The sequence below is a fragment of the Pseudoalteromonas sp. NSLLW24 genome (assembly GCF_015864725.1).
GTDB lineage: Bacteria > Pseudomonadota > Gammaproteobacteria > Enterobacterales > Alteromonadaceae > Pseudoalteromonas > Pseudoalteromonas arctica.
Genome location: NZ_JADYWQ010000014.1, coordinates 57,672 through 115,342 on the forward strand (window position 1 = coordinate 57,672; position 57,671 = coordinate 115,342).

A 57,671-nucleotide genomic window follows, 5' to 3' on the forward strand; every position below is an offset into this window, starting at 1 on the left:
TATGAAGTTTATTAAGAGCTACTTGCTCTGCTGTTTGGCTAGTAACCGATTGGCTAAATAAATCGCGTAGTATATTACCCTGCTCTTTTTGAGCATAAATAATAGTAGCCGAATCGCTCGCCCAGTAAGCACCCTCTGGCTGATTCCCCATCCAATCAGGATCAGCCATTGCTTGTTCTAGCGTTATTTTTTGTGAGCCGATATCTGCTGGCGTGTTTACAACCGCAGCAATTTTAGTTGCTGGTAATGCACTTTGCTGTGTTGAAGAGGTGTTAGCGGTAGCGCTACAACCTGCAAGCATGACACTTGAGGCAACAGCTAAGGCCACTAACGTTTTAGATGAAGAAAGATTAAAAATCATAGTGCTTCTATACGGTTATTATAATTAAGCCGTATTTAAGCAGAAGCACTCAAGTTATTGCAATTTTTTAAGATAAATAGCCATTAAACAGGGTAAAGCTCAGTTTACTAACGCCCCCTTTATTAGTGGACGTTATTCAACGATTAAATCAAGCCACACCAGTCGATGATCGCTCGATGCGTTTCTGTCTTTAATTAAACGATATTCACTACTAGTTTTAGTAGGCCAAAATACACCACCGTCTTTAATTTTTAAGCCATAGTTTGACGGTAGTACGTAATCAACACGCGCTTGCCAATTAGCACTGTAATTTTGTGCATAAGGCACGTCATACTGCTCTTTAGCGCCTTCACTTTTTGGAACAAATTGAGCGTTAATAAGTGGATTTTTAAGTAGTTGATCTGTGGTATTTGTACGGGCTTTATCCCCCTCTGGGGCGGCATTTAAATCCCCTAAAATAACAAAACGAGAATAAGTTTTTAAACCGCCTTTTTCGCCTTTATCATCGTAAATATACTTAGCGTTTGAAACGTAATCGGCAATTAGCCTTACTTCATCATGGTTACGCTTACCGTTTCTATCCTCTTTACCGTCAAATACAGGCGGTGTTGGGTGAGATGCAATAACATGAATGGTTTTATCGTTTACGTTAATAGGTAAATCCCAAAACGATTTAGAGCTGAGTCTAAGCGCTTCCCATTCTTGAGCGTTATACCAGTTTTCACCTGTTTTAGGCATCATTGGCATTAGTGCATTTGGCATGTCTTTATATTTAAAGGTTTGAAGGGTTCTAACTTTATCAAAATCGATTGGGTATTTTGACAAAATAGCCATACCGTAATGCCCTTCAAAAAAGCCAAAGCCTTGTGCATCACCCATAACACCATTTTTTTTGCCATCGTTATCTAAATCAAACTCGGTGGCAAGCCCAGTATTTACCGGGGCAATGTATGAGTAAGGGTAGTTAATAGCATCTTGTTTTTGCTGACCTACATTTAAATAATGTTGATTAAAGTATTCAATGCCCTGCTCTTTTGGGATGTAATCAAATTCGTTAAGTAAAATAATATCAGGGCGAACTCGTTGAATAATTTCCGCTATGTTCTTAATTTGCTGGTGGTTTGCTTTAAGTGCATTAACTAAAGCATCACTTTTAACTTGCTCGCCTTTAGGCGTGTGATTTGTCGCATCCATACTTACATTAAAAGTAGCAACACGAAGAGAGTCTGATGCAAATGCATTTAAGCTAAATAATGTAGCAATGGCTAGCGCGCCATATATTGTTTTTAGTTTCATTGTTTTACTTCACAAATTTAAAATTAGACTTTAACAGTATTACATATTCAAAAGCTTTTTTTATGACAAAAAAATACCGGCTCAAGCCGGTATTAACAAATTAATTCTATAATTAGAAATTATTGGCTTAGTATTAAATTTGCTGCCGCTTTTAAAATACCTGGGTAGTCTTGCTCAGGTAAATATTCAGTAAGCTCACCTAATTTATCTGCTAGGTCATTCATGCTGCTGGCCGATACGTTTATATGGCCCATTTTACGACCTGGTTTTGCAGTTTTACCGTACCAGTGGCTAGTTACATCTGCGTATTTTAGTACGTCAGCTGGAATACTAGGTTGCCCTAGTACGTTTATCATCGCGGTAATGTGTTTAAGTTCTGTATTACCAAGCGGTAAACCTGCAACAGCACGCATGTGGTTTTCAAACTGTGAGCAATGGCAGCCTTGTTGCGTCCAGTGGCCTGAGTTATGTACGCGCGGCGCAATTTCGTTAACAAGTAACGTACCTTGTACATCAAAAAACTCAATAGCTAATACGCCAACGTAGTTAAGCTCGTTTGCTATTTTTGTAAAGGCATCGTTTGCTTGAGTTTCAACACTTTGATTATTTTTACCGACAATAGAAAGCGTTAACACACCATTAGTGTGCTCGTTTTCTGTTAGCGGATAAATAGCAACGTTACCGTGTTTATCGCGCGCACCAATAATAGATACTTCACGATCAAACGGGATCATTTTCTCAGCAATAATTGTATGTGGCGCAAGCTCTGTGCCCGATGCAATAAAATCAGCCATTTGTGACCAAATTTCGTCTATTTGACTATCCGACTTTAAACGCCATTGGCCTTTTCCATCGTAACCCGCTTGGCATGTTTTAATAACAAGTGGCTTGCCTAGGGTTTTAACTGCGTGTTCTAGATGCGCTTTTTCAGTAATTAATTGATACGGCGCACAAGTTACGTTTGTTTTATCAAGCAATGCTTTTTCAAGCGAGCGATCGCCACCGGTTTTAATAGCGGCTTTCCCTGGGTAGAACTTATTGCTGTTACAGCAAAGTGTTAGTACGTCATCAGGAATGTGCTCAAACTCTGCAGTAATTGCATCAGCGTTTAATATTGCTTGCTCAAGTGACGTGCTATAAACCTCACCAGTTAGCGGATGCTTAATTTGCTTGCTGCCTACATCGTATGCAACCACATTTAAATTAAGCGGCGCGCCTGCAAGACTCATCATACGTGCAAGTTGCCCTGCACCTAATATTAAAATATTCATTATTACTCTGCAGGGTTTGGATTAGCTAATATAGTGTCGGTTTGAGCTTTACGAAACGCTTCAATTTTTGCAAAAATTTCTGGATTTTGACACCCTAAAATTTGTGCGGCTAGTAAACCTGCGTTTGCTGCGCCCGGCTCACCAATTGCAAGTGTGCCCACTGCAACGCCTTTAGGCATTTGGCAAATAGATAAAAGTGAATCAACACCATTTAATGCTTTTGATTTTACAGGTACGCCAAGTACAGGTAGTGACGTAAAAGCAGCTGCCATGCCAGGTAAATGCGCAGCGCCGCCAGCGCCAGCAATAATAACTTTAATACCACGTTCTGCGGCTGAACTTGCGTAATCAGCAAGTAATTGAGGAGTGCGGTGTGCAGACACGACTTTAGTTTCGTACTTAATGCCAAAATGCTCTAGCATAAGTGCTGCATGTTCCATGGTTGGCCAATCTGATTTAGAACCCATAATAATGCCAACAGTCATAAATACTCCTCAGTAATATATTTTTAAAATAGCGGACTTATGTCCTGTTTAAGCCGGGTATTATACCCAAAGCCATATTAATTGCGACTAATACAAAGCTACAAAAACAAAAAAGCCATGTTTAAACATGGCTTTTTAGGGTTAACGGGTAAATAGCTAATTAAGCTTCTTTACTCGCTAGGTATTCTGCGTAGTTGCCTCTAAAGTCAATGATTTTACCATCTTTAACTTCCCAAATACGGGTAGCTACCGATGATACAAATTGACGATCGTGCGATACAAACATTAATGTACCTTCGTAGGCTTCAAGTGCTAAGTTAAGCGCTTCAATAGATTCCATATCCATGTGGTTGGTTGGCTCATCCATTAGCAATATGTTTGGTTTATGCATCATAATTTTACCAAACAGCATGCGGCCTTGCTCACCACCTGAAATTACTTTAACTGACTTCTTAATATCGTTTTGAGAGAACAGCATACGACCTAAGAAGCTGCGAACCACTTGCTCGTCGTCGCCTTCTTGTTGCCATTGCTCCATCCACTGAAACAAGTTCATGTCGGTTGCAAACTCATCTGCGTGATCTTGCGCGTAGTAACCAATATTTGCATTTTCTGAGAACTTAAACTCACCGGCTTTAGGAGCTAAGCGCCCTGCTAATGTATTAAGTAATGTTGTTTTACCAACACCATTTTCACCAATAATAGCAATACGTTCGCCAACTTCTACTAAACCTTCAAGCCCAGAAAACAATGTGTTGTCGTCAAAGCCTTGCGTTAAGTTATTCATTTCAAGCGCGTTTCTGAATAATTGCTTTTCTTGGTCGAAACGAATAAACGGCGTTTGACGTGAAGACGCTTTAACTTCGTCTAACTGAATTTTGTCGATACGTTTAGCGCGCGATGTTGCTTGCTTAGCTTTAGATGCGTTAGCAGAGAAGCGAGATACAAACTGTTGAAGTTCAGCAATTTGGTTTTTCTTTTTCGCGTTTTCGCTAAGTAGTTGCTCACGTGCTTGCGTTGCTGCAAACATATATTCGTCGTAGTTACCTGAGTAAATACGTAGCTCACCGTAGTCAATATCGGCCATGTGAGTACACACAGAGTTTAAAAAGTGACGGTCATGCGAGATGATTATCATGGTACAGTCGCGTTGGTTTAACACGTCTTCTAACCACTTGATGGTGTAAATATCCAAGTTATTGGTAGGCTCATCAAGTAGCATTATATCTGGGTCTGAAAACAACACCTGTGCAAGTAGCACGCGTAGTTTAAAACCTGGTGCAATTTCTGACATTGGGCCAAAGTGTTGGTCTGTACCAATACCTACGCCTAATAGAAGCTCGCCTGCTTTAGATTCAGCAGAGTAACCATCCATTTCAGCAAACTCAGTTTCAAGATCGGCTACTTTCATACCGTCGTCTTCACTCATTTCTGGTAAAGAGTAAATACGGTCGCGTTCTTGTTTTATTTTCCACAGCTCTTTGTGACCCATGATCACAGTATCAATTACTGAGTATTCTTCGTAGGCAAACTGGTCTTGGTTTAGTTTAGCAACACGTTCATTTGGATCAGTACTTACATTACCTGAAGACGCTTCGAGCTCACCACTTAGAATCTTCATAAATGTTGATTTACCACAACCATTTGCACCGATTAAACCGTAACGGTTTCCGTCGCCAAATTTTGCTGAGATATTTTCAAATAATGGTTTAGCACCAAATTGCATGGTGACATTAGCTGTACTAATAATAGCGCTACCCTCCAAAGGAGTAATGATGTATTTAAATTGCGCGCAGTTTAAACCAAAATGGCCTGTTTTTCTATGAAAGTTTAAAGGCAAACCTCGTCGTTTAAGGCAATTATTATCACTGAGCTACTCGTAATTAAAATAACCAATTAGATTTAGTGTTTTTGCAAATTGTTATTCAACTTAGATAAATTAAAATTCATAAATACATTCATAATAAACCGATATGAGCGTTTAGAATTTGGTATATATATTAGGGTCTGTTGATCTTTTAAGGTTAAATTTTCAGCAGTCTGTTTGGTATTAAGGCAAGGCAGAGTCTATGTAGTGTGGTTATTCCCCATAAATGGGCGATAACGTAGCATTAATGCCAAACAGGCGCTGCCCAAAGGGGTCTTCCTAGGGGCTATTTACTCTTTGTTGCTCGGTTTTTACTTAGCCCACTAGGTTACAAACCTCGCGCCGCGATTAAATAGCCCCTAGTTTGAACAAATTTTAATCCGCAAAGATCAACAGACCCTAGAGTAAAAACACTTTTAACGTGTTTGTGCGTTTACTTAACTCATTTTTGTACAACCTATAACAATAAAAAGTTATATTTATGAAAATAAAGCACTTTTAGAGCTTTTGCACTAGTCGCTATTTTTTAATCAAGATGAAATTAATTCAAATTAGAATTTTAACACACCACTTATTGCCAATCCTTTTTACCTATAAAACAACTAAAAAAACAAACTTCAGCAACACCTGAAAAACAAAATTAACCTCGAGTGAATGTCAATTAAGTTTGCCGTCCAATTTTGTTGATTTTTTTTCACTTTTGAGCCGTTTATTGCTTTGTTAATCTTCGAACCTGAATTTTTACCTACGTAAAAACACTGAAATTTACACAGGGCAACACACAAGATGAGCAAAAAATTAGCGACACTGATTAGCGCAAGTATTGTATTAGCACCCGCTGTTTCGGCGGTAGAGTTATACAAAGATGATAAAAACACTCTAAAAGTAGGTGGATATCTTGATGTGCGTGTAATTAACACACAAAACGAAACCGAAGTTGTTAACGGTACTTCGCGCATTAACTTTGGCTTTACCCGAAAGCTCAAGAAAGACTGGACTGCCCTTGCACTAGTAGAATGGGGTGTAAACCCTGTTGGCAGCAGCGATATAATTTATAACAATCGTTTTGAATCAATTCAGGACGAGTTTTTGTATAACCGTTTAGGTTACGCAGGCCTTTCACACGAAAAGTATGGTCAACTTACCATTGGTAAACAATGGGGTGCATGGTACGACGTAGTTTATGGCACAAATAATAGCTTTGTATGGGATGGTAATGCAGCTGGCGTTTACACCTATAACAAAGACGATGGTGCTGTAAATGGCACTGGCCGTGGTGATAAGTTAGTGCAGTACCGCAATAGCTATAACGATTTTAGTTTTGCAGTACAAGCGCAGCTTAAAAACAGCGAATTTTATACCTGTGACGTAAGCGATATTTCAGAAGAAGAATGCGAAACGCTATGGAACTCTGGGGATAGTGCAGCCCAAGAAGTTGAATTTAACTACACATTTGGTGCGTCTGTAACTTATACCCCAACTGACATGCTAACACTTACAGCGGGCATTAACCGTGGCGAGTTTGATTTAACGTTTGGCGATGGTTCTACTCGCAATGTTGAAGATTTAATTTACGGTGCAGGCATTATGTGGGGCAATATTGATAAGCCCGGCCTTTACGTTGCTGCCAACATAAATAAAAACAAAAACCACGACACCGATAATATTGGTCGCTTAATTGATGACGCAATAGGTGTAGAAACATTTGCATCTTACCGCTTTGATAACGATTTTCGCCCTTTTATTGCCTACAACGTGTTTGATGCCGGTGATGACTACGTAATTCAGCCAAACTTTAACGCCGATCCAGACGATGTATTTAAGCGTCAGTTTGCTGTTATTGGCCTTCACTACTTAATTGACGAAGACACTATTGCCTACGTAGAAGCGCGTAAAGACTTTAGCGACTTTGAAAGTGATAACGACGATCAACAAGCACAAATGGAGCAGTCGGAAGATGACGGTATAGCATTTGGTTTTAGATATAAGTTCTAAATATAAGCTCTAAATATAAGTTAAAAAACGACTACAACTTCCCTAAGCACAACCCTTTTAGCCCTTTTAACTTTTTTAACTGGGCTTTTTTTATTCCGCCATACTTTTTTCAATACTCAATTTTGCATTTAAGGCTATTTCAACAAATGCATTAACAGCCGCATTGGTATCTGCTTTTTTAATTTGTAATAGCACCGGGATTTGCGTGAGTACGTCGCTCAGTTTTATAAAATGGCACCCTTCACTATATAATTTACGTACGCAATAAGGCGCAATTGACACACCAAGGCCAGCAGCCACTTCAGTAACTAATGTTTGCATATGCCTAGGTTGGCTAATAATGTTCGGTGAAAAATGAGCTTGCTTGCATTGCAAAATGGTTTCATCAAAAAGACCAAGTGCTTCCTCTCTATTAAAAATAATAAATGGCTCATTTTTTAGTTTAGCTAAATCAATATTTTTATAATTTGCCAGCGCATGGTTTTGATTAACGATGGCCACCAATGAATCTACATAAATAGTATGACTTACAAATTCATCATTAATTGAATCAGGTAAAGGCCGTGAAAAACCCACATCAATTAAATCGTTTTTAAACGCATGTATCTGCTCAGTTGCAGTCATTTCAAACAATGTAACGTGCACGCTTGGGTATTGCTGTTTATATTCTCGAACCAGTGCTGCCATAAAGGTTAAACATGCCGAGCTTAAGTGCGCAATATTAAGTGTACCTACCTGCCCGTTGTGGGCACGTTTAACCTGAGTTTTAGCTTTCTCAGCTAGAGCCAAAATAGCGCGTGCATCTTTTAATAGCTGCTCACCCGCTTGAGTTATTGCAACATCGCGTGAATTTCTTATAAACAACACAACACCAAGCTCGCTTTCGAGCTGTGCGATATGCCTACTTATTGCAGGTTGCACGGTATGTAGCTCTTTGGCCGCTTCTGAAAAACTCTGATGCTTAGCCACGCTGACAAAACTTTTTAATGTTTTAATATCCATTACGCACCTTAAATACATTATTTGTATAGATTCTATAAAATAATATCATTTTTGTTATGGGTAAAGAACTCATACCATAGCGGCATGAGTTAACAGCACTAGACAGCTATGACCAAACCTGAACAAAATCAGTCATTAAGTCGATTTATTTTATTACTAATGACCACTGCAATTGCCGCAACAGCAGCAAACTTGTACTACAACCAGCCTATTTTACCGCTTATAGCTAACGAATTTAATTTAACTGATTCGCAACTAGGGAGTATTCCCGCGCTTACACAAATTGGTTACGCGTTTGCGTTATTATTTATTTCTCCTTTGGGTGACTCGATTGCTCGCAGGCGTTTAATTACTATTTTGTCGTGCTTATTAGTAGTGGCTTGTAGTGCAGCAATGCTTGCACCTAACTTACCTTTATTACTTATATCGGTATTTTTAATTGGTGTAAGCGCCAATATAACCCAGCAATTAATACCCTTTGCAGCATCGCTTGTATCAAGCGAGCAAAAAGGTGCCACGTTAGGCACATTAATGATGGGCTTAACCATCGGTATTTTACTTTCAAGAACGTTAAGTGGGTTTGTAGGTGAGCAATTTGGTTGGCGAAGTGTATTTTTAATGTCGGCAGTACTCGCAGCATTACTTGGTATATTACTGCGCGTGTTTTTACCTGGCAATAAGCCACACACTAATTTGCGTTACTGGCCTCTCATTAAAAGTACGTTGGCGTTGTTTATTAAACATAAATCACTGCAGCATTTTACACTTTCGGGCGCATTTTGGTTTGCATCATTTAATGTGCTTTGGGCAACACTTGCAATTTATGTAAGTAACGAGCCATTTAACTACAACGCTCAACAAGCCGGTTTATTTGGTGTAATAGCATTGGCTGGCGTAATTGGCGCTAAGTCGTCGGGTAAATGGGTCAGCAAACTCGGATCTAAAGCTCTAATTATGATTTCACTTACGCTTGCGACAATCGGCTTTGCTATTACAGGTTTGTTTAATGGCAGTTTAGCGTCGTTAGTTATTGGCATTATTCTAATCGACTTCGCCATATTTAGTGCACAAGTGGCTAACCAAGTGCGTGTTTTTAGTATTGACCCCACTGCGCAAAGTCGCATAAATGGAATTTACATGCTGGGCTATTACATTGGAGGCGCTGTTGGCTCAATGGTTGGTGTTAAAGCATTTGCACTTTATCAATGGCCTGGCGTTGTTGCTGTAAGCATTATATTTATTTTGCTAAGTGGCATTTTTAATTCATTTGCTAAAAAGTAATCGCTTAAAACTTAAGGAGTAAAAATGGGTACGTTAAAAACAGCGGGTAGCTTTACATTACTGTGTATCGCCAGCTTAACTATTATGGTGGGAACCCTACTTGCGCCAGGTTTAGTAAGTATTTCACAAGGATTAGGTATAACCGATAACACCGTACTTTTAATTACGTTGCCATCGTTAGGCGCTGTGGTTTTTGCGCCGCTAGCAGGAAAATTAATAGATAAATACGGAGCTTATAAACTTTTAGTAATTGGGTTATTTTTATATGGGGTTGCAGGTGCCAGCGCTTACTTTTTAAAAGGCCCAACGCTTGTATTTGCTAATCGATTTTTACTCGGCGGTATAACTGCTGTGGTAATGGCAAGTTGTACGGTTTTAATTTCTGCGTGGTACACAGGCGATGCACGCCTTGGCATGATTGCAAAACAAGGCATGGCGATAGAGTTAGGCGGTGTTATATTTTTATTTTTAGGCGGATTATTAGCGTCGCAATTTTGGGCACTGCCATTTTCACTTTATTTAATAGCGTGGGTATTTTTGGCTATGCTTTTATTATTTGTGCCAAGTAAAAACTCACTGGCTAGTAATAGCGATGAAGTGTCAGAACATCTACACCACAAAGCTAACAATGGCCTCTCGTTAAAAAGCGTTTATGTAATTTCAACACTCGCGATGACCATATTTTTTACGTCTACTGTTTTACTGCCCATTACAATGAACGAGGAAAATTTTAACGAATCACAAATAGGCCAACTACTCGCATTTATATCTTTAGTGGCTGTAGTTACCGCAGGTTTTATGCCTAAAATAACAAAGAAGCTTGGTGAGCCCAAGGTTTTGGCATTTGCCTTTTTAGCGTTTAGTTTATCGTATATTTGTTTTACACAAGTAAGCACCCTACTTTTAATTTTAGGCGCAATATTAATAGGTATAGGATTTGGTTTTAGTATCCCGCTTTTAAACCATATGACGGTAGAGCTTAGCGATGTGAAAGTACGCGGCCGTAATTTATCGTACTTTACGATGGCTGTATTTTCGGGTCAGTTTTTTACCTCATTTATGCAGTACATACCTGGTGGTGAAAAAAACGTATTTATAATTTGTAGCGTTTCAGCATTTATAATTGCACTGGTATTGTTTTTTAAACCGACCAAAACAAAGTAGTCGTAATTTACAAAAGAGCATTTTTATAAATGCTCTTTTTACCTAAACCTCCCGCTTTATTATTTGCACTACCTTACTGATTACTTTTTACTAATTTAACTCTATTGCTAGGTTTAGCATTATAATAACATTTAGTATGATGTGTTCTTTTACTGTAAAGCCACCAGCTAATTTATATTAACTGCATTAAGAGTGTAAAAAGATGGTGAAATTATATTGAAATTGCAAAGTACTTACACTGCTTATTGCTGTTCACAAAGGCGTAAGGATGATCAAAAGCAGTAACAAATAGATGTGTTTATGCTCATAGGTACGTACTGCATTCTAACTCAATAGGTACGCACTGTATATAAACACAGTGCTCGTGTTTCCTGTGCAAATATAAATTAAACCAACTTCCCTTTGTAAGTCGTTAATAATATTAAACTAAGTAAAGTGCTATAAAGCTGATTGAGCATTCTAAATACACAAAATAGCGTTAACTGTATATGCATACAGTTAACGCTTAAACCTATCTAACCTACTTTTTAATAAACTCACTATAACCAGCTAATGCCTTTGATACACTAAGTGGTGGATTATCTGAATGCTCAGCACCTTCGTTTATAGCGCTTTGCCACGCAAGGTTATTATTAGGGTTTACTTTTAAAGCAGACTCTAAATTATTAAACGCTTTTAACATTAACGGATGCTCTGCTCCACCCACCGAAAGATATAAATAAGTAGGCGCCTTAACTTTGTTAGCTTGAGTAGTTAAAAACGCTTCTACATTATTAACCACTGTCATGTCGTCATACCAAGCCGCTGGGCTAAATGCAAAGTAGCCATTAAACAGTTCAGGCCTTGTATGCAGTGTATAAAGTACAAAGCTGCCACCGGCCGAAAAACCACTTAATACACGGTTATTACTAAGCTTATATTTTGCCGATAAATACGGGAATAACTCAGTTTCAATAAACGCTAAAAACTTGTCGGCTTCACCATTAGGCTCTATAAGTGTTTCGCCCTCTGGGCGCGCTTGTGTATTTACATCTTGGCGAGCATAAGGAGGCACTAAATCGCGATTACGTGTATCTGTAAAAAACAAATTAGGAATAGACACCAATATAGCCTTATCCCCTTTTTCGCTCTTAGCTTGTTTTGTAAGTGCTTTGTCCCATGTATCTAAATTAAAGTTACCATCGGTTTTAATAATTAACGGATACGCCTTTTTAGGATTGTAATTAGCGGGTAATCTTATAAACACTTTGCGCGACTCATTAAGCACGCTTGAGTTAATTGTTACGTCTGTATAGGCCGATACATAATGGTTGTAATAACGTATGGCTAAAATACCTATAGCAAAAATGACTACGGCTAAACTTAAATTAATAAAATAGTGTTTTGTTATTTTTATTGCCATGCGGCATTCCTTTAAATGTTTAGGAGTTATTTAATCGAGCTTAACCCATTGTTTTATTTCAAGCGCGGTCATAATAAGCTCAACCGAAAACGCGGCTAAAATCATCCCCATCACACGCGTTAAAATAGACGCGCCGCCAGTACCAATAAGCTTAATTATTTTACCCGAAAGCAGCAACAGTATTAAAGTAATACCCAACACACCAATTGTAACAAGCGCTGTGCCTATCTGAGTAGTAATTGGGTGTATGTGGTTGTCGGTAAGTAGTATCACCGCCAAAATAGCGCCAGGGGTTGCAGTTGCTGGTATAGCTAGCGGAAACACCGCAATATCGTGATCGGGGTCTTGTTTAGCTTTGTTAGAATCGTTTCCAAATATCATTTGCAGGCCAAACAAAAACAATATAATTCCGCCCCCTAACTGAAACGACACCAACCTAATTCCCATCGCATTAAGTATTAGCTGCCCTATTAAAATAGAACCCAATAGTACGCAACCAGCGTAAAGCACCGTTTTAAAGGCTGTTTTACGACGTTGTTGATCTGTTAAATGAGAAGTAAGCGCAGCAAACAGCGCCATAGTGCCTATTGGGTCAATGGTTGCCCAAATAACAAGCGCATCTTGAGAGAGTTTTTCTAGCATATAAAATCCTTGTTAAGCGTAAATATTTAATAAAACACGGGTAACAAATTCATTTGCTTACACTTAACTATAATAGAAAGCCGTTATTTTTTGTATTTTATTTACACTCGCAAAGATTTAAAGATTTGTCGTTTTACGTTAAAGCGATTTATGCCAAATAGAATTTTCTCTTAAACTAAAGCCTAACTTCATAAGTAAATTATGAGAGCGTGCATTGTGTGCACTCACCTCAGCCGATAAATGTTTAAGCGGAATATGCTCAAGTAACTCTTTAGTGAAACCAGTGACTACTTCAAACATTACACCTTTATCCCAAAAGTCGGGGTGCAGCTCAAATCCTATAAATGCATTACTTTTACAGTGCGTTAAATTATAAAGCCCACAAGTACCCATTAACTTTCCAGATGTATTATGTTCAATTGCAACTCTAATCACTTCGCCTTCGTAATAGGCGCTAATATCATCTTGTATTAATTGTTTAATTTGTGTTTTGCTAAGGGGTGTATCGTAGTCGTTAAATTCGGACACGTGCGGATGGTTTAAAATATTAAATAAACACGCAGCGTGTTTGTGGGTAATTAAACGCAGCGTAACGCGTTCAAGCTTTGTGGTATTAAACATTTTATTTAAGTGGTTAGTTAAATTAGCTCTTTATGGGCAAGCATTATTAACTTACCATACCCCATTAACAAGCATTATCTTTAAAGCAAAAAGAGTAGATAACGTAATGAGTGACGATTTTAAAGTAATACAACCCACTACCACAGTATATTGCCCAAAGCGCGGCGAAGGCTGGACCTTAACAGGCATTACTAATATTAACGAGTTTACCTCAGTAATGTTTGACGGCACACGCTATACACTTCCAGCACGTGAAATAGTAGAAGAACTTCTCCCTAACCAACTAGCGCGAGAACAAAATAGCTAACCAAACACATACGCATTAAAAAGGCTGCAAAATTGCAGCCTCATATCTAATTAACTAGTTAAAACGCTTCGTCTTCGCTATAAACATTAACGTTTAACTCGTCTTCATCTTCAAATACTACAAACGAAATAGGCTTACAGCATACTTGGCAGTCTTCTATGTATTGCTCATCAATATCTGCTGCATCAAGTAATACTTCTATACTTTCGCCGCAATAAGGGCAGCTTATTGATTTTTCAGTTAACTGGTTCATTTATCACCTGCTAATTTATATCTCGAATGTTGTCACTTTAATGAACAAGCCAGCATAATTCAACACCCCATTAAATAACACTTATATGGCTAAACTAATTAAACCATGCTGCTCACTTATAAAGTGATCTAACGACAAGCCCTATCACTATAAAACTTATTTTACACCATAGATAAGTGTTAGCCTGATAATACAATGCCTCTACAATGAAATAGTATTAGCACTTAGCGGGTCTAACTTTACAAGCATTTATAAACTCACTCCACAGGTGGATAATTTTATGAAAAAATCACTCGCACTCGCATTAACATCTGCCGCAATATTGTTTAGCACATTTACTCATGCAGCTAAAACCGAAAAAGCCGTTTTAGCTGGAGGTTGCTTTTGGTGTATGGAAAGCGACTTTGAAAAACTAGAAGGCGTAACCGATGTAATATCGGGCTTTACTGGCGGTAAACTTAAAAATCCAACGTACAATGGTAATCATAAAGGCCATTACGAGGCCGTAGAAATTACTTACGACCCAGCCATAGTAAGCTACAAAGGTATACTTGACCATTACTGGGTTAATATTGATCCTTTTGATGCCAGAGGCCAATTTTGCGATAAAGGCCCTAGTTACTTAAGTGCTATATTTGTTGAAAACGACGAACAACGTAAATTAGCTGAAAAAACAAAAGCAGCAGTAGTTGCCGAGTTCCCTAATCAAACTGTGGTTACACCAATACTAAACGCAAGTACCTTTTACCCTATTAAAGGAAAAGAAAGCTTTCATCAAGATTATTACAAAAACAACCCAATCCGTTACAACACCTATCGCTGGCGTTGTGGTCGAGATAGCCGCCTAGAAGATATTTGGGGCGACAGAGCAACTCATTAATTACGTCTAATTAGGTATTTCACTGTAAAAGATTAAAAAGCCGCTTAAATTAGTCGCTTTTTAATCTTATTAGTTATTTCGAGATTCTTTAATAAATCGATATCTAAATTCAGATAAGTAACCAACAATGCTAACAAGCAAAGCAGAATTAAAATCACCATTCACAAGCTGTGTCTAAACACTTCCCTCTCCATTAAAGCTAATGTAAATAACCATAATAAAAGCAAGAAACGTTGAAACTTTATACATCCAAGAATATTCACCAAAAAATTTCTGTGTCACACTTTTTTCTTTTAATTTATCTTCCACAATTAATCTCCATTTTATATGGCTATTAAATCCTAGCTATAACATTGGCAAAACAAGGAATTTATAATAAGGGTTTACTTGTCCACCGTCTATTTCATAAAGCCTTTGTTATTAAGTTAAGTGTTACTTATTGATGCAAAACAGCGCTAGACAGACCCTAAAAACCTAACGATGTATGACCAATGTAAAAAGGCTGCTTAAATAAAGCAGCCTTTTCATTTGTATCATTTTAATGTGTACGTTTAAAACTTAAAAGTCGCACTTAACCTTACGCTTCGCGGTGTCCCCGGTTGAACCCACGCATCAGCAAATGAGTTAGTGTAATAGGTTTCATCAAACAGATTGTCTACCTCTGCTCGTAAACCAAATGCTTTAGTTACGTCAACATCAACAAATGTACGCGCTGTTGTATAACTTGGCAGCTCAAAATCGGTACCAAAAAAGCCGTTTCGTGAGCCTACATAAACCAAGCCTCCACCAAATTTAACGGCTTTACCATATAACTCAGACGATTTAACTAGTTGTAAACTAAATTGATGCTCAGGAATATTTAATAAAGAGCTTCCCGCTTCTACTGTATAGCCAAAGTTCGCATCAAAAAATGAGTTTTCAATGGTTGCATCAACATACGCATACGATAACCATAGGCTTACATCATCAGTAAGATCACCGTTTATATCAATTTCTATGCCTTTGCTTTGTGCTTCGCCAATTGCAGCAAAAGTAAATGCAGTCGGATCGTCAACTACCAGCATATTGTCTTGCTCTACTTTAAATACAGCAACGGTGCCAAACAGAGCGCCATCGTTTAAAGTAAATTTAACGCCTACCTCTGAAGACGTTGATTGATTTGGCTCAAAACCATCGCCATTTGTATCAGTGCCTGATAAAGGCCTAAAGTTTTCCCCATAAGCGGCATAAACAGATACAAACTCACTCGCCTCATACACAACACCAAACTGCGGGCTAACACGCGATTCGTTTTGCTTTGATTGAGTATTAGCTAAACGGTTATTAAGTGTTTGTTCGTAGTCATCAAAACGTGCACCAATACGTATATCAAGCTTATCGGTGAGGCTTATTTGGTCTTGTATAAATATACCTAACGACTCTTGCACTTCTAACTTATCGGTATTGGCCGTTGGCGTAGGTAACTCATACGCACCATACACAGGGTTAAATACATTAATAAACTGTTCGCCACGCACGCGAAGAACAAATTGATCATTTTCGAATTTATCAGAATCCACACCAATTATTAAGCGGTGCTCTAACCCAGCAACCTCTAAATTACCGGTTACTTCAGCTCTAAACACCTGATATTTAGCATCGTAATCACGATAACGCCTAAAACGATTTACTTCGCCATCAACAACTCCTGCAAAACCGGTTTCGGTAGCAAACCCTTCAAGCGACGTATCACGGTAATTAGCGCCTAATAACACGCTCCAGTTATCATTAAAGTCATGAACAAACTCTAATTGATGGCCAAGTACATCTGCCTCTATTGGGCCATCACCTGGTTCTCCTAAAAAGCGACTTTCTGGTATTAAACCAAGTTCACCGTCAATAGCTAATACACCTCTATCAAAAGGGACTTCTTGGTCGCTGTATTCAAGCTCATATATTAGTTGGCTATTATCATTAATATTCCACGTTATTGATGGGCTAAAGCCTTGTTTAGTTGTTTCTATCGTATCGCGAAAGCTTTTTGCGTCTTCATAAAAACCAACCAGTCTAATTGCTACGTCGTCGCTAAGGGGCGTGGTGTAATCTACATCAGCGCGGTAGGTGTCAAAGCTGCCTACGCTTAGCTTTAGCTCGCCGCTTGTATCAAACGTTGGGCGCTTAGTAACGAGATTTACTGTACCGCCAGGTTCACCACGGCCAAATAAAGCAGCACGTGGACCTTTTAACACCTCAACCGATTCAATACCCGACAAATCACGTGAGCCACCAAAGCCACGCCCAGCATTAAACCCATTGACAAGGTAATTGCTTGGCAAGTTTTCATCGCCTACAAAGCCACGTAGCGCAAAGCTATTCCAAAGCCCACCAAAGTTATTTTGACGCGCTACCGATGCCGATAAATCAAGCGCTTGATTTAAATTTATAGCACCTGCGTTTTCAAGCGCTTCTAAATCTATTTTCAGTTCTGATTGCGGTGTTTCTAACGCACTAAATTTACCTTGATACGCTTGACGCGAACCCATTACAGCCAATCTTTCAATAGGGCTATTATTAACGCTGTCATCCTTTGGGGTTTGCTCAACAGCCATAGCATGGCTGCTAAATAAACTGACTAAGCATGCGCTTAAATAGGTGAGCTTTAGCCCTTTATTATTGGTATTCATTATAAACCTTGTTAATTAGTTAACTGATAAATTTTCTTTTAGCTTAACGCCTGTAACGTCAGGCTCATCCATTTCATTAAGCATTGTTTTTTTAAAGCTAGGCATATTCTTAAGCGCCGCTTTTGGTGGGTTGCCCTTTATAAACAGCCAAGGGTAGTAAAACTCCCTTAAACTTTTATGAAATCCTCGCATACGGTATTCGTATCTAAATGCAGCTAAAGCATCAGTGCTCGCCAGTCGTGTAAAACTGCGTTGTAACAGTAATGGCGGTGAAAACCACGATACAATTCCCGCTAATTGATACTTTGTATGCGCTGCATCACGATACGCATGTGAAAGTTCACCTGCTTTTTCGTCTCCAACTTGTTGAAATGCGTAATACCATTTCCACTCAAACTCGCTTTGCATATCAACATGATCTTTCCACTGTGGATTTGATGCTACAAAAGCATCCATTGTGGTTTTCTTTGGTAAATCCCATGCATCGTTAACGGCCTCTCTTTGAGTAAGCACAATGTCGCCGCCCTTTGGTGAGTGAACCGTTTTATTTATAACTAAATCGCCTAAAATAGGAATAATAAAGGCAACTAACACCCAAAAACCGATTAATGTTGAAGCAACACGCGGCGCACTGTTGGCATTTTTTCCCCACCACACACTAAGCAAAGTCCAAAACGCAATGTAAATTACACATATAAAAGTAACAAACCCCACATCAGCAAGGGCCGAATGACTAAGCAATGTACCTACATAAAATGGCAACATTAAGCACACTATTACCGCTATTAACCTTACAGCTATGCGTGCCCCCCATAATGCAAAGTACGACTTAGCCGTAGTCACTAATAAGTCATGCCTGCCGCTTGTTCGCTCATTAGCAAATAAATCATGAAATAGTAAAATAACTATTAGCGGTGCTAATGCACTAATTACAAATACAAAATCAATTTTACCTGCCTGCGCTAGCTCTGCGTTTTGTGAATCGCTCTCGTAAATTTGTCCCTCTAGGGCAAGTAAATTTAAGCGGTGTTTCCACGGATAAATATCACGCTCGCCTAAAGCAGCAAACGCTAAATTTGAAGGTGCTGAATACGTTAAATGAAAGCTGTAATAGGCAAGCGAACCAGCATCACTGTATTTATTTTGTACGTTAGCTAATTCAGTTAAATCAGCCGTTTTTAAACGCTCAATAGTATGTTGTTGCTGGCTTACTTCACTAAGGCCGCTGAAAACTGCAAACCCCGATATAGCAAATGTACATGCTAGTAATATCACTAAATATTTTTGGCGAAGTAAAAAACGCCATTCACGAATTAGCTGTGAAAATACATAACTCATAACAAACGCTTCCCTACAAATTTAATACCGCCTAACAGTACTGCAATCCAAAGAAATAACTGTAAAAATGCAGGGATACTTCGCTGCGCTCTCACTTGTGCGTTATCTACATTAAAAGTAAAGTTTTGCAGTACTTGCCAATTTTGTGCACTTACACGAGCTTGCTTAGTTGCTTCGGTACTGGCATTGCGGTTCATATCGTCTTGGTAGCTAAGCTTTTCTACATGAACTTTGTTAAGCCCTTGCACAAAGTCAAAACGCAACTGTTCGGTTTCACGCAAAAAGCGGTGATGAGTTTCAATACTCGTCCCTACTACAATCATCGATAACGACCGAATAGCCACCATAGGTGAAACCCAGCCAAAATAACGAGATACCTTCGTTTGTTTAAGCTCAGCTTGCATACGTTGCTGGGCAAATTTGTTTAGTACGTTAGTCAATTTTGCTTCAGATTCGCTGGCTACTAATCCTCTAAAATTAACGGGTAGCTCATCTATACTTTTAACGTTGTACTTTTTAAGAAGTGATTGTTTAAATTGCATAAAGGCAGGGTCGTTTGCGTTATGGCCGTCGCCTAATTTTCTAAGTTGTGCTTTTACAGCAAAGTCTGTTTCTATTTTACCGGCAGATGGCACAGCCGTTGAGGCACTGGTACTTGCTACGCGTGGCATAACAATACACAGTAAAATCCACACAAAGGCAAGTGCGGTAAAGCTGCCACTGTTTTTACTAAACACGCTCGATGCCAGTAAAATCAGTAATACCCACACAGTTAAATATAAAGCGTAGCCAACAACAAAACTTACAACTGCCAGTAAGCTTTCGCCCGCAGCAACCGTAAATAAAGCCGATACCGTAAGCGGAGTTAAAATTAAGCCCACAACAGAAAGTAGCGCCAATCCTTTACCTGCAATTAGCGTTACACCCGATGTACCTTGCGATAACAAATAAGAAAGCGTTTGCAATTCGCGCTCTCGGCTAATACCGCTGTAGCCAATTAATATTAATAATAAAGGTGCGAGTGTTTGCACAATAAATGCAGGCGTTAAACTGCCTAATTTAGTTAATGCAGTCCCTTGGCGACTATCTGCAAACATTGCGCTGTTTTGTCTGTGCCCTTCTAAAAATATAGAGTTGCCTGTGTAAGCGTCAATACCAGGGTCTAGCGTACTAAGTGGCGAAGGCGTTCTAAATGCATAATGCCCGTAATGCACCATTCTGTGTGGATGGCGGTCGGGTTGATCAACAAAGCTTTTATCGCTTGTTGTTTGTAACTCATGGCGAGTATGGCTTAGCTCCATCATGGTAATAGCCGTTACAATTACCGAAGCAAGCGTGAGCACCAAACCAATAGCAAGCACGGTCATTGCTAATTTTGAGCGAAGCCAATAACGCCACTCATCTTTGGCAACAATCACCACCTTTGAAAAGTTATTTATACTCATTAAGCACCTCTTTTAGCGTGATGCCCAAACGCTGCGTGTACTTGCTCGGTATCAATACGCCCACTTTGGGGCGCATCAAACTCTCCCACCAGCTCACCGTTTTTAAGTAAACCAATTCTATTAGCGACTTGGCAGGCACCGTATACATCGTGGGTAACCATTAAAATAGTCGCACCAGTTAATGCAAGCTCTCGTACAAGTTGATTAAATTCATCAATAGCAACAGGATCAAGACCAGAGGTTGGCTCATCAAGTAAAAAAATGGGTGCTTCACGAAGTATTGCAAGTGCAATTGCTGTTTTTTGCCTCATGCCTTTTGAATAAGTTTCCATGTGGCGATCCCACGCATCGTGTTGCAGTGCAACACGATTAAAAGCCGCGTTAATTTGTTCATCTGATTTTTTAATATCAGCAAGTGATAAAAAATATTCAACATTTTCGCGAGCTGTTAAATGCGGATATAACGTAGCCGACTCTGGCAAATACGCTGTTTTACCTCGCACAAAACCAAGCGCTTTACTCACCTCTTTACCCGCTACTTTTACAGAGCCTTCGGTTGGTTTATTAAACCCAAGTAACGTTTTTAACGTGGTTGATTTACCCGCACCATTACCACCAAGTAGCGCATAAACCTCACCTGCAGCCACTCTAAAGCTTAAGTTTTTTAAAATAGCGTTATTTTTAATACTAAAATTTAAAGAACTCACTTCAATCATCGCATCACTCAGGTCGGCGTCTGCATTGCTAAGTTGTTTATCAAAAGTTTTAGGGGCAATTGTTGGTGTTTTATTAATCGCGGTAGGTGTTGTCACACTCAAACTCTATTTAGGGGAATTAGATGGGTGTGAATGTTATACTATATCAAATACCAATTGCAACATTATAACATCCCAATGGTTAACAAATAAGATAATTATGGTTACTTAGTTAATAAATTATTACTTTAGGAGGTAAAAATTAAAGCAACTTTAATAACCCCTTTTATATGGAATTTAGGATGGTGTTATGTGTATTTATTTGCGATTTAACATAAATTACAAACCAAGTATAAAGAGTGTAATTTTTTTAGCTTTGCCATGCTAACGCCTTTGGTAAAATCTTATGTTGGGTAAGTTGGTAATTTTAAAAAATGTGCTATCTTTTTATTATCCATATCATAAAAATAAGCGCTAACATGTTGTTCCGAGGTACAATTGCCGTAGCCATATTGGTAATTTCTGCTGCTAATAAAAGCTATGCAAATGAAATAGACGTGCAATTTAGCGGTTTTGCATCCTTAACACTCAGTTACACTGACGATTCAGATATCGCCTTTGCATCTAATTATTTAAACGAAAACGATACAGGCTTTTCAGCAACACGTGATTCAATTTTAGGTGGGCAAGCTAATATCTCACTCTCAAAAAACTGGGACTCCGTGGTACAAGTCGTTTTACAAGATCATACCTTTAAAAGTCTTGATAATTTTTTAGAGCTCGCCTTTGTACGTTACCGCCCCTCGCGCCATTGGGCTATCCGTGCTGGCCGGCTAAATAGCGATCTTTACTTACTCTCTGAATATCCTTATGTAGGATACGCCTACTTATGGATACGCCCTCCTCACGAATACTACTCTTTTGCAAACATTGCAGGAAATTACGACGGCGTGGATATTGAATACAGTAAAGCCATTGATGAAGGGTTTTTACGCTTAAAGCTCGCTCATGGGAGCTCTACTGCAAAGCTGCAAGCATACAACAAAGACTTTTTTATAGATTTTGATAATTTAACAACCTTAAGTGCTACCTATTCACTGGATTCTTGGACAGTGCGATTTTCACTATCAAAGTCTGATTTTGGTGACTATAAGCTGGACTCACTAGATGAGTTTTTAGCTTTACTAGACGCTGTCCCACAAAGTATATGGCCACAAGCAGGCACTATATCTAACAAATTTAATACCAAAGGCCACAGTATAGAATATGCCGCGTTTGGACTTACCTACGACCATGATAATTGGCTTATTCAATCTGAAGTAGGTATTTCAGAATCCGATTGGATAATTGCCCCTTCAGTTTTCAGTACTTATATTAGCGCTGGGTATAGGGTAAACAATGCAATATTTTACACCAGCTTTTCAGCAGCAAGAAATCGTCATGATGTTATACAAGTAAACGCTCCTGTTTTTTCACCAGGCACACCCGAGCAAATTTCAGAACCAATACAACAGCTAGCACTTGCAACACAAGCTGCTATTAAGGTGCCTTATGTTCATCAGCATTCAATTAACATAGGTGTAAAATGGCAACTGTCGGAGCGCTTAGCGCTAAAAGCCCAACTAGACCGCTTTGATATAAAGCCCGTAGGCGCGGGGTTATGGAGCCTTAGTAATCCTACCGATGTAGACAAAGGCCACAAGGTACATATGCTAAGTTTGAACGCTAGTATGGTGTTTTAACAATGATGAGCTATCGTAACTCACTCCTTTATGTGTTGCTGCCGCTATGCCTGCTCCTTGTTAGTGTTAATGCAAAATCTACAGAATTTGTAGTAGTGGTAAATAAAAGCAATACAATTAACGCCTTGTCTAAGCGCGAAGTTATTGATATTTACATGGGCCGTTATTTAACGTTTCCTGATGGTGAAACCTCTAAGCCACTTGATTTACCGGCGCAATCAACATTAAAAAATGATTTTTACCTGCAACTGGTCAATAAAAATGAGCAAAAAATTAATGCTTATTGGGCAAGGTTATTATTTTCAGGGCGCGCAAAGCCCCCATCACCGTCAACATCCGTTGAAGACGCGTTAAACAAAATAGCGGCATCACAATTTGCAATTGGCTATATTCCTCAATCGCAGGTTACAGACGCAGTAAAAGTGGTATACACATTTGATAAAAATTAGCCAAGCACTCTACGTACGCGTTGCTCTATCAATCGCAATTGTCGCCATTGTAGTCACGTTAGTATCGTCAACACTTTCTTATTACTCGAGTCTTAAAGAAAAGAAAAACACCAATTACCTACTCGTGCAGCAGTTAGCACAAACAATGGGAAAAACAGCCGCCATAGCAGCCTACCTAAACGATCGTGAATTAAGCCAAGAAATTATTAATGGCTTGCTAAGTAACGACTTAGTGCAAGGTGCAAGCTTAGAAGGAGAAGTAAACCCAAAAGGAGAAATGGATTTATTTATTGCAAGTGGCTCTACTAACAAAAAAAATGAAGCTGTTTTAATTAAATTAATTCACCCCTTTATAGAAGGCTCCTTTATAGGTGTACTCGCCATATACCCCGACGATAAATTTATTGAACAGCAAGCACAGTCATCACTTATAAAAGAATTTCTTTTAATGCTTATTCAATCAATCGTCATCGCTTTTTTTGTGTCACTAGTAGTACGCAAATGGCTCACTCAGCCCATTCAAAACTTAACAGACAGCTTTGCGACAATTGATCCTACCAATCCCGAAACCATGACAATGCTAGAGTTTAAGCAAGGTAAGCGAGACGAAATAAGCAGGCTAACGCAAGGTATAAATGCCTTAATGCATGAGTTAAAGTTAACCATTAGTAATGAGCAATCCCTTCGTAAAAAAACTCAAGAACTAGAAGCTAAATTTAGACTTATTTTTGAACAAGCCAGCGCCGGTATTTGTTTATTAGATGACAAAAATATTATCACCACCTTTAATCCCGCGTTTAAACATTACTTTACCGTACCCGGCGAAGAAGAATTATCAACCTTGCACTTTCCTGCTCTATTAAATAACGTTGATGAATTACAAAACCTGCTTGCAGATATACGTTGTGATAAAAACCCACCACAAGCAACCTTAGATATAGAGTGCAAAGTGGGCCATAAAACCATTTGGTTGCACTGCTTATTTGTTAGATTAACAGAGCAACGTGAAACAAAGCGAAGCGTTCAACAAGAACACTTAGTTGAAGTAATTTTACATGATGTAACTGAGCGCGCCGAACGCGAATTTCAAACCCGCTTTGAAGCCGATCACGACCCACTTACCGACCTACTTAATCGCCGAGCCGGTGAAAAACGCCTTAAAAAAGCGCTGCGCGAGTGCATTAAACACAATCAGCACCTAGTACTAATGATGATTGATTTAGATAAGTTTAAACCCATTAACGACACCTACGGCCACGAAGCCGGTGATAAAGTACTTATTGAAATAGCATACCGATTTAAAAAGCACTTTAACCAAGAAACCGACATATGCATCCGCCTAGGCGGTGACGAGTTTATAGTTGCAAGGCAGGTTAATACCTACAACAAAGCAGCCACGCGTGAGCAATCAATCGCTTTGCTAAATGAGCTACAACAAGACATTTATATTTCACAAAATAAAACATGCGCCGTGGGTGCAAGCATTGGTATTGCAGTAGGCCCTAATGATGGTGAAGAGCTACTCGAATTAATGATCAATGGTGACAAAATGCTCTACCACGTAAAAGAAACTGGCCGAGGGCAAATTGCATTTTATGACGAGTTTAAAAAGTAAGAGGGTTAATTGAGCACTTTAAACACAGTTAGCACCAAAAATAGCTGCCAAAGAGTGACTTATTAACCAGAGCCCAGGTTATTTACAGTTTAATCTTTAAAGAATATTGAACAATAAACTTTTCAATTGTTAGAATGCCCTACTTTTTCCCATCAAGAGATACAATGGCAAACTTCAATACTCATCTTAATACTGCCGTAATCATCACAGGCTTAGCCTCAGCCACCTTATTATCTGCAGGACATATTGAATTAAAGGGCGCACTCTGGTTATGGTTTTTAGGCTCAATCGGCGGCTTATTACCCGACATAGATTCAGATAACTCAACATCACTCGATACTATTTTTAACTTATTCGCACTCAGCGCTGTATTACTGGTACTGCATTACATAACCACCGAGCTCATTATTACAATTAGCTTTATTGAGTTAATTGTAGTGCCGTTATTGGTTTACGGATGTATGAAATATATTATTAGGCCAATTTTTGAATGGATCACAGTACATAGAGGCAGTTGCCACTCTTTACTATTTATAGTGTTATGCGCACTATTAACGACCCAAGTAGTATGGAAACTAAATGACCAATCAACCACACAAGCAGCCGTTTTCGCCTGGTTAACGTGCGGGTTTATTTTACTAGGCGGGTTAATTCATTTATTGCTGGATGAAATTTACAGTGTAGATTTAAGCAATGTCACCATTAAACGCTCTTTCGGCACAGCTTTAAAAATAGCCGACTTCGATAATAAGCTAATTACGCTAGCATCAGTTATTGCCATTGCAGGTTTAATCTATGTTGCGCCCCCTACAAAGCAAACTATTACAGCGTTAAGTGACTGGTCTCATTTTACGTTTTTATCTTAACGCAGTAAGTATTAAGCCGTTTAACCACATACTCAAAATTAATACCCTTTTGATAATTAAGATAGTTAAACGTTGATTTACTGAGAGGGAATTAGTCGCTGCGCTTTTAGAGGGCATAAATGGCTTGAATCAAAACAGTTTTACAATTTAAGTTTTGAATAAAACCAAAGTTTGAGCCTATTTGTAATTAATTATTATTTTTATAGGTTTAACTGAAATAATTAACTCGCTTTACCTGTCTTATATCGGCAAGTAGGAACGCTAATTAGCTAAAAAGCTCCCTGTTTGACGTATTCAAACCTGTCGAATCTTTTTAAAGCATTAAATATAAAATTATAAGAGGTAAATAATGGAATTTACGAATAAACGCACCATGCTAATTACAGCATCTTTATTATTGGTATTGGCAATATCACAGGGTATTTATTCTGTCCTTTACAGTGCAGAAATTAGTTTTTCAAGGCAGGTGGCTTGGGGGCTAGAAGCACTGGTATTTACTTTACTTGTTGCCTTTGCAGGCACATCTATGGTGCAAGCAAAAAACGCTCAACTAGGCTGGTCGGCAATCGCGTTTAGCGCAGTACTTAACATAGTACAGGTGAGTATTGGCCTTACGTTGTTTTCTACATTTGGAAAAGTTGCGGGCACAGTAGAAGGCGCACAACCTTTAATTGGTGGCGTGGTTTCTTTGTCATTCATGATTTACTACGCAGCTAAATTATTATTGGGATTAGCAGCACTTGTTTTTGGCCTGTCTTTTATCGCTAAAGGCGGCAAAGCAATTGGCGGACTTACAGCCCTAGCAGGCGGAGTTGCAATGTTAGCCAATGGTATTTTAATAACCTTTGGCCGTGATGGATTTCTTCCATCAGCTGTTGCTGGCGCTTCGGGTATGATTGCAACGTTACTTTTAGCGATATGCTTAATAAGCCTTTACCGTAAAGCAGACTAAGGCCAAATACCTTACAAGTAATGTGCTTATTTAAATAAGTTATAAACATCGGCGTGTATTAGAGATCTAATTCGCCGATGTTTTACGTTTAAAGTGACGCCCACTTTCAACTTAAAACGTTCGACTATCGCATCCCAAGTTAATGCCCTCTTCATAATCTAAAGGCTAATTCACAAAGAGGATATGAGGCGCTGCGCTTTTAGAGGCTATAAATAGCTTAAAAAACCATACCAAACCAGACAGCCACCTTAATTGAACAAGCAGAACTATGCCCTTGAATCTGGCTGCCAAAAAATTCGCTCTTCAGATTAAGAATTTATCTTTTATTGCTGGGTTACTTTTATTTCATCCGTTAAATAAGTCATTAGCCCTATTAAACCTAAATTACACACATGAAAATAACTGCATAATGCAGTTATGATTTATTACTGAATAGCTTTACTGAGTAGCTTAAGTTTTATGCGAGTAACTTTTCGCAATTACTAATATTTGATCGCCGTTTACGCTTTAAATTTTCACAGTAACTTGCTTGTGAATTGGGTCTTCCTACCGCACCATGGAATACGCGTGTAAATTGCGTAGTGAGTTTTAACCAGTTTTCTGGGGATATGTTTAGTCTTTCGAGTAAAGGAAGGGTCATATTATCAATATGCCCGCGTTTATCCTCTCGTATTATTCGCCCTGTTAGCTCAACGAGTTCAAGGTACGATTTAAGCTCAAACGGCAGTCCTTTAGGCATAATCTGACGTGGCATGCCTGCAAAACGTAGTAACTGCTTAGGTTGCTTACCTTCTGCCGCGCATGTTAAGCGATTCTGTACACTGGTATGGTCTGACTCTTCTGGGGTGTTAGCTATTTTAGCTCTAATGGGATTTAAATCAACATAGGCCATACAAGCTGCAAGTGCTGCTTCATCTAATAATGCTTGAGACGTAAAGCGCCCTTCCCAGAACCTCCCTGTGCAGTTATCTTCTTTATTTGCTCTGCGCGCAATGTCTTCATTTAACAACCGCATAAACCAGCTGATACTTGCTAGGCGTTCGCGGTATTGTTTAACCGTTTGATTGAAAAATATGAGCTCAACTTTACTTAACTTTTCACCTCGTACATATTTCTGCGTCAACAATGTTCCTTTACACAGTTTATGCCAGCGGATAACAATCGCTTTATCATTCAGCCTGTTTGCTCGATTATCATCTACATACAGGACTAAGTGAGTGTGATTACTCATAACAGCATAAGCACACACATCAATACAAAATACCTTTGCTAATTCAAGCAGTTTATCTTCAACCCAGCCTCTGCGGTGCTCGTAAGATTTGCCTGTAAAGCGGTCTTCGCCACATAAAAATGCACGACGCACGCAACGCGAAATACAGTGGTAGTATTTTGTATCAACCAAACTTATTTGACGCTTTCTTGCAATTGCCACAAGACACCCTGCTCGTTTTTTGCACTAACTAAAACGTAGTCCTAAATTTTCAAAAGAGCAAAATTTAGGATGGGTGTCATTGTTAATCATTTCCGATATTTTGCGTTTAATGTATACGCTTAGCGCATCCCTAGTTTGTTCCCTCTTAGTAATCTAAAGTTAATTCACAAAGAGGCTATGAGGCGCTTCGCTTTTAAAGAGGATAATGGCTTATATCAAAGCGATTTAACTCAGTTAAGCTTTGGTGTGTGAAGTCAAGATTTGACTTCATTTATTCTCGTAAATTCTTGTTACTTACGCTTTTTAATAAATCGAATTTCGTAATGATATAAACAGGTTCTTTTTTACATTCGACTTTATAAAGATATTTATTTTTAAGAAAATTAGTTTTTTCTTTTATTAAACTAATTTGCTCCCATGGTATTAAAAAACTCCTGGGAAATAGTAGAATCAACATCCGTTTTTGGCTTATAAATATACCTTGCTGAAATGATTTGATATTTAGCCAAGTCCGATATTCACTGTTTTTCTCACGAGAAATATCTGCCACATTCGTCAAGTACATACTGCTTGATTTTAAAAGTGAGGAATCAGAAATAATTAAATCCGTTTTATATTCTCTAGCTAGTTTAGGGTAATACCCAATAATGCTTTGGATATAATTGACTAAAATATAGAACAATAAAAATAAAATTAAGCATATAACAAAGTCCATTTTTTAATACTCCGAAAACTTGCTCTGCACTGCTGACTAAGCTGAAATTTAAGATGGGTGTCTTATTAATTGTTCTAATGGGTGACCCCATTTATTTCTTTTGCTATAAGCGGACTAGAATTATGAGTTAAAATTCGTAGCTAAAAGTTTTAGTTACGTTTAAACACCTTACCACACGTATTACTTGCGTAACTTTTTAATAGCATTTATCGCAATTCCATCTCCGATTATTGGTGAGTATAGTAAAAGTAATTCTTCTAATAACTCAATTTCGGCTCTTTCATAATCATCGGAAGAAACCAAAGCAGATTTCATTAACTTTTCCACTTTTGAGCCAGACTCAACATTTGAATTTCTACCAGAGTCTTCCATAAAACGATCTAACCCATAAATACGATAAGTAAAACGCCCTTTTTTAGTTTTCCATTCATATAATTTACCTGCCACTAAAACCTTTATATGATCTTCATATTTATCAAAGTGTGGGTGTGCAACTTTGTAAGCTTTCGAATTTACTGGAAACTTGACTCTATTTTCTCTATCTAAAACACCTTTATCTCTCTTTTCATTATTGCAATCAGGGCAACTAATACAAAGGTTTTTGGGTTCGAACATAAATGCTGGGTGTGTAGACTTTGAAATTATATGCTCTGCATCCCATGCCCTATTACTTTTGACAATAATTTTTTGTTTGCAGAAACAGCATGTAAAGCATTGTTCCTTTAAGTAGTGGTCTTTAATCGTCTTTCTCACATTAGAGTATATTTCATCACTCCAACTAACTGATTTTTTATCTTTTAACGTTTTGAATTCGGAAGTTAGTTCCTTGTCCTTACCTTTGAATATCACTTCATCCATGTTTCAACACCGTCAAAGCTTTTTTTAGTGTAGATAAGAGATTTTTTACGGGATCATTATCTGGTACTAGCCCATCAAATTCTATAAGACTATTTATTTCTTTAATGAACTCTTCGTCTAGTTTCTTGCCCTCGCTCAATTTATTTAGAACATCGACAATCTGACTAATCAGGTGTTCATTTTTATACCCTGGTGATTTAAATGTAAAAGCGAGTTGATAATCAGATGATTGTAAAGCAATTCCCTTACCCGAAATCACATTAGCTGGATTGTCCTCTAAATTTACAATATATGAATTGGTCTTATTAACAGAAGACACGATATGTGGCGAGTGAGTTGCCAGTATGAAATGGCACCTTTTGTACTTTGAGAACACCTCTGCTAATAATGGCATAAAGTCTTTTTGCCATTCAGGGTGCAGGCTTAGTTCTGGTTCGTCTAGCAAAATGACTGAATCGTCCGATATAGCACCTGCAATAGCTAGTATGTTAAATAAAATACAAAGTTCTCCTGAGCTAGCTTCTTTAAGGAGCACTTTTCTATTGTTGTCATTTTTAGTGAATTCAATATTTGCTAAATCAACTAAATCATATTCAGCTAACACTGAGAATTCTTTAAGAAATCTAGGCTTGTCGTTATTAGAACCACCTATTTCTAGACTTAAAGTAAACTCCTCATCTGTTCGGTGAAAACTATGAGTTTGAGAATTTGACAACAGACCTTCATGTATTTTTTTTGCACTACTAATAATTCTTTCTTTATCTTTATCAGTTAAATTGTCGTCATGCTCTTTCCCTTTGAAAAACCTTACACTTCTTACTGTTTCAAGTGGATCTCTACCCTCTTCTTTTATAACGTCAGAAATTAAAAAGTGGTCAGCAAATTTTAAAAAGACTGTAAATTTCCTCTCAAAGCCTAAATAAGCGAATAGTGGTAAAATTTCATTTGTTCTGTGTTCTGTTTTTAAAAAGAAATTAATAAATGAAGTACCTAGCTGATCGAATTTCGACCTCATATAACTTTTACTAGACCGATCTTTTGTTCTTGCACCTCTATAAAAGTAGTGATCTTTTAAAGTGTTCTGTTCTCCATGCAACCTTCTTTCATCTAGCATAGGAAATTTGTCAAATGGGCTAGATGAAACTGCAATAATTTTAGGAAAAACTATAGCCTTTTCGGAAGAAATATCATCTGACTTATGACTAATCATAAGCTCTCGATTACCAAAATATTGATTTTGAAAATCTTCTAGTACTAATGCGTGTAGATGATTTGGAATATTACTAAGGTCAATATTTTGTGGAATATAAACAGGCTTCTCAATCAGAATTTTATAGGTAGTTTTGTCATTCGTGTAGCCTAAATACCCAGTTTCATCTAGTGAGGAATTTTCTCGACTTTCATAATAATCAAATAAATCTTGAACCCTAAAGTGTTGGAAATTTTCATTTACTAAAGAGGTTATAAATATTTGGCATATTTTCTGAAAAAGCTTACTTTTACCAGACCCATTACGACCAACTACAATTGTGTTTACATTGTGGTTTCTGTCAAAATCCCTTGGGCAGAGTTCAATAACTTTATCTTCAAATCTTACTTCATTAATAATCATTCATAACCTCAATCAGTGACAGAGTTGCGTGTTTAGATACGTGTAACGTCTATCGAACCCCACTTTAGCGTGTTACAACACCCCAAAAAGGCATATTTTACGTTGTTCGATAATTACACCAAAGACGAGAATTAGGATGACGCCCATTCAATTCATTTAGACATACACCCATCTTAATTTAAAATTTAAAATGGGTGTCTTGTTAATTTTTTACTAAATACAAAAAGGCAAAAAGAAAGAGCTGACCCCATCCGTTTCCTCCTATGCCTGCGGTTCATCACCCCACCAGTCAGGTTCAATTTCACCAAAGTCTATATTGCTTGGGGAAGATAAAAGTTCGAAATCAATCAACTCCACATACTCTATACCTTCGTCAAAATCGCCTTCAAAGGTTAATAGAACTTCAGCTTCAAATTCCATTTCTGTACTTGCTGACGAGCTGCCGATAGATACATAATCTCTGTCTATTGAGTCATGTACTGACAGGGAAAATAATGTTGAAGCCTCTGCTACTATATTAATTTTAGCTTCAACTATAAGGGTATTGTTTTGCCCTTGAATGGGTTGTAATAATGCATTGCCATCTTCATCGCAAACGAATTCAAAACTATCGAGTATTACTTCCACATAATCTGGTTCGTAGAAAAATTGCGATGTAGCCTCAGGATATAAATCAATTTCAGCAACTTGTTCTGTCAAATACTGTTCTATTAAAGAATGTAGATCTTCTGGTTCAGAGTTAGGTATTAATTTTGCGATGTTGACACAATAATCAATTGCTGTTGAATGAGGTTGAAACTTAGATATTGCCTCTGCAAGATCTTCGACTACATCGATATATTCAGATTCATCAGCAAAACGTTTCCAATCACCATCTTTTGCAACAGCAAGAATTTTAGTCCTGTGCTCTTTTGCCCAAGACTCTATTGACATTAGTGCAATAGCATCAGGAAATTCGTTTTTCTTTTTTCCTGTTTCTTCGAAAGGAGGTTCAGCTTGAAAATATTTTTTTATAATTTCATCAAGTTCAACACGTCCAGTTGCAGGGATAATTTCTGCACCTATATTATCAATAAACACTTCTAACCTTTGCTTTGCAACATCGCTATCATCCAATTCAGGAACTAGAGCTCTAGATGCGAGTCTAGCATGCTCATCAGAAACGGAAAGGTGTGATTTACTCTCTCGAACAGCTTTTAAAACTGACGCACGAGCATCTTTAGCTTTTTTCTTGAGATGAACGTGAACTTCTCTTACGACGATTTCGGATAATACTAAATGAGAAGGTTTACCGTTAAATTGCTCTAACGTTTTCAATATTCCAGACTCGAGTTTGAGTCCTTTCTCATCAAATATTGATGTATCTACAGTTATTGCGCCATAGTCCATTTTTATAATTCTCGGTTCAATTTACGTACCCAATTTAAGTAGGCATAACGCCAAAATAAAAGGCGAGCGGAGCGAGTCCAGCCCACGATTTTTTGTGGGTGATTTTTGATTACTTTGTTATGTTTCTACTTTAAAAGACCAACAAAATGATAATAGCCCAAAACAAAAAGTAACAATTGCTAAGCCAGCTAAATAAAGATTAATACTGCCTAAGATAAAAAAATATGCTAATAATCCGCTGGTTAGCCCTAATGAAGCAACAATAGCCAAAGGGTTCTTATCTTTTAACCGACCTTCAGATTCAAAAAATGATAAAAATTTATATATAACTAAAAGAACAATTGAAAATGTAGCCAAATATGAAGCGTAAACAGCTGGGCCACTTAATGAAATAAACTTTACTGAAATAGCTAATAAATAGGCAGATAGAATAGCCGTCATACCGCTTGTTAATCCATTAAAGTGTGATATAGCTCTTTTTCTTGCATTAGCTTTAATTTGAAATTTAGTCCGTTTTGCCATTTGAATACATACTCCTAAAAAACATAACAACTTCTTCAACACCAAATTGGTGGATTATAGCCCCCAAAACGGCGTATATAACGTTGTTCAATAATCACACCAAACAACTCATTTATAGAAACTAATTACAATTTCTATTCAATGACTTATGTTATTTACCCAAAACGACTTTTAATAATGTTATTGAATAAATTGTAAACAACTGTATTTATACACAGCCATTAATTAAATTTATTTTTATTTAACCAAACCTTTAACTAAACGATTTATCAAATTACCACTCATTTTAAAACCGTGTATCTCTCTCACAAGGGTCACTATCACCGTCGCCATCCATTTTTGTATTCGGGCAGTTATTAATAAAAAATACAGCTTCTTCGCGTGAGCGCATTTCAGTACAATATTGCCTGCCATCACACGTAAAATTTTGCGTTTTTTTAGGAATAACGACTTTTGGATATTTTTCATCAAAGGTGGCTAAATCGTCATTAGTGGCTAAATCATTGGTGATAATGGGTGTTTGGCTGCTTGAGTGAGTGTTGTATTTATTAATCGCATAAAAACAAAGTGCTGCAATAAGCGCTATTGAGGCAACTTTACCTAAAAAGCTACTGGCAAAATTAGACTTTGCGATACGGTACGGCTGGTTATTGTGTTTTTGGTAAGGTGCTTTAAGCTCTGCAACGCCTTCTATACGACAGTTAACTGCTTTGGTTTTGCCGTCGGGCTGTGTTGCCACTTCAAAGTAAATGGTGTCGCCTACTTTTGGCTTGCGGCTCATGTGTTTGAGCGCTGATATGTGTATAAACGTGTCGTGTTCTAGGGTGTCTGATTTAATAAAACCAAAACCTTTGTCGGTTTTCCACGTCTTTAACAATCCTTTGTGCATGTATCCGCCTATTTTGCTTAAGCTGCGTTTTACGCAAATTCCATTTAGTTAACACTTGTTATTATACGTTCCTAAATTAAAACCATGCAACCAAATATTCATATTGCGTTAATTTTTATGCTTTACCTAATAAAATAAACTCAAAATAAACGTGCTAAAAACAACTAAAACTCAACTTATTTTATTTATAATTTGCGGCCAAATGTCCTTTAATTCACATCAACCATTGCGCACTCACCCACTAGCTTAACAGCTTGTTTACACAAGGTTTTGTCATTAGTTATTTCTATCTGAATCAGCCGTTTTTAGTACGATTTTTCATTCGTTATTTACTTAATTTATCTATACAATCCACACCTTATTTTTACGCACAAATTTCAAGTGATTATCTCATGCTATTAACGATTGTTTATATTATTGGTATTACAGCAGAAGCCATGACAGGCGCACTTAGCGCAGGACGAATGAAAATGGATTGGTTTGGCGTAGTGCTGGTAGCCAGCGCCACCGCAATTGGCGGTGGTAGCGTGCGAGATATATTACTAGGCAATTACCCGCTTACATGGGTACAACACCCAGAATATTTATTAATTACCTGTATTGCCGGTATTGTCACTACGTGGCTTGCCAAATGGGTAGTTAAATTTAAAGGTATATTTATGCGCTTGGATGCCCTTGGTTTAGCTGCCTTTAGTATTATTGGCTGCCAAGTGGGTCTAAATATGGGATTACATTACGGTATTTGTGTAGTGGCCGCCGTTGTTACTGGCGTATTTGGTGGGTTACTCCGCGATTTGATTTGTCGCCAAGCACCGTTAGTATTACACAATGAGCTGTATGCAAGCGTATCGTTACTTGTAGCGTGCTTATACCTAGCATTGCACCATTACAATATTGACGACAACATAAGCATTATTGTGAGCTTGGTTGCAGGCTACTTAATACGTATGGCATCAATACGCTTTAAGTGGCGCTTACCGACCTTTAGTTTATTAGAACCCGCTAAGTAAGTAACTTAAATAAATTATATGAGACAGGCTTGAATCTGCTAGGCAATCAGGCAATAAAGCCTGTCTCCCCTTTTATTACTCTTTAATGCTCTCTATCACTATTTAATACTCACTACATCACTTAACGCGGTTTTAGAGTCGCTGTTATTGTGCGGCATTACGCTAAAACTGCCGTCGGTTTCTAGCACTACTGCGGCTACATCTTCTATGGCTAATATACCCGCACCACGAATAGCAGCGCGAATTTCTGATTTTGTTACGCGTTGTGATTTAAGGGCTGCCGTGCAATATTCACCATCACTCAGTAACAACGTGGGCTCAGCTTTTACTAAAGCTGCAAATTTTGACGAGCGCACACTAAGCCAGGTAATTAAATATTGCAGCCCTATTAAAACAACAAAGGCCAATATACCCTCAAGCAGCGCGACACTTTTTGAAATAATAACGGATGCTAATATAGAGCCCAGCGCAATGGTAACTACAAAGTCGAACACATTCCATTTAGATAGTGTTCGCTTGCCCGATACACGTAACCAAAACACCAGCGCTACATAACCCAGTACACCAATAATAAGTACGCGCACTAACCCCTGAACATCATCAAAAAACATGCTTACTCCTTTATTTTTAAAGCCGCTATTAAATTTAACCCTTCTTTAATTGAGTTAATAGCTTTGCACCTAAAATCGTACCAATGGGGATAAATAAAAGCCATAGATATGCATAAAACTTTAAAGCAGATTTAAGCAATGCAAAGTCATTAACACGTTTATTTTTAAGCAATATGTAATTTATAAAATAGCCAACTATTGCTGGTGCAATTTGTATTAACGAAATTACAATACCTGATGAAATATGCCCTGCTATTAATTTAGGGTCGCCACCAGCAAATGCTGCATAAGCATTATAAATACCTGTAAAAAAACTAATTAGCGAGATTAGCAAAAAAGCCTGTAAAAACAGGCTTACTATGGCTAAAAATACGATTGAAGATTGTTTCAAAATCATCCTTAATTTAGCTAATGCATTGTTTAAAGTTAGTTTTATGGCCCAATGGTTTTATCTGTCAGTGCTGCTAATACTTTACCTATTTTTTTAGCCGCAGGGCAATTTACTGCGTTATGGCGCTCAGCTATATATGTAGGATCGTTATAGCTTAACCACACTTGCGATTGTGCGTCTTCCCATACCAGTGCTTTTATCGGTAAATCAATACCTATTGTTTGTGCGCACTGCATAAGAGGTGTGCCGCCTTTGGGGTTACCAAATATAAGAACCTCTGTTGGGCGTAGTTGTTGTTCTACTTTTTTAGCACCAGCTGCGTGATCTATTCGTGCAAATATATTTAGCCCTTTCTGTTTTGCCAAATTCTCAAACTTATCCATAGTAGCTTTAGCGCTTAATGGGCTTTTTACTGAAATTAGTCCCTCTACTGCGTTAGCATTTGTAATAGCAAAGAGTAATGCGAGTCCAAAAATAATATTTAGTGTTTTCATAGTGTCTCCGTTTAAATATAAAAATACTGAGCGTTATTGCTCCTTTAATTTTTACAATGTACATTTTTTGCTAGGTAATTAACTTTAATAAATTTTTTGGCTGATGGTTATCTGTTTCAATGTATAATAAATTTAAAGGGAGAAATACATGCACATTGGAATAATTGAAGATCATCAATTAGTACGCGACAGTTTTAAAAAACTACTAGAGCTACAAGCAGACTGGGAAGTAATAATAGAAGCCTGCAATGTTAGCCAAGCAAAACTGGCTGTTGAGCTTGAACAACCCGATATATTTATTGTTGATATATCACTTAATGAATCAGAAACCGGCCTTACATTTTTAACCTACCTTAACGAAAATTTCCCTGAAATTAAAACCATTGTTGCCTCCATGCACGATTACGAACCTTATGTAAGTAATGCGCTACGATTAGGCGCACTTGGTTACGTCTCTAAACGATCTGCGTCGGAGGAGTTAATTGATGCAGTTAAATCGGTTGCATTAGGTAAACGCTATATAAGTGAAGATGTGAATTTTGCTTTAAATACGCCAAACTCAGCGTTAACTATTTTAACTAACCGAGAGCTCGAAGCTTTACCACTGTTAGCAAAGGGCTTTAATGCAAAGCAAATAGCACAAAAATTAGAAATAATGCCTAAAACAGCGCATGTGCATAAAGCAAATATTTACAGCAAGCTTAATGTAACAACATCGTTTGAACTGCTAAAAATAGCGATTGATGCGGGAGTAATTCAGCTAGATGAACTTACCTAGTACATTACCTGCTTTTAATTTTTCTATTGCAGCAACCGCTAAAGAAATTACAAAGCAGTTTGTAGTTGGCGTAATTTATTTTATTGCCTGTATTGCTGCTTTTTGGGTTGGGGCTAATTTAGAAACTGTCCCTGAAAGTAGCGCTATATTTATTCCTGCAGGGATAAAAATTGCTTTTTATTTGCTTTCGCCAACTCGGTATTGGATTACGTTGTGGATATCGTCTCGTGCTTTGGCTGCTCACTTAGGTTATACAATGACCGGGGTTTGGGAGTTTAATTTACTGCATGGTTTTTGGCAGGAGCTTTGCTTTTTTGCCCTTGTGTATGTGTTTAAACATAGCCGCTGGCCACCAAGTATTAATAATAGTTTAGGTATACTTTCGTTGATTTTATTGTGTGTTGCGAGCACCTCAATAAAGTGGTTTTTGTTTTCTAGTGCGTTTGAATTTACAAACATATTGGTTGCTAAAGAGCTATTACAGTATCAGTTAAATATGTGCCTTGGCGATATAACAGGCTCGTTATTAGTTGCGCCGTTTATTATGCTACTTCACTCTTTAAACCTTTCGTTAAAGCGCCCGGCATTACTTAAAGTAACTAATTTAACGGTTACGTTAGCTACTGTTTTACTTGTTGCGATGCTTGTATACCTTATACGGCCCGATACCTACCCATTACTACGCCTTGCATCGTTATTACCTATTATTTGGTTTTCGTATCGCTTTGGCGTACTTGGCGCAGTAAGTAGTGCGACACTTATAAATGCACTAATAATAGTTGAAGCAAGCATGACCCATGAGCCTAGTAATACCTATATTAGCCAGTTGTTTATTTTGGCTAATGCGATTACCAGCATGGTGTTAGGCGCGGCAATTACAGAGCTTAAACGTAAAAATGCTGAATTAAAAAAGATTAACCGCGCACTAACTAAGCAGCTTAATCAAAATACCCTTCTTGGGGCTAAAATGGTGAGCGTGCAAGAAAACGAGCGTAAGCACCTTTCACAAGAGTTACACGACGAACTTGGGCAAAACTTAACGGCTTTAAAAACCGACTTGGCTATTTTATCGCACCTTTGTGATGAAAAAACACAATCGTTTGTGGCTACGTTAAAAAGCAATGCAAACTCTATGTACGATTCTGTTTACCAATTAATGCACTACCTTCGCCCTCGTGAATTAGACGAGTTAGGGCTACAAAATGCGATGACTCAAGGGCGATTAAAAAGTTTACTTACAAAAGCAAGTATAGGCTATGAGGTTAATTTTAACGTAGATGATACTCTCACTAAAGAGCATGAAATTGCCGTTTACAGGATTTGCCAAGAAGCTGTTACCAATTGTATTAAGCATAGTAACGCGACCAAACTTATTATAAATATTAAAACGGATAGTCAGTTTATAAAATTAGAAATTAGTGATAACGGAAGCGAAGTAAAACCAACAGAAAACTCAGGCCACTATGGTTTAGCTTTTATACAAGAGCGAGCTATTGCGCTGGGTGGTAGCTTTAAGGTTACTAATCAAGGCGGCTTTACCATTAAGGTAAAACTGCCTATAAATATTGGCCGTTAAACACTTTAACAAATTGATACTTGCTTAGTGTAAAACTTTTGCCTTGGTTGATCATCAAATGCGCTATCTGGGTTTACCTGAATTTCAACTTGGTTACCCACCAGCTGTAGCAATAGTCCGGTAGCTATTTGGCAATTGCCTAAGGTTGATTTTACTATTACCTTTTTACCTATAGCGTCTTGCAGCCTTGGTTTTGGTAAATTAGGGTTATTAACAGGCCTCAAACCTTCTGCTTTTACAAATAAATTTATGCAGTAAAGTTTAGCTGCGGCGACTCTTTGCTCGTTCATTTTAGCTATATCAACATTATTCAAAAAATGAATAATGGCTTGGTTAGCGCGGCTAAAGTCACTGGTTACATCATCTAGTTCGCGCCCTGCTGCCCACTTTCGGGTAACTAAATACTTGCCAGCTTCCACTCTTGCTAAGGTAATCGACGCTCCGGTCATTTTACTAAACCACTCAATACAATAACTTGCTGTATTGGTGTTATGAAGTAATACGCTCATACTGCCAAATTCTTTTGTACTTTCATCTAATAAAGTCATATTTGTATCTTAACGTCCCAGTTTTCAATAGTTTATTAGCAATTATGAAAGTAAAAAATCATCCATATTCCTAATCAACCTAGGAAAATGGCTTAGAAAATAACACGTGCTATTTATAAAGCTCCGTTTTGACAGTTAATTCCACTATTAATGGTTAAAAAGTAAAGCAGTGGTTTAAATTTATCATACGGTTGATTATGATAAATTAAGTACTATATCTATGCTTTCGCTTTATTATTTTCAGTAAGGATCACCATGTCTAGCTATAACGAATCTCCAGAGCAAATTGAACAAGCCACGCAAGGCTATGTGATGCAGCAAACTATGTTGCGTATTAAAGATCCAAAGCCGTCTTTAGAATTTTATGAAAATGTATTGGGTATGAAGCTTTTAGGTAAGTATGACTTTCCTGGTATGAAGTTTACGCTTTACTTTTTAGGCTACGAACAAGAGTTGCCAGAAGGCGATGATAAGGCAAAAGCTGAATGGGTGTTTCGTCGCCCTGCGTTAATTGAGTTAACCCATAATTGGGGCACTGAAAACGACGACAGTTTTGAGGGATACCACAGCGGTAATCAAGAACCTAAAGGCTTTGGCCATATTGGTATTAGCGTGCCGGATGTTTACGCAGCCTGTGAGCGCTTTGCAAAATACGATGTAGAGTTTGTAAAAAAACCAGATGATGGTTCAATGAAAGGCTTAGCCTTTATTAAAGATCCTGACGGCTACTGGATTGAAATACTCTCTGCAGAGGGAATTACCGAGATTATCCTTTCTCAGTAATAACGATTTATTTATATTAAAAACCAGCTTTTTAGCTGGTTTTTTTAATCGTAAAAATTCATTTTTATTTATAGGCCCAAGCATCGGTTATTGTTACTTGGCAATTGTTATAACTAGCCGCTTGTTTTTGCGCAATACCTCTTACTCTAAAGTTTGTTGAATCATTAGGTAGTATAATTAGGTCTTCGTCGGTTATTGATAGCGTATCGAATAGAGTGTTTTGATCTGTTAAAAAATCGACCTTAAACTTTATATTTTTAAACGAAAAATCTGATTCATTTTTTATTTGCCCTATACAGGCAACATACAAACCATCGGTTTCATTTTTAGTGCTTATTTGGTTTACATTAGCAGTTAGGTTTTTTTGTGCTTGTTCTTCAAGCCCTGCTACATATATATTTTGATAAAAAATAAACCCAAAAATACCAACAATAATTAAGGCCAATGCACCAATAATAATGGGATTGTTTTCTAAGTTAGAATATTTAGCTTGAAGTGAGGTGCATTGCGGGCATTTTTTAGCCCGTGAATCTATGGCGCTAAAACACATAATGCATTCTTTAGTTTGCTGCATCTTTTCCACTACAATAAGCATCCTTGTTAATTATTAAATGTTAAGTATTAAAACCAGTAGTATTGCTGACTTTAAGTTATTTTAGTTTACTTATACATAATAACTTCGTAAACACATATAGCTTAAAAAAGTAACGATTTTATAAAGCAATACAAGGCTCTGTATATAAACACAGTGCATGCGTGTTTTGGTATTTTAACGTAAACATAAAAAAGCCAGCAATTAAGCTGGCTTAGTATATTAACTATTTTACATAATTACTTACGAAGTGCGTCGATTCGAGCATCAAGCGGTGGGTGCGACGAAAACAACTCAGCAACGCCTTTCCCACTTGCAATACCAAAGGCCATCATTGAACCTTCTAATTGCGATGGATGATTTTGCTTTAAACGCTCAAGGGCTGATCGCATTTTATCGGCACCTACCAATTTAGCCGCGCCGCTGTCGGCTGCAAATTCACGTTTACGGCTGTAACTTGCCACGACTATGCTTGCTAGCACACCAAATAATACTTGGAATAACATATCGAATAAGAAGTATGTCCAGCTACTGCCGCCCTCTTCTTCATCGCTATTAATAAAGTTATCTACTATGCCTGCAAGTACTTTTGCAGCAAATATTACAAAGGTGTTTACCACGCCTTGTATTAGGGTAAGCGTTACCATGTCGCCGTTAGCTACGTGCGATACTTCGTGGGCAAGTACGGCTTCGGCTTGATCTTTAGTCATGTTGTGCATTAAGCCTGTGCTTACTGCCACTAACGAGTTGTTTTTACTTGGGCCGGTTGCAAATGCGTTCATTTCTGGGCTGTCGTAAATAGCCACTTCTGGCATTTTAATACCTGCTTTTTGTGCTTGCGCAGATACCGTTTGTACAAGCCAATGTTCGGTTTCGTTTCGAGGCTGCGTAATTACATGCGCGCCTGTTGATTTTTTAGCGATCCATTTCGACATAAATAACGAAATAAACGATCCACCAAAACCAAATACGGTGGCTATAAGTAAAATTCCGCCAAGGCTACGATGGCTTAAGCCCAGCGCGCTCATTATTATTGAAAGCACTACACCTAATACCAACATAACCGCTAGGTTAGTTAATAAAAACAAAAATACACGTTTCATATTGTCCTCACAAAAATAGTTTTGATCACCGAACATAAAATTAAATTAGGTTAAAGCAATCACTGCGTTATGACACACTATGTCATAACGTTAGCGCTATTTTGTGACAAACTATGTCATAACACAAGTGTTATTTATGTGTTTATTGATAATTTTTTTAGGAAGAGTTTTACAGCAAATTTAAATATGAAGTTTCTTTATAAATCAGCTTATTACAAGCTATGATTTAGCTCTGCCATATCAATTGGAAAACCACGCTCGTGTGCCAATATGCGTGCAACTTCGCCAATTTTTTCGCCGCTATTATGTTTAAGGTACGACCATTGGTGGGTACTGCGGTGATAATTTACAGCAGGATCGCTGCTTATTATTCCCAACTTTATAAACTCACCCACTATCTGATCTGCCGCTATTAACGTTGACGATGCTTTAACATTTTCGGCCCGCGCATAATTAATATGCGAATATAAACTTACATCGGCTACGCGCAAAGTGTCGTCATCACCTGGGATTTGTTGCCCGCCAAACAAGGCATTATTTTGTTTATTAGCAGTTTTAAACGCAGGTACAAACTCGGCTACATAATCAATTGCTGTTTGGGTACGTGTTTGCAACGCTGCTTTGTCCCAGCCGTCTTTAATATAATGCAGGTATTTATTGGGAAGTTTAGGTTGTGCGCTCATTGGCGTTGCATCAGCTAACCCATCATTAAACAATGTAATGTTGTTAGTCATGCCATGTATTTGAAAGTAACCATTAGGGTAAGGGGTTAGCTGCGCCATGCCCTCTGGCGTACCACGGTTTCCATAAATAATTATTTCGGGTATTTGCCCACCAGCACCTTGCCAATGAGTAATGTAAGAGGCTTTAAATTCAACCATGCGTTTTACATCTACCCCAACGAGGTCGTCAATAATACCGGTTTGAAAACCACACGCATTAATAAGGTAATCTACCTCAATGGTTTGTGTATCGGCTTGTGTATCGGTTTGAGTATCAGGTTGTTCATCAAGGCTTGGCTCTGATTGATATTCAATGCGCCACTTAAGTGTTTGCTTATCATTATTGGTATTTATAACTGGCGATACATTTTTAACACTGGTGCTTGTTAAAACATGAGCGTGTTTGTACTGTGCAAGGGCGAGTTGTGCACTGGCCGATAAACGAAATATATTCCAGCCATATTCTTGTGCAGCAATGAGCGGGAACTTTAACTTATTTAAATCTAAATGCTTAGCCACGGGTATCATCCACTCATCTAACGACGTGGGCTTGGCTACTTGTTTTTGCTTAGCAAGCTTTAGCATTTGTGCGCGGCTATATAACTGATAATAATGCTCTGGCTCGCCTAATACTTTGTTAGCGCTGTCTTGCTCTACAAGCTCGCTGTAGGCTTTTACTAATTTATTTAAACGCGGAAATAAATCCTCTGGTGCTTCGTCATCGCGCTTGGGTACGGCAAATACTGTGGGGCGAACATCGATGGTGTGAGGATAAAGGCGCGCAATGTCTATACATTGCTTGAGTAAATCTATGCAGTCTTCATCGGATATTTCACGGTATAAGTTGCCACCTGCATGCAAATGGCACATTGGAGGGCCATCAATTAACGACTTTTTCTTTTCAAGTACATAAGTTTCTAACCCTAACGCAGCAAGCCTAATGGCTATTGTGGCGCCAGCTGTGCCTCCACCTATTATACCTACGCGTTTTTTAGGTAAGCCATAGTTTAGTGCTTTTGGCTCAGCGCTTACGTGCGCATCTGGGGCGTAGCTTTCAATAAATGGGTGCGTCATATAGTCGTTATGTCCTTAGTAACTTAGTAACATTGTCTTTAAGCAAGCTATGTATTTATAAATGTTTATATGTGTACTAAGGCTGACTATTTCAAGATTTACCTAAAAAAGTAAATCTTTTTAAACCACTTAAGTGTTTATAGATAATGCACTAAGCAAGCTTTTGTATATTTGTAACTTAGGAGTTTGCTCGCTGTATGGGCTTATAGCAAGTATTGGGAACGGTAAACGTGCTTTGAGTGAATCAAGGTTTGCTTGATACTCGTCCATGTTTTTATCAACTTGGTTTGCAATCCAGCCAACGCAGTTTATACCCATACTTTGCATATGCGCAGCGGTTAGTAACGCATGATTTAAGCAACCTAATTTCATACCAACAACGAGTATTACCGGCAGTTGCTCTGCTTTAACCCAGTCGTATAAATACTCCGTATTGTTAATAGGTAACGCCCAGCCACCAGCACCTTCAGTAAGTATGTAATTAGCGCCCTGCTGTTTTACATCTTTATAAGCATCACTTAGTTTATCAATAGTAATACTAACTCCAACTTGCTCAGCGGCTATATGCGGCGCAATAGGTGGTGCAAACGCAAACGGATTTACTACGTCGTATTTAGCGCTCACTGTTGCGCTTTCCATTAGTATGAGAGCATCGGCATTTACTAGTTGATCGAACGCCATTTCGCAGCCAGCAGCAAGGGGTTTAAAGCCAATGGCTTGTTTTTTGTGTTGGGCAAGTAACTTTAATAGCAAACTGGTAACGTGGGTTTTTCCGGCATCGGTGTCGGTGCCTGTTATAAAAAATTCTTTCATGCGTTGCCTTTAATGTCTTTGGGCTTATTTAGTGTTTTTCTAATGATAACAGCACCACATGATAAGACACACATGCTTTGTTATTTATAAGCGGATACGCACTGCATACTTTTTGTAGCGCCGATTTGGTAAGTAACCCTTGACGTGTATTGGTATGATTTTGCGTAGTTGCACCTATAGCTTTAATTGAGGCAATAGCTTTTAAAGGTGTTGTGTATTCATCGGTGTAGATACGTTTTTGAGCGCTGTTAATAGTAAACCCTGCTTTTTGGACTGATTGGTTTATATGCAACTCACTATTAAAGGTATTTATGTGGCTGTTAGAATCAAGCGCTGCAAAGGCTGTTTTTATTTCGTTAAGTGAGCCCTCTACCACAGCGCTTATGTACGCCTGCCCGCCTGGTTTTAATATGCTGTAAAGTGATTGCATTAAAGCCGAAAAATTAGCAGACCACTGCACTGCAAAATTACTGTAAATTACATCAACACTGTTTGCTTGTAGCGGTAAGTTATCCATATCGGCGCATATTTTTGGTGCGGTTAAATCACTACTTTGTAGCATGTTTAAGCTCAAATCCATGGCAATAACGCTTGCAAACATACTTTGTAAGGTATGCGTATTAACAAGTGGGCCTGCGCCTAAATCAACACAAAGCATATTTTTATTAAAGCCTGGTTTTATGAGTGCAAATAGATCACTCGCAGCATGTTTTTGTACATTTGCATGGGCGTTATAACTCGCCGCCGCCTTTGAAAACTTACTTTGGGTGGACTTTTTAAGCTCCTTGCTTAAATCCTTGTTTAACTCTCTATTTAAATCGCTACTTACTAGGCACGGTTTTACAAGTTGTGTTTGCACTAGATCTGTTTTTAATACTGGCTGAGCAATCATGCTATTGCACCTACTAAATGCTTAACTAAGTGCGTTATATCTTGCTCGGTATGTGCGGCGGTTAAAGTAATGCGCAAACGTGAGGTGTTATGTGCGACCGTGGGCGGTCTAATTGCAGTGAGCCAAATACCTTGTTGTTTAAGTTTATCTGCCGCTTGCAACGTTTGCTCAGCGCAGCCTAATACAATGGGCTGTATGGCGGTGTTTGACTCCATTACAGCAATATTGTGAGTTTTAGCGAGTTGCTTAAATAACGCAATATTGGCATTTAGCTTATCGCGTTTATAATCAGCTGTTTTTATGTTTTTAATACGCGCAAGTGTGTGGCTTGCCATAAGCGGCGACATAGCAGTTGAATACGTGTAATCGCGATTAAATTGCAGCATGTAATCAATAAACTGTTTACTGCCTAATACACATGCGCCGCTACTGGCGACTGCTTTACCAAAGGTAATGACTAATATATCTGGAAGTGTTTGTGTAATAAATGCTTCGCAACTGCCTAAACCCGTTTTACCTAATGCGCCAAAGCCATGTGCGTCGTCAATCATTAGCCATGCGCTGTGCTGTTTTGCAAGTGCGAGTAATTCTTTAAGTGGTGCGGTATCGCCATCCATCGAAAACACGCCTTCGCTTATAATTAGCTTGTTTTGCGCTTTTGATTTTTCGAGCCGTGAACGTAAGTGGTTTAAATCGTTATGATTAAAACGCACTAAAGCCGCGTTACAATGCATAGCCCCGTCAATCAAGCTTGCATGATTTAACTTATCTTGAAAAATAGCGCTGTTTTGTGCAGCGGCTTTATCTTGAAACAACGCTTTAATTACGCTGCTATTAGCGCTAAACCCTGAGTTAAACAACATGCCTGCGCCATAACCAAATTGCTCACATAAGTATTGTTCAAGCGATTTTTGCTGCGCCTGATAACCCGTAACTAATGCTGAGCTGTGACTACCTAATGCGTGGGAGTCATTAAGATTAACAGCCACATCTCCAAAACCTAAGTAGTCGTTACTGGCAAAGTTAAGGTAGGTTTTGTTATTAACTGTTATGGTGCGCGCTGTTGCATGTTGCACTACGTGGCGTTTACGAAGTAACGCATCTTGCTGGCGAGCCTCAAGATGCGTGTTTATAAAATCAAAAGGCATAGATATAAAAGCCTACGCTTCGTAAAACAATTCAGAGGTTGCTTTGTCGGCTACTTGCGATGAAAGCGAAGCTTCTACTGCTTCGTCTGAATAGTCGTGACGCTTTTCTGGGTTCATGCCTAATTTTTTAATTAGGTTCATATCGGCATCAGCGTCTGGGTTTTCGGTGGTAAGAAGTTTGTCGCCATAAAATATTGAGTTAGCGCCTGCAAAAAAGCACATTGACTGCATTTGCTCGTTCATGGCGTTACGCCCTGCCGATAAACGCACATAGCTATGTGGCATCATAATACGGGCTGTTGCAATGGTACGCACAAATTCAAAGTGATCTAAATCGTCTATGTTTTCAAGCGGTGTGCCTTTAACTTTTACAAGCATATTAATAGGCACGCTTTCTGGCTGTTGTGGCAAGTTAGCGAGCTGCATAAGTAGCCCGTAGCGGTCACTTGCTTGCTCGCCCATACCAACAATACCGCCCGAACATACTTTCATACCGGCATCGCGTACGTGATCAATGGTGTTTAATCTATCTTGAAAAGTGCGGGTTGATATAATTTGCTCGTAATATTCAGGTGATGTATCGAGGTTGTGATTGTAGTAATCAAGCCCTGCGTCTCTAAGTTCATGGGCTTTTTCGTTTGTGAGTTTACCCAGTGTCATACAGGTTTCAAGGCCTAGCTCTTTTACTTCTTTAACCATTTGCGAAATGTATGGCATGTCTCTGTCTTTTGGATCTGACCATGCTGCGCCCATACAAAAACGCGTTGCGCCTTTTTGTTTTGCTAGGCGTGCTTGCTCTACTACTTTTTCTACTTCTATTAAGCGTTCGCGCTCTAAATCAGTACGGTAGTGCCCCGACTGCGGGCAATATTTACAATCTTCTGGGCAAGCGCCTGTTTTAATTGATAACAACGTAGAAATTTGCACTTCATTAGGGTTAAAGTTAGCACGGTGAACCGATGCGGCTTTAAAAAGTAAATCGTTAAATGGCATTTCAAATAATGCTTTAACTTCAGCGTGGGTCCAATCGTGACGAACAGGTGCAAGTTCCATAATACTCTCTTATTTTTTCTCAACGGTGATATTGGCTTAGTCTACGAGTTGAAGTAACATTGTCAACGAAGCCCATCAAGTTAAAGTTTACATATGATTAAAAATAATACGATTGACCTTGATTTTGATCGTGAGCACATTTGGCATCCATATACATCTATGACTAAGCCAATTCCGGTATACCCTGTTACACATGCAAATCACAACATTATTCACCTCGAAACTGGCGAGCAATTAATCGATGGCATGGCCTCGTGGTGGAGCGCAATACATGGCTATAATCACCCTGTTATAAATAACGCCATGATTGAGCAAATTAATAATATGAGCCACATTATGTTTGGCGGAATTACGCATAACAGCGCGGTAGAGCTGTGCAAAAAAATAGTAAATATAACGCCGCCTAGTTTAACTAAAGTGTTTTTAGCCGACAGCGGATCGGTAAGTGTTGAAGTAGCAATAAAAATGGCGCTGCAGTATTGGTTAAGCCAAGGTATTACAACAAAACAAAAATTAATGACGCCTTACAAGGGCTACCATGGCGACACCTTTGCAGCCATGAGCGTATGCGATCCCGTTAACTCAATGCATAGTTTATATTCAGGCTTTTTACCTGAACACATTTTTGTACCTGCACCGGTTAGTCAATTTAGGGGCGAGTTTAACAAAGCTGAAGCCAAAGAGCTTGAAGAATACTTTAAAGCAAATCACAGCCAAGTTGCCGCCTTCATAATTGAGCCTATTGTACAAAACGCGGGTGGGATGAACTTTTATCACCCTGATTATTTAGCCTGGGTGCGTAAGTTATGTACGCAATATAACGTATTGCTAATTTGCGACGAAATTGCCACAGGCTTTGGCCGTACAGGTAAATTATTTGCTGTAGAGCACGCCAATATAGAGCCCGATATAATGTGTATTGGTAAAGCATTAACTGGCGGCTCAATGACGCTATCGGCCACTATCACTAGCAATAAAATAGCCATTGGCATAAGCGAAGGTGAAGCAGGTGTTTTAATGCACGGCCCCACTTTTATGGGCAACCCGCTTGCCTGTGCTGCGGCCTGCGCAAGTATTGATTTATTACTTGAGCAAAACTGGCAACATCGAATAAAGCAAATAAACACCCAGCTACAACAACTTAATAAATGCAGTGAACTAGATGCGGTTGCCAATGTGCGTACCTTAGGTGCAATAGGCGTTGTTGAACTAAACGAGGCTGCTGGCAATGTTGATGTTGCTAAAATTCAGGCTTATTTTGTAGAGCAAGGTGTATGGATACGTCCATTCGGTAAACTAATTTACCTTATGCCACCGTATATAAGTGACGATGCAAGTATAAAAACACTGTGTGATGCCATTTATAATGCCATTAAAGGCAAGCATTACGCTTAATAGTCGGTCTCAATAACTAATCCTAATACAGGTTATAGCGCTATTTACTGTAACCTACCGCTACATTTAGTGTTTTTATCTATTAAGCGAGTTTGTGGTTATTGATCTCGTTAACTATTAGCTATATGATAATGTCTATCATTTACAATTACCTTTTTGGACTTCTTTGCTATGAAATTACTATTTAAACCAGCCAAAACTTTAGGTGCAAGCCTTTTACTAGCCTCGGCGTTTATGGCTCAACCAGTATTAGCTAACGGCCCTATTGGCGAGCATGTTAATCATCTTCAAGCTAACCTTAAAAGTTACGCAGAAGAAGTAGAATGGATGGTAGGCAAAGTTGATACCATGGTAAGCGACTACGACACTAAAGGCGCAAAAGCTGTAAAAACTGATGATTTAATTGAATACTGGGAGTCAGTTAAGTTTCACAGCGCAATAGAAACTAACTTCGTACCGGTATACGCTTCTATTTGGCAGGGTCTTTATGGCGTAAAAATGGCCATTGATAATAAACAGCCTGCTGAGGAAGTTCGTAAACAACAAAAAGCGATGAACATAGCCTTGTGGCAAGGCCTTGGGGCTGTTAAGCTTGCTGCAAAATTCCAGCAAAAAGGCTTGTTAGACACTGTAAAAGCAACCGCTACAAAAGAAATGACACAAAGTGCCACAATTGATGAAATTAAGCACAAATTAGACCGTGTAGTAGCTAAATTTGCTGAGCGTTTACAAGACGAAGCAACTGAAATTGTTCACGATACTTACCTACACCTGTTTGAAGGCGTTGAAGGTACACTTATTGAGCAAGACGCTAACCTAGTTGAAGTGCTGGAAAAAGACTTTAACGTAACACTGCCACTAGCAATTAAAAACAGCAAAAGCGTAGATGAAGTACGCGATGTGATCAGTGATATGCAAACAAAATTAGACCGTGCTAAGGTTTTAATAGAAAAAGCCGAAAAAGCCCGTAAGGATGTATTTTAAGTGAAGCGTAGGACCTTTATTCAAGGCCTAGCTGCGTTAGGGGTGGTTGGCTCATTGCCACTGCCTCTTTCTCGTGCGCTAGCCGCTGATATAGCAAACCCAGTTTCTGTTGATGATTTACCAAAGCTTAAAGGCGAGTTAACCCTTTATTTAGGCCGAGGCGAAGGTGGTTTGTATGAAAACGTATTGCAAGCAATCCAGAAAAAAAATCCAGACTTTAAACTCGGTATACGCCGAGGTCCTACTGCTGCTTTAGCAAATACGATTGTTGCAGAAGCTAAAGCCGGCGTTCGCCGCGCTGATTTATTTTGGGCGGTTGATTCAGGCGCGATTGGTTTAGTAACCGATGCAGGCCTTGCACAACCTATCCCAGGTGATTTATCTGCTCAGTTACAACCACAATTTAGATATAAAGAGTGGGCTCCAGTAACTGGCCGTATTCGTACATTGCCATATAACACGTCGCGTTTGACCAAAGATCAAATTCCAACAAGTATTATGGAAATTGCCGACAGCGATTTAAGTATTGGCTGGGCGCCCGCCTACGCTTCTTTTCAATCGTTTGTAACCGCAATGCGAATTTTAGAAGGCGACGACAAAACTGCTAAGTGGCTTAAAAAGATAAAAAAACGTGCTAAAACATACGCTGGAGAATTAGGTGTTGTTATGGGCGTTGAACGCGGTGAAGTTGATATTGGTTTTGCTAATCATTATTACACATTGCGTTTAAAATCAGGCAAGCCTGATGCTAAGCTTGATTTAGCATTTACACAAAATGATGCTGGCTGTTTAGTTAATGCATCGGGTGTATTAGCGCTTAACGACGATCCGCTTGCTACTAACTTTATGCGTTACTTACTAAGTAAAGAAGTACAAGGTTACTTAGCCAGTGAAGCGTACGAAATTCCGTTAGTAAATGGTATTACCCAACCTGAGGGTCTACCATCACTTGCTAATATTTCTCCACCTAAAGTAGATTTAACACAGCTTGCTGATTTACGCCCTACTATAGATTTGATGCGTAGCAGCGGCGTATTGTAATGAGAATACCTGCCTCTTATCCAATGGCGCTGCTTGCAGCGCTTGTTGCGCTTACCCCTGTTTATGTATTAATAGTGCTTGCAAGCGATGCAAGCTCAGTGTTTGACACCCACAATCTTCAAATTTTAGGTAACACGTTATCGTTAATGGGTTTAACGGTACTCGGATCTATTTTAATTGGTGTGCCACTGGCGTTTATTAGCGCGTATGTGCATTTGCCATTTAAAAAACTCTGGCTGGTTGTATTTGCAGCGCCGCTGGCAATCCCCAGTTATATTGGCGCGTTTACACTTTATGCTGCTTTTGGCCCCGGTGGCGAAATAAACACCTTAACAGGAATAGAAACACCATCAATGTATGGCCTAACAGGCGCTGCAATTGTGATGACGCTTTATACTTTCCCGTTTGTAATGATGACAACTCGCTCATCCCTACTAAGCCTTGATGCAAGCATGGTTAATGCCGCGCGTACGCTGGGTATGTCGATGACGCAAAGTATATTTAAAGTTATATTACCGCGCGTAGTTAACGGTATTGCAGCAGGCTCTTTGTTAGTAGCGCTTTATACGTTATCAGACTTTGGCACGCCCGCAATGATGCGCTTAGATACGTTTACCCGCGTAATTTACGTTGAATACAACGCTTTTGCGTTAGGGCGCGCAGCCATGCTTTCGCTTCAACTGATGGTTATTGTTGGCTTTTTACTTTTAGTTGAATCACAAATAAAAACAGCCCCTGAGCGCCAAGGTCGTCCGTTAATTTTATTCCCAAGCAAATTACAATTAAGTGCAATGTTTGTTACGTTTGCACCTGTTTTGCTACTCGCTATTGGCTTGCCTTTGGCTATATTTTCGCTTTGGTTAGCTCGTGATGGTTTTAGCTCATTTGATTTTAATATTGCGTGGAACTCTACGTATGCATCGGGTATTGCGGCAATTGTAGCCGTTATCGTTGCGATCCCCGTTGCGCATGCCGCACTGAGTGGAAAAGCGGGTCGTATAATGGAGCGTGTTACTTACTTTGGTTTTGGTATTCCGGGTATAGTAATGGGCACAGCGCTTGTTTACGGTGGTTTGCAGTTACCGTTTTTATATCAAACACTGGGATTGCTTATTATTGCTTATATGCTGCGATTTTTACCACTTGCTGTGGGCTCTGTTAGAACAAGCACCGAACACTTAGATCCAAGCTTAGTAAAGTCTGCGCGCGTATTAGGGGCAAGCCCACGTGAAGTATTTACTCGTATAACACTGCCTTTAACTATGCGCGGTATTATTGCCGGTGCAGCACTGGTGTTTTTAGAGTCAATGCGCGAACTCGAAGCCACACTACTACTTGGCCCAACAGGGTTTGAAACCCTCTCTACATATTTATGGCGTGTATACGAAGCGGGCTATTTTGGTCGCGCTGCTATTCCTGGATTATTGTTAGTAGTGATATCTGCCTGCGGGTTAGCTATTATGATGTCTGGCGAAAAACGCAACCAGTTTGAACATTAAGGATTTAAGAAACAATGCTATCTGTAAGTCAGTTGTCTATAGATTATGGCAGTAACCGCGTAGTAAGCGATTTAAACTTATCGCTGGGTGAAAACGAAATCCTTATGCTTGTAGGGCCAACAGGTTGTGGTAAAAGTACAATTTTACAAGCCCTTGCTGGCCTTATACCTATTAGCGAAGGCGAAATAAACACAGGTAAATGGCGCGCTACACCCAAATTAACAATACCTCCTGAAAAACGCAGTGTAGGTATGGTTTTTCAAGATTTTGCGTTATTTCCGCACTTAACCGTACAGCAAAACATTTGCTTTAGATTAAAAGATACAGCCCCTGCTGAGTATTGGATAAACCTACTTGGACTGAGCGATTTTAGAGATAAAAAACCAGCAACGCTTTCTGGCGGACAAAAGCAACGTGTTGCACTTGCGCGCACCCTTGCCCACCAACCTGATTTTGTATTGCTTGATGAGCCGCTTTCAAACTTAGATGCCGCCCTTAAAGACATGCTTCGTTGGGATATTAGAAACGCACTTAAAGCAGCTGGCGTACCGGCGATTTGGGTAACACACGACCAAGAAGAAGCACTCTCAGTTGGCGATCGTGTTGGTGTGCTTAAAGGCGGTAAAATTCAGCAAATCGATACACCCGAGCGCTGCTTTAGTACCCCAAATAATCGCTTTGTGGCACGCTTTTTAGGTGAAGCCAGCTTTATTGCAGGCAACTTTGAGAACGGACAAGCCACTACTTCAATTGGTAATGCTCCTGCTCATGGCGTTGACTGTGAAAGTGGCGACGTTGATGTACTACTTCGACCAGACGATGTATTACTCGTTCAAAGCAGTGTTGGCAATAACGGCGAAGTTATTTGGGTACGTTTTGAAGGTGGCAGCCGCTTGTGCGCTGTAAAACTTGCGTGCTCTACGGTTGTAACTAGCCGAGTAAGCCATGAAGTTGTGGTAAACCCTGGCGACGAAGTACATGTTTCATTAAGCACATCGCACCCATTAGCGGTTTATAAACAAAAAGCTTAACTACTTTTTTATTTACATAAACCAAAAAGCCCATATATATGGGCTTTTTAATAGGTATTACTATGTATGTTACTAACTAAACTCGAAGCACTACCACTCAAACATGTAGGCCATTTTGCTTATTGTTTTAAGCGGGACATTATGCGAGTTACGTTTAGCATATAAGTGCTGCATTGATTTGTCTTTCACTTCACCCACTATCACTTCTTTTACTTGATAACCTAAAGCAACAGCAGCTTGAGTGTAAGCTATAAATTCCCACTTTTTAATATTGGTGTTATCTACAATTACCAATGGCATACCTTGAGCAAGTGCATTTATAAAGCGCGCTAAATTTAAATTATGAAATTGCGACAATTTAAATTTATCGAAATGATATTCGCCCTGCTCATTAATAAAGTAATCATCAGTTGAGCAGATTAGGTATTGGCTTTCGTCAACTCCACCTAATTCGTCAGCAAGGCTTTGCGCGTAGTAAGACTTACCGCTTCCTGGTAGTCCTCGTAAAATAAAAACTTGTTTCATAGCATCGATTTTTTAAGTGTGAATAAATATTAATTTGATTTGTTTGTTAATAATGCCACAAAATCATTAAATTTAAGAGCAACAAATCATAATAGTGGCAATTAAACTCTAAAAACTGTTTAAAAATAAACCGCATGCATAAAAACTTTTAAAGAGTTGCCCACAATAGTTTTTTTATTCAACTTTACTAGGTAAGATACAGGGTTCAAGTGCAGCGCCGTTTATGTGCAATTTATGCCCGAGTGCTGCGCACAGTTAAAATAAAATAGTTAGGCAACTTATATCATTGGAGTGAAGATGAGCCATTTAGCGATTTCAGAGCTATTAAAAGGCAATGTTGCGGTAGACAGCCAAGTAACAATTAAGGGCTGGATCCGTACTCGCCGCGATTCAAAAGCAGGAATTTCATTTTTAGCCGTTCATGACGGTTCGTGTTTTGATCCTATTCAAGCGGTAGTTCCTAATTCACTGAATAATTATGATGAAGTTACTAGCTTAACAGCCGGTTGTTCTGTGTCGGTTACTGGTGTTTTAGTACAATCTGCTGGTCAAGGTCAATCTTACGAAATTCAAGCTAATACAGTGACTGTATTAGGTTGGGTAGAAAACCCAGATTCATACCCAATGTCGGCAAAGCGCCACAGCATTGAGTACTTACGTGAGCACGCTCACCTTCGCCCTCGTACAAATATGATTGGCGCGGTAACTCGTGTACGTAACTGTTTAGCACAAGCTATTCACCGTTTTTACCACGAGCAAGGCTTTTACTGGATCAGCACGCCAATTATTACGGCAAGTGACTGTGAAGGTGCTGGCGAAATGTTCCGTGTATCTACGCTTGATATGCAAAACTTACCGCTTACAGACAAAGGCGAAGTTGATTACAGCGAAGATTTCTTCGGTAAAGAAGCATTCCTTACTGTATCTGGCCAGTTAAATGGCGAAACTTACGCTTCTGCAATGTCAAAAATTTACACGTTTGGCCCAACATTCCGTGCAGAGAATTCAAATACATCACGCCACCTTGCAGAATTTTGGATGGTAGAGCCTGAAGTTGCGTTTGCTGATTTAGAAGACATCGCAAAACTTGCTGAAAATATGCTTAAGTATGTGTTTAAAGCCGTACTTGAAGAGCGCCGTGATGACATGGAATTTTTTGCACAACGTGTAGAAAAAACCGCAATTACGCGTTTGGAAGAATTTGTAGAAAAAGACTTCGCGCAGGTAAATTACACTGAAGCAGTAGAGATCCTTAAAAACTGTGGTAAAAAGTTTGAGTACGCTGTTGAATGGGGTGTAGATTTACAGTCTGAGCACGAGCGTTACTTAGCTGAAGAGCACTTTAAAGCACCGGTAGTTATTAAAAACTACCCACGTGACATTAAAGCATTCTACATGCGCCAAAACGAAGACGGTAAGACCGTTGCCGCAATGGACATTGTAGCACCAGGTATTGGTGAGATCATTGGTGGTTCACAACGTGAAGAACGCCTTGATGTACTTGATGCACGCTTAGAAGAAATGGGCTTAAACAAAGAAGATTACAGCTGGTACCGCGATCTACGTAAATACGGTAGCGTGCCGCACTCAGGCTTTGGTTTAGGCTTTGAACGCTTAGTTGCTTATGTAACAGGTATGGGCAACGTACGTGACGTTATTGCCTTCCCTCGTACTAAAGGCAGCGCAACTTACTAATACTAAGTTAGCCGTTTATAAATACTAAAAACCAGCCAATTGGCTGGTTTTTTTGTGTCTTTGATTTACCGAATAAAAAAGCCGCAGCACTCAAAGAGCACCACGGCTTTCAACCAGAATAAATTTTGCTTAATTAAGCGCTATAAAGCACTCTCTAACTGTGGCAGTACTTCAAATAAGTCAGCCACTAACCCGTAATCTGCAACTTGAAAAATAGGTGCGTCAGGGTCTTTATTAATCGCGACAATTACTTTTGAGTCTTTCATACCGGCTAAATGCTGAATAGCACCGCTAATCCCTACTGCAATGTATAAATTAGGCGCTACAATTTTACCTGTTTGCCCTACTTGCATATCGTTAGGTACAAAGCCTGCGTCAACTGCTGCGCGCGACGCACCAATGGCTGCTCCCAATTTGTCGGCAATACCATTAAGTAGTGCAAAGTTTTCACCGTTTTGCATACCGCGACCACCCGATATAACCACAGTGGCAGCCGTAAGTTCAGGTCGTTCAGACTCTGTTTGTTCAACACTTACAAAGCTACTTAATTGCGAATCAGACACTGTATCAATGCTTGTTATAGCAGCAGCTGATTGCTCGCCTTGTAAATCAAAGCTACTTGCACGCACGGTAATTACTTTTTTGCTATCGAGTGACTTAACCGTTGCGATTGCATTACCTGCATAAATAGGACGTTTAAATGTGTCTGCGTCCACTACTGCGATAATTTCAGAAATTTGCGCAACATCTAATAACGCAGCAACACGTGGCATAAAGTTTTTGCCCGTTGTAGTGGCACTTGCAACAATATGGCTGTAGCTGTAGCTGTCGCTAAGCGATAAAACTAAATCAGTCATGCTCTCAGCTAACTGATGCTCATACACGCTGTTATCGGCAACTAAAACATTAGCTACGCCATCAATGCTAGCAACTTGTGAGCTCATTGCACTTAAGCTGTTGCCGGCAATAAGTACATCAACAGGAAAACCCATTTTTAGTGCGGCGTTAATTGTTTTTGAGGTTTCTGGTTTTAAGGCACCGTTGTCGTGCTCTGCAATTACGAGTGTTTTCATTTAAATCACCTTTGCCTCTGTTTTTAATTTTTCTACAAGCTGTGCTACGTCTTCAACAATAATTCCTGCGGTGCGTTTAGCTGGCTCTTCTACACTTACTAATTGAATGCGCGGTGTTAAATCAACACCAAGCGAATCAGCAGCTATTACTTCAAGCGGCTTACGTTTGGCTTTCATAATATTTGGTAGTGATGCATAACGGGGCTCGTTTAAGCGTAAATCAGTTGTAACAACCGCTGGTAAGTTAAGTGCTACCGTTTGCAGGCCGCCATCAACTTCACGGGTTACGTTTACTTTGCCATTTTCAATAACAACCTTTGATGCAAACGTACCTTGGCCACGTTTAGTTAAAGCCGCTAACATTTGACCTGTTTGGTTGTTATCGGAGTCAATTGACTGTTTACCCAAAATAACCAGCTCTGGTGCTTCTTGTTCTACAATTTTGGCAAGAAGTTTTGCAATATGAAGTGACTCGAGCTTTTCATCGGTTTCGATGTGAATGGCTTTGTCGGCGCCAAGTGCTAATGCAGTGCGTAATTGCTCTTGCGATGCTTTTGGACCAATAGTAACAGCAATAACTTCGCTTGCCGTACCTGCTTCTTTAAGGCGGATTGCTTCTTCTATGGCAATTTCACAAAACGGATTCATTGCCATTTTTACGTTAGTTAAATCAACGTCGCTTTTATCACTTTTAACGCGTGCTTTTACGTTGTAATCAATCACTCTTTTTATTGGTACGAGAACTTTCATAGGAACTCCATAATTATTTAAACCTACAAGGTAACGTGCACGTCAACCTATTTATTTTATGAAATTAGACTACTTCCTGTT

At 38.9% G+C, this 57,671-nt stretch carries 56 protein-coding genes (1 of these 56 only partly in view); 20 read left to right on the forward strand and 36 right to left on the reverse strand.

Translation table 11 applies throughout. The features are described 5' to 3' along the window. The 5 genes from I6E72_RS14435 to I6E72_RS14455 form a co-directional block, all read right to left on the reverse strand. On the reverse strand, positions 1 to 361 hold the 5' end (the start) of the coding sequence (locus I6E72_RS14435; RefSeq protein ID WP_197112813.1) for a S9 family peptidase. Its footprint begins 2,144 nt before the window's first position; only the first 361 of its 2,505 coding nucleotides appear in the window; its start codon is at positions 359 to 361; the stop codon falls past the left edge of the window. A gap of 132 nt (positions 362 to 493) precedes the next feature. Beyond that, on the reverse strand, positions 494 to 1,657 hold the full coding sequence (locus tag I6E72_RS14440; RefSeq protein ID WP_197112815.1) for an endonuclease/exonuclease/phosphatase family protein: 1,164 nt from the start codon (positions 1,655 to 1,657) through the stop codon (positions 494 to 496). Between the two features lie 119 nt (positions 1,658 to 1,776). After that, positions 1,777 to 2,928, reverse strand: a complete 1,152-nt coding sequence (locus I6E72_RS14445; protein WP_197112817.1) for a 5-(carboxyamino)imidazole ribonucleotide synthase — start codon at positions 2,926 to 2,928, stop codon at positions 1,777 to 1,779. Positions 2,929 to 2,930: 2 nt separating this feature from the next. Continuing rightward, positions 2,931 to 3,413, reverse strand: coding sequence for a 5-(carboxyamino)imidazole ribonucleotide mutase (gene purE, locus I6E72_RS14450; protein WP_002962540.1), 483 nt, complete (start codon positions 3,411 to 3,413; stop codon positions 2,931 to 2,933). 160 nt (positions 3,414 to 3,573) lie between these two features. Then, positions 3,574 to 5,163, reverse strand: coding sequence for an ABC-F family ATPase (locus I6E72_RS14455; protein ID WP_076915491.1), 1,590 nt, complete (start codon positions 5,161 to 5,163; stop codon positions 3,574 to 3,576). Positions 5,164 to 6,066: 903 nt separating this feature from the next. Here I6E72_RS14455 and I6E72_RS14460 point away from each other — a divergent pair. Further along, entirely contained in the window at positions 6,067 to 7,275 is a 1,209-nt protein-coding gene (locus tag I6E72_RS14460) for a porin (protein ID WP_010552780.1), read from the forward strand. A 90-nt stretch (positions 7,276 to 7,365) separates the two neighbouring features. Here the strand turns inward: I6E72_RS14460 and I6E72_RS14465 are convergent, their stop codons facing one another. Continuing rightward, complete coding sequence (locus I6E72_RS14465; RefSeq protein WP_197112819.1) at positions 7,366 to 8,277, reverse strand: LysR family transcriptional regulator; 912 nt, start codon at positions 8,275 to 8,277, stop codon at positions 7,366 to 7,368. 108 nt (positions 8,278 to 8,385) lie between these two features. Here I6E72_RS14465 and I6E72_RS14470 point away from each other — a divergent pair, with 108 nt between their 5' ends. Beyond that, complete coding sequence (locus tag I6E72_RS14470; protein WP_197112821.1) at positions 8,386 to 9,558, forward strand: MFS transporter; 1,173 nt, start codon at positions 8,386 to 8,388, stop codon at positions 9,556 to 9,558. A gap of 24 nt (positions 9,559 to 9,582) precedes the next feature. Further along, positions 9,583 to 10,722 carry an MFS transporter gene (locus tag I6E72_RS14475; protein ID WP_197112823.1) on the forward strand — a complete coding sequence of 380 codons (1,140 nt, stop codon included), beginning with the start codon at positions 9,583 to 9,585 and terminating at the stop codon, positions 10,720 to 10,722. 520 nt (positions 10,723 to 11,242) lie between these two features. On the opposite strand, the gene I6E72_RS14480 is transcribed toward I6E72_RS14475, so the two are convergent. From I6E72_RS14480 to I6E72_RS14490, 3 genes are all read right to left on the reverse strand, one after another. Beyond that, complete coding sequence (locus I6E72_RS14480; RefSeq protein ID WP_197112825.1) at positions 11,243 to 12,124, reverse strand: alpha/beta hydrolase; 882 nt, start codon at positions 12,122 to 12,124, stop codon at positions 11,243 to 11,245. 30 nt (positions 12,125 to 12,154) lie between these two features. Further along, positions 12,155 to 12,766, reverse strand: coding sequence for a MarC family protein (locus I6E72_RS14485; RefSeq protein WP_010552776.1), 612 nt, complete (start codon positions 12,764 to 12,766; stop codon positions 12,155 to 12,157). A gap of 138 nt (positions 12,767 to 12,904) precedes the next feature. Further along, on the reverse strand, positions 12,905 to 13,387 hold the full coding sequence (locus I6E72_RS14490) for a GNAT family N-acetyltransferase (RefSeq protein WP_197112827.1): 483 nt from the start codon (positions 13,385 to 13,387) through the stop codon (positions 12,905 to 12,907). 106 nt (positions 13,388 to 13,493) lie between these two features. On the opposite strand from I6E72_RS14490, the gene I6E72_RS14495 reads away from it, so the two are divergent. Continuing rightward, positions 13,494 to 13,694, forward strand: a complete 201-nt coding sequence (locus I6E72_RS14495) for a hypothetical protein (RefSeq protein WP_002962626.1) — start codon at positions 13,494 to 13,496, stop codon at positions 13,692 to 13,694. 58 nt (positions 13,695 to 13,752) lie between these two features. Here I6E72_RS14495 and I6E72_RS14500 read toward each other — a convergent pair whose 3' ends face one another. Continuing rightward, positions 13,753 to 13,947 (reverse strand): CPXCG motif-containing cysteine-rich protein, encoded by a 195-nt coding sequence (locus I6E72_RS14500; RefSeq protein WP_024593951.1) that lies wholly within the window; start codon positions 13,945 to 13,947, stop codon positions 13,753 to 13,755. 280 nt (positions 13,948 to 14,227) lie between these two features. Between I6E72_RS14500 and msrA the strand changes: the two genes are divergently transcribed. Next, on the forward strand, positions 14,228 to 14,827 hold the full coding sequence (gene msrA, locus I6E72_RS14505; RefSeq protein WP_165735155.1) for a peptide-methionine (S)-S-oxide reductase MsrA: 600 nt from the start codon (positions 14,228 to 14,230) through the stop codon (positions 14,825 to 14,827). Positions 14,828 to 15,001: 174 nt separating this feature from the next. On the opposite strand, the gene I6E72_RS19860 is transcribed toward msrA, so the two are convergent. From I6E72_RS19860 to I6E72_RS14530, 5 genes are all read right to left on the reverse strand, one after another. Beyond that, positions 15,002 to 15,136, reverse strand: a complete 135-nt coding sequence (locus tag I6E72_RS19860; protein ID WP_269435275.1) for a hypothetical protein — start codon at positions 15,134 to 15,136, stop codon at positions 15,002 to 15,004. A 242-nt stretch (positions 15,137 to 15,378) separates the two neighbouring features. After that, the gene (locus tag I6E72_RS14515; RefSeq protein WP_197112829.1) at positions 15,379 to 17,490 is read right to left on the reverse strand and encodes a TonB-dependent siderophore receptor; all 2,112 of its coding nucleotides are present in this window, start codon (positions 17,488 to 17,490) and stop codon (positions 15,379 to 15,381) included. Between the two features lie 15 nt (positions 17,491 to 17,505). Continuing rightward, on the reverse strand, positions 17,506 to 18,828 hold the full coding sequence (locus I6E72_RS14520; RefSeq protein WP_197112831.1) for a DUF3526 domain-containing protein: 1,323 nt from the start codon (positions 18,826 to 18,828) through the stop codon (positions 17,506 to 17,508). Further along, complete coding sequence (locus I6E72_RS14525; protein WP_197112833.1) at positions 18,825 to 20,273, reverse strand: ABC transporter permease; 1,449 nt, start codon at positions 20,271 to 20,273, stop codon at positions 18,825 to 18,827. The genes I6E72_RS14520 and I6E72_RS14525 overlap by 4 nt, the downstream gene beginning before the upstream one ends. After that, positions 20,273 to 20,989 carry an ABC transporter ATP-binding protein gene (locus tag I6E72_RS14530; RefSeq protein ID WP_231620562.1) on the reverse strand — a complete coding sequence of 239 codons (717 nt, stop codon included), beginning with the start codon at positions 20,987 to 20,989 and terminating at the stop codon, positions 20,273 to 20,275. Before I6E72_RS14530 ends, I6E72_RS14525 begins: the two co-directional genes overlap by 1 nt. 458 nt (positions 20,990 to 21,447) lie before the next feature. Here I6E72_RS14530 and I6E72_RS14535 point away from each other — a divergent pair, with 458 nt between their 5' ends. The 5 genes from I6E72_RS14535 to I6E72_RS14555 all read left to right on the forward strand — a co-directional run bounded on the left by I6E72_RS14535 (position 21,448) and on the right by I6E72_RS14555 (position 26,592). After that, positions 21,448 to 22,710, forward strand: coding sequence for a hypothetical protein (locus tag I6E72_RS14535; protein WP_197112837.1), 1,263 nt, complete (start codon positions 21,448 to 21,450; stop codon positions 22,708 to 22,710). Positions 22,711 to 22,712: 2 nt separating this feature from the next. Beyond that, positions 22,713 to 23,159 (forward strand): hypothetical protein, encoded by a 447-nt coding sequence (locus tag I6E72_RS14540; RefSeq protein WP_101216658.1) that lies wholly within the window; start codon positions 22,713 to 22,715, stop codon positions 23,157 to 23,159. Further along, entirely contained in the window at positions 23,146 to 24,774 is a 1,629-nt protein-coding gene (locus I6E72_RS14545; RefSeq protein WP_197112839.1) for a sensor domain-containing diguanylate cyclase, read from the forward strand. The genes I6E72_RS14540 and I6E72_RS14545 overlap by 14 nt, the downstream gene beginning before the upstream one ends. Positions 24,775 to 24,938: 164 nt before the next feature. After that, complete coding sequence (locus I6E72_RS14550; protein ID WP_197112841.1) at positions 24,939 to 25,640, forward strand: metal-dependent hydrolase; 702 nt, start codon at positions 24,939 to 24,941, stop codon at positions 25,638 to 25,640. Positions 25,641 to 25,989: 349 nt separating this feature from the next. Further along, complete coding sequence (locus tag I6E72_RS14555) at positions 25,990 to 26,592, forward strand: hypothetical protein (protein ID WP_024598370.1); 603 nt, start codon at positions 25,990 to 25,992, stop codon at positions 26,590 to 26,592. A 457-nt stretch (positions 26,593 to 27,049) separates the two neighbouring features. On the opposite strand, the gene I6E72_RS14560 is transcribed toward I6E72_RS14555, so the two are convergent. From I6E72_RS14560 to I6E72_RS14590, 7 genes are all read right to left on the reverse strand, one after another. Beyond that, a complete protein-coding gene (locus I6E72_RS14560) occupies positions 27,050 to 28,024 on the reverse strand; it encodes a transposase (protein ID WP_197112843.1) in 975 nt (324 codons plus the stop codon). A gap of 271 nt (positions 28,025 to 28,295) precedes the next feature. Then, positions 28,296 to 28,739: a hypothetical protein gene (locus I6E72_RS14565; protein WP_197112845.1), complete on the reverse strand. Its 444-nt coding sequence runs from the start codon at positions 28,737 to 28,739 to the stop codon at positions 28,296 to 28,298. A gap of 180 nt (positions 28,740 to 28,919) precedes the next feature. After that, positions 28,920 to 29,597, reverse strand: a complete 678-nt coding sequence (locus tag I6E72_RS14570; RefSeq protein WP_197112847.1) for an HNH endonuclease — start codon at positions 29,595 to 29,597, stop codon at positions 28,920 to 28,922. Then, complete coding sequence (locus tag I6E72_RS14575; protein WP_197112849.1) at positions 29,590 to 31,209, reverse strand: AAA family ATPase; 1,620 nt, start codon at positions 31,207 to 31,209, stop codon at positions 29,590 to 29,592. Before I6E72_RS14575 ends, I6E72_RS14570 begins: the two co-directional genes overlap by 8 nt. A 261-nt stretch (positions 31,210 to 31,470) precedes the next feature. After that, a complete protein-coding gene (locus tag I6E72_RS14580) occupies positions 31,471 to 32,598 on the reverse strand; it encodes a PIN domain-containing protein (protein WP_197112851.1) in 1,128 nt (375 codons plus the stop codon). A gap of 117 nt (positions 32,599 to 32,715) precedes the next feature. Continuing rightward, positions 32,716 to 33,120: a hypothetical protein gene (locus I6E72_RS14585; RefSeq protein ID WP_197112854.1), complete on the reverse strand. Its 405-nt coding sequence runs from the start codon at positions 33,118 to 33,120 to the stop codon at positions 32,716 to 32,718. A gap of 286 nt (positions 33,121 to 33,406) precedes the next feature. Continuing rightward, entirely contained in the window at positions 33,407 to 34,009 is a 603-nt protein-coding gene (locus tag I6E72_RS14590) for a cold shock domain-containing protein (protein WP_197112855.1), read from the reverse strand. 392 nt (positions 34,010 to 34,401) lie between these two features. Between I6E72_RS14590 and I6E72_RS14595 the strand changes: the two genes are divergently transcribed. Beyond that, complete coding sequence (locus I6E72_RS14595) at positions 34,402 to 35,019, forward strand: trimeric intracellular cation channel family protein (RefSeq protein WP_197112857.1); 618 nt, start codon at positions 34,402 to 34,404, stop codon at positions 35,017 to 35,019. A gap of 98 nt (positions 35,020 to 35,117) precedes the next feature. Here the strand turns inward: I6E72_RS14595 and I6E72_RS14600 are convergent, their stop codons facing one another. The 3 genes from I6E72_RS14600 to I6E72_RS14610 are packed head-to-tail and all read right to left on the reverse strand — an operon-like array spanning position 35,118 to position 36,515. Continuing rightward, positions 35,118 to 35,630, reverse strand: a complete 513-nt coding sequence (locus I6E72_RS14600; RefSeq protein WP_197112859.1) for a DUF421 domain-containing protein — start codon at positions 35,628 to 35,630, stop codon at positions 35,118 to 35,120. A gap of 34 nt (positions 35,631 to 35,664) precedes the next feature. Continuing rightward, positions 35,665 to 36,021: a hypothetical protein gene (locus I6E72_RS14605; protein ID WP_231620560.1), complete on the reverse strand. Its 357-nt coding sequence runs from the start codon at positions 36,019 to 36,021 to the stop codon at positions 35,665 to 35,667. 41 nt (positions 36,022 to 36,062) lie between these two features. Beyond that, entirely contained in the window at positions 36,063 to 36,515 is a 453-nt protein-coding gene (locus I6E72_RS14610) for a DUF302 domain-containing protein (protein ID WP_197112863.1), read from the reverse strand. A gap of 148 nt (positions 36,516 to 36,663) precedes the next feature. Here I6E72_RS14610 and I6E72_RS14615 point away from each other — a divergent pair, with 148 nt between their 5' ends. Together I6E72_RS14615 and I6E72_RS14620 are read left to right on the forward strand one after the other, a co-directional pair. Next, positions 36,664 to 37,293, forward strand: coding sequence for a response regulator transcription factor (locus I6E72_RS14615; RefSeq protein WP_024599605.1), 630 nt, complete (start codon positions 36,664 to 36,666; stop codon positions 37,291 to 37,293). After that, positions 37,280 to 38,869, forward strand: a complete 1,590-nt coding sequence (locus tag I6E72_RS14620) for an MASE1 domain-containing protein (protein ID WP_197112865.1) — start codon at positions 37,280 to 37,282, stop codon at positions 38,867 to 38,869. Before I6E72_RS14615 ends, I6E72_RS14620 begins: the two co-directional genes overlap by 14 nt. A gap of 5 nt (positions 38,870 to 38,874) precedes the next feature. Here the strand turns inward: I6E72_RS14620 and I6E72_RS14625 are convergent, their stop codons facing one another. Next, positions 38,875 to 39,417, reverse strand: coding sequence for a hypothetical protein (locus tag I6E72_RS14625; RefSeq protein ID WP_197112867.1), 543 nt, complete (start codon positions 39,415 to 39,417; stop codon positions 38,875 to 38,877). 255 nt (positions 39,418 to 39,672) lie between these two features. On the opposite strand from I6E72_RS14625, the gene gloA reads away from it, so the two are divergent. Further along, positions 39,673 to 40,200: a lactoylglutathione lyase gene (gene gloA, locus I6E72_RS14630; protein WP_197112868.1), complete on the forward strand. Its 528-nt coding sequence runs from the start codon at positions 39,673 to 39,675 to the stop codon at positions 40,198 to 40,200. Positions 40,201 to 40,264: 64 nt separating this feature from the next. On the opposite strand, the gene I6E72_RS14635 is transcribed toward gloA, so the two are convergent. The 7 genes from I6E72_RS14635 to bioB form a co-directional block, all read right to left on the reverse strand. Next, complete coding sequence (locus I6E72_RS14635; protein ID WP_231620564.1) at positions 40,265 to 40,774, reverse strand: hypothetical protein; 510 nt, start codon at positions 40,772 to 40,774, stop codon at positions 40,265 to 40,267. Positions 40,775 to 41,031: 257 nt separating this feature from the next. Beyond that, positions 41,032 to 41,895 (reverse strand): protease HtpX, encoded by an 864-nt coding sequence (gene htpX, locus I6E72_RS14640; RefSeq protein ID WP_182736359.1) that lies wholly within the window; start codon positions 41,893 to 41,895, stop codon positions 41,032 to 41,034. Between the two features lie 212 nt (positions 41,896 to 42,107). After that, positions 42,108 to 43,691 (reverse strand): FAD-dependent oxidoreductase, encoded by a 1,584-nt coding sequence (locus I6E72_RS14645; protein WP_197112870.1) that lies wholly within the window; start codon positions 43,689 to 43,691, stop codon positions 42,108 to 42,110. Positions 43,692 to 43,820: 129 nt separating this feature from the next. After that, positions 43,821 to 44,504, reverse strand: coding sequence for a dethiobiotin synthase (bioD, locus tag I6E72_RS14650; protein ID WP_197112872.1), 684 nt, complete (start codon positions 44,502 to 44,504; stop codon positions 43,821 to 43,823). Positions 44,505 to 44,532: 28 nt separating this feature from the next. Then, positions 44,533 to 45,396 carry a methyltransferase domain-containing protein gene (locus I6E72_RS14655; RefSeq protein ID WP_197112874.1) on the reverse strand — a complete coding sequence of 288 codons (864 nt, stop codon included), beginning with the start codon at positions 45,394 to 45,396 and terminating at the stop codon, positions 44,533 to 44,535. Next, positions 45,393 to 46,544, reverse strand: coding sequence for an aminotransferase class I/II-fold pyridoxal phosphate-dependent enzyme (locus I6E72_RS14660; RefSeq protein WP_197112876.1), 1,152 nt, complete (start codon positions 46,542 to 46,544; stop codon positions 45,393 to 45,395). Before I6E72_RS14660 ends, I6E72_RS14655 begins: the two co-directional genes overlap by 4 nt. Positions 46,545 to 46,556: 12 nt before the next feature. Further along, a complete protein-coding gene (bioB, locus tag I6E72_RS14665; RefSeq protein WP_166419596.1) occupies positions 46,557 to 47,597 on the reverse strand; it encodes a biotin synthase BioB in 1,041 nt (346 codons plus the stop codon). Positions 47,598 to 47,690: 93 nt separating this feature from the next. Here bioB and bioA point away from each other — a divergent pair, with 93 nt between their 5' ends. The 5 genes from bioA to I6E72_RS14690 all read left to right on the forward strand — a co-directional run bounded on the left by bioA (position 47,691) and on the right by I6E72_RS14690 (position 53,547). Next, positions 47,691 to 48,992, forward strand: a complete 1,302-nt coding sequence (gene bioA / locus I6E72_RS14670) for an adenosylmethionine--8-amino-7-oxononanoate transaminase (RefSeq protein ID WP_197112878.1) — start codon at positions 47,691 to 47,693, stop codon at positions 48,990 to 48,992. 171 nt (positions 48,993 to 49,163) lie between these two features. Next, positions 49,164 to 49,976 carry a hypothetical protein gene (locus I6E72_RS14675; protein WP_007586790.1) on the forward strand — a complete coding sequence of 271 codons (813 nt, stop codon included), beginning with the start codon at positions 49,164 to 49,166 and terminating at the stop codon, positions 49,974 to 49,976. Beyond that, positions 49,977 to 51,017: an extracellular solute-binding protein gene (locus I6E72_RS14680; RefSeq protein ID WP_010552741.1), complete on the forward strand. Its 1,041-nt coding sequence runs from the start codon at positions 49,977 to 49,979 to the stop codon at positions 51,015 to 51,017. Continuing rightward, the gene (locus I6E72_RS14685) at positions 51,017 to 52,516 is read left to right on the forward strand and encodes an ABC transporter permease (RefSeq protein ID WP_197112880.1); all 1,500 of its coding nucleotides are present in this window, start codon (positions 51,017 to 51,019) and stop codon (positions 52,514 to 52,516) included. The genes I6E72_RS14680 and I6E72_RS14685 overlap by 1 nt, the downstream gene beginning before the upstream one ends. A 14-nt stretch (positions 52,517 to 52,530) precedes the next feature. Next, positions 52,531 to 53,547, forward strand: coding sequence for an ABC transporter ATP-binding protein (locus I6E72_RS14690; protein ID WP_197103020.1), 1,017 nt, complete (start codon positions 52,531 to 52,533; stop codon positions 53,545 to 53,547). Between the two features lie 90 nt (positions 53,548 to 53,637). Here I6E72_RS14690 and I6E72_RS14695 read toward each other — a convergent pair whose 3' ends face one another. Beyond that, positions 53,638 to 54,072 carry an ATP-binding protein gene (locus tag I6E72_RS14695; RefSeq protein ID WP_007586798.1) on the reverse strand — a complete coding sequence of 145 codons (435 nt, stop codon included), beginning with the start codon at positions 54,070 to 54,072 and terminating at the stop codon, positions 53,638 to 53,640. A 297-nt stretch (positions 54,073 to 54,369) separates the two neighbouring features. Here I6E72_RS14695 and asnS point away from each other — a divergent pair, with 297 nt between their 5' ends. Next, positions 54,370 to 55,767, forward strand: a complete 1,398-nt coding sequence (asnS, locus tag I6E72_RS14700) for an asparagine--tRNA ligase (protein WP_010552735.1) — start codon at positions 54,370 to 54,372, stop codon at positions 55,765 to 55,767. Positions 55,768 to 55,907: 140 nt separating this feature from the next. Here the strand turns inward: asnS and I6E72_RS14705 are convergent, their stop codons facing one another. Together I6E72_RS14705 and I6E72_RS14710 are read right to left on the reverse strand one after the other, a co-directional pair. Then, on the reverse strand, positions 55,908 to 56,840 hold the full coding sequence (locus tag I6E72_RS14705; RefSeq protein ID WP_197103017.1) for an electron transfer flavoprotein subunit alpha/FixB family protein: 933 nt from the start codon (positions 56,838 to 56,840) through the stop codon (positions 55,908 to 55,910). Then, a complete protein-coding gene (locus tag I6E72_RS14710) occupies positions 56,841 to 57,590 on the reverse strand; it encodes an electron transfer flavoprotein subunit beta/FixA family protein (protein WP_197103015.1) in 750 nt (249 codons plus the stop codon). Between the last annotated feature and the right edge of the window lie 81 nt (positions 57,591 to 57,671).

Excerpts from the sequence above, each read along its gene's own strand:
- I6E72_RS14445 (WP_197112817.1), bottom strand. The coding sequence starts at position 2,928 with ATGAATATTTTAATATTAGGTGCAGGGCAACTTGCACGTATGATGAGT.
- I6E72_RS14690 (WP_197103020.1), top strand. The coding sequence starts at position 52,531 with ATGCTATCTGTAAGTCAGTTGTCTATAGATTATGGCAGTAACCGCGTA.
- I6E72_RS14440 (WP_197112815.1), bottom strand. The coding sequence starts at position 1,657 with ATGAAACTAAAAACAATATATGGCGCGCTAGCCATTGCTACATTATTT.
- I6E72_RS14490 (WP_197112827.1), bottom strand. The coding sequence starts at position 13,387 with ATGTTTAATACCACAAAGCTTGAACGCGTTACGCTGCGTTTAATTACC.
- I6E72_RS14535 (WP_197112837.1), top strand. The coding sequence starts at position 21,448 with ATGTTGTTCCGAGGTACAATTGCCGTAGCCATATTGGTAATTTCTGCT.
- I6E72_RS14580 (WP_197112851.1), bottom strand. The coding sequence starts at position 32,598 with ATGGACTATGGCGCAATAACTGTAGATACATCAATATTTGATGAGAAA.
- I6E72_RS14460 (WP_010552780.1), top strand. The coding sequence starts at position 6,067 with ATGAGCAAAAAATTAGCGACACTGATTAGCGCAAGTATTGTATTAGCA.
- I6E72_RS14710 (WP_197103015.1), bottom strand. The coding sequence starts at position 57,590 with ATGAAAGTTCTCGTACCAATAAAAAGAGTGATTGATTACAACGTAAAA.
- asnS (WP_010552735.1), top strand. The coding sequence starts at position 54,370 with ATGAGCCATTTAGCGATTTCAGAGCTATTAAAAGGCAATGTTGCGGTA.
- msrA (WP_165735155.1), top strand. The coding sequence starts at position 14,228 with ATGAAAAAATCACTCGCACTCGCATTAACATCTGCCGCAATATTGTTT.
- I6E72_RS14590 (WP_197112855.1), bottom strand. The coding sequence starts at position 34,009 with ATGCACAAAGGATTGTTAAAGACGTGGAAAACCGACAAAGGTTTTGGT.
- I6E72_RS14525 (WP_197112833.1), bottom strand. The coding sequence starts at position 20,273 with ATGAGTATAAATAACTTTTCAAAGGTGGTGATTGTTGCCAAAGATGAG.
- bioB (WP_166419596.1), bottom strand. The coding sequence starts at position 47,597 with ATGGAACTTGCACCTGTTCGTCACGATTGGACCCACGCTGAAGTTAAA.
- bioA (WP_197112878.1), top strand. The coding sequence starts at position 47,691 with ATGATTAAAAATAATACGATTGACCTTGATTTTGATCGTGAGCACATT.
- I6E72_RS14475 (WP_197112823.1), top strand. The coding sequence starts at position 9,583 with ATGGGTACGTTAAAAACAGCGGGTAGCTTTACATTACTGTGTATCGCC.
- I6E72_RS14655 (WP_197112874.1), bottom strand. The coding sequence starts at position 45,396 with ATGATTGCTCAGCCAGTATTAAAAACAGATCTAGTGCAAACACAACTT.
- I6E72_RS14610 (WP_197112863.1), bottom strand. The coding sequence starts at position 36,515 with ATGAAAACACTAAATATTATTTTTGGACTCGCATTACTCTTTGCTATT.
- I6E72_RS14625 (WP_197112867.1), bottom strand. The coding sequence starts at position 39,417 with ATGACTTTATTAGATGAAAGTACAAAAGAATTTGGCAGTATGAGCGTA.
- I6E72_RS14550 (WP_197112841.1), top strand. The coding sequence starts at position 24,939 with ATGGCAAACTTCAATACTCATCTTAATACTGCCGTAATCATCACAGGC.
- I6E72_RS14600 (WP_197112859.1), bottom strand. The coding sequence starts at position 35,630 with ATGTTTTTTGATGATGTTCAGGGGTTAGTGCGCGTACTTATTATTGGT.
- I6E72_RS14480 (WP_197112825.1), bottom strand. The coding sequence starts at position 12,124 with ATGGCAATAAAAATAACAAAACACTATTTTATTAATTTAAGTTTAGCC.
- I6E72_RS14530 (WP_231620562.1), bottom strand. The coding sequence starts at position 20,989 with ATGATTGAAGTGAGTTCTTTAAATTTTAGTATTAAAAATAACGCTATT.
- I6E72_RS14515 (WP_197112829.1), bottom strand. The coding sequence starts at position 17,490 with ATGAATACCAATAATAAAGGGCTAAAGCTCACCTATTTAAGCGCATGC.
- I6E72_RS14465 (WP_197112819.1), bottom strand. The coding sequence starts at position 8,277 with ATGGATATTAAAACATTAAAAAGTTTTGTCAGCGTGGCTAAGCATCAG.
- htpX (WP_182736359.1), bottom strand. The coding sequence starts at position 41,895 with ATGAAACGTGTATTTTTGTTTTTATTAACTAACCTAGCGGTTATGTTG.
- I6E72_RS14595 (WP_197112857.1), top strand. The coding sequence starts at position 34,402 with ATGCTATTAACGATTGTTTATATTATTGGTATTACAGCAGAAGCCATG.
- I6E72_RS14585 (WP_197112854.1), bottom strand. The coding sequence starts at position 33,120 with ATGGCAAAACGGACTAAATTTCAAATTAAAGCTAATGCAAGAAAAAGA.
- I6E72_RS14685 (WP_197112880.1), top strand. The coding sequence starts at position 51,017 with ATGAGAATACCTGCCTCTTATCCAATGGCGCTGCTTGCAGCGCTTGTT.
- I6E72_RS14565 (WP_197112845.1), bottom strand. The coding sequence starts at position 28,739 with ATGGACTTTGTTATATGCTTAATTTTATTTTTATTGTTCTATATTTTA.
- I6E72_RS14570 (WP_197112847.1), bottom strand. The coding sequence starts at position 29,597 with ATGGATGAAGTGATATTCAAAGGTAAGGACAAGGAACTAACTTCCGAA.
- I6E72_RS14540 (WP_101216658.1), top strand. The coding sequence starts at position 22,713 with ATGATGAGCTATCGTAACTCACTCCTTTATGTGTTGCTGCCGCTATGC.
- I6E72_RS14635 (WP_231620564.1), bottom strand. The coding sequence starts at position 40,774 with ATGCAGCAAACTAAAGAATGCATTATGTGTTTTAGCGCCATAGATTCA.
- gloA (WP_197112868.1), top strand. The coding sequence starts at position 39,673 with ATGTCTAGCTATAACGAATCTCCAGAGCAAATTGAACAAGCCACGCAA.
- I6E72_RS14645 (WP_197112870.1), bottom strand. The coding sequence starts at position 43,691 with ATGACGCACCCATTTATTGAAAGCTACGCCCCAGATGCGCACGTAAGC.
- I6E72_RS14660 (WP_197112876.1), bottom strand. The coding sequence starts at position 46,544 with ATGCCTTTTGATTTTATAAACACGCATCTTGAGGCTCGCCAGCAAGAT.
- I6E72_RS14615 (WP_024599605.1), top strand. The coding sequence starts at position 36,664 with ATGCACATTGGAATAATTGAAGATCATCAATTAGTACGCGACAGTTTT.
- I6E72_RS14575 (WP_197112849.1), bottom strand. The coding sequence starts at position 31,209 with ATGATTATTAATGAAGTAAGATTTGAAGATAAAGTTATTGAACTCTGC.
- I6E72_RS14495 (WP_002962626.1), top strand. The coding sequence starts at position 13,494 with ATGAGTGACGATTTTAAAGTAATACAACCCACTACCACAGTATATTGC.
- I6E72_RS14485 (WP_010552776.1), bottom strand. The coding sequence starts at position 12,766 with ATGCTAGAAAAACTCTCTCAAGATGCGCTTGTTATTTGGGCAACCATT.
- I6E72_RS14470 (WP_197112821.1), top strand. The coding sequence starts at position 8,386 with ATGACCAAACCTGAACAAAATCAGTCATTAAGTCGATTTATTTTATTA.
- I6E72_RS14705 (WP_197103017.1), bottom strand. The coding sequence starts at position 56,840 with ATGAAAACACTCGTAATTGCAGAGCACGACAACGGTGCCTTAAAACCA.
- purE (WP_002962540.1), bottom strand. The coding sequence starts at position 3,413 with ATGACTGTTGGCATTATTATGGGTTCTAAATCAGATTGGCCAACCATG.
- I6E72_RS14500 (WP_024593951.1), bottom strand. The coding sequence starts at position 13,947 with ATGAACCAGTTAACTGAAAAATCAATAAGCTGCCCTTATTGCGGCGAA.
- I6E72_RS14695 (WP_007586798.1), bottom strand. The coding sequence starts at position 54,072 with ATGAAACAAGTTTTTATTTTACGAGGACTACCAGGAAGCGGTAAGTCT.
- I6E72_RS14620 (WP_197112865.1), top strand. The coding sequence starts at position 37,280 with ATGAACTTACCTAGTACATTACCTGCTTTTAATTTTTCTATTGCAGCA.
- bioD (WP_197112872.1), bottom strand. The coding sequence starts at position 44,504 with ATGAAAGAATTTTTTATAACAGGCACCGACACCGATGCCGGAAAAACC.
- I6E72_RS14520 (WP_197112831.1), bottom strand. The coding sequence starts at position 18,828 with ATGAGTTATGTATTTTCACAGCTAATTCGTGAATGGCGTTTTTTACTT.
- I6E72_RS14675 (WP_007586790.1), top strand. The coding sequence starts at position 49,164 with ATGAAATTACTATTTAAACCAGCCAAAACTTTAGGTGCAAGCCTTTTA.
- I6E72_RS14555 (WP_024598370.1), top strand. The coding sequence starts at position 25,990 with ATGGAATTTACGAATAAACGCACCATGCTAATTACAGCATCTTTATTA.